This is a genomic window from Nocardia sp. NPDC052254 (assembly GCF_040679495.1).
In the GTDB taxonomy this organism is placed as follows: Bacteria; Actinomycetota; Actinomycetes; order Mycobacteriales; family Mycobacteriaceae; genus Nocardia.
Genome location: NZ_JBFAUW010000014.1, coordinates 1 through 57,671 on the forward strand (window position 1 = coordinate 1; position 57,671 = coordinate 57,671).

Below are 57,671 nucleotides of genomic sequence, written 5' to 3' on the forward strand. Positions count from 1 at the left end.
CCAGCACCGGTGCGCCGGGCGCAAGCCGGGGCAGAACTCGATCCCACAGTGCCCGGCGGTCTGCCGCGGCGATATGGCCGAGCACACCGAACAGGCGCGCTGTGGGCGAGGCCGTCCGAGGTTATTGCCCCGGAGCCGGCATGTGGACGGTCTTGGTCTCGAAGAACTCCTCGAGCCCCTCGACGCCGCCTTCGCGTCCCATACCGGACTGCTTGTAACCACCGAAGGGCAGTGTGAAGTCGATGACCGACCCGTTCACGCTCACCGTTCCGGTGCGAATCCGTTGTGCCAGTGCGTAACCACGGTCCAGATCCTCGGTGTAGACCGCACCCGAGAGGCCGTAGACCGAGTCGTTGGCGATCGCGACCGCATCGTCCTCGTCTTCGTAGGTGATCACCGAGATGACCGGGCCGAACACCTCTTCCTGGGCGATACGCATATCGTTGCGGACACCGTCGAGCAGTGTCGGCGCGACGAAGTATCCGCGCGTGAGGCCGTCGGGTGCGCCTCCCCCGGTCACGACCGAGGCGCCGTCGGCCACCGCTGACTCGATGTAGCCCTGCACTCGATCGCGGTGGCGCGCACCGGCGAGCGGGCCGAGGAAGTTCTGCGGCTCCCACGGATTTCCCATCGGCAGTGCCCCGTAGGCGGCCGCCAGTGCCCCGACCACCTCGTCGTGGCGCTGCCGGGAGACCAGCACCCGGGTCAGGGCGATACACGCCTGGCCCGACTGCATGCATCCGCCCATCGGCAACGATTGCAGGACGTGATTCAGATCCGCGTCGTCGAGCACGATCGCGGCGGACTTGCCGCCCAATTCCAGTGAGACACGCGCGATCCGGTCACCCGCCAGCGCGGCGATCCGGCGGCCGGCGGCCGTGGAGCCGGTGAAGGTGATGTGATCGACGCCGGGAGCGGTGACCAGTGTCTCCGACACCTCACGGTCGGCCACGAGCACGCTGACCACGCCGTCGGGCAGTCGGCCCTCGTCGACCAGTTCGGCGATCACGTCGGCGAAGACCGCAGGCGACAGGGGCGCGTCCGGGGCGGCCTTGAGGACCACCGAGCAGCCGGCGGCCAGGGCCGGGGCGACCTTGAAGGCGATGGTGCCGATCGGGCCGTTCCACGGAATGATCGCGGCGACCACACCGGTGGGCTCCCGCAGGATCCGGGAGACACCGCCGTCGGCGCGGGTGCGGTCCGCACGCTGTTCGAACCGGCGTGCCTCGGCGGCCACCGCGTGGAACAGTCCGGTGCTCATCTGCTGAGTCGGCCCGCTGACGCTGACCGGTACCCCGACCTCGAGCACGCCGATGGTGGTCAGCTCCTCGATCCGGCGCTCGAGGCGACTACCGATCTCGTCGATCACCTCGGCCCGCTCGGCCATGGTCTTCGCCGACCAGACGCCCGAATCGAAACTGCGCCTGGCGGTTTCGACCGCCCGGGCGACATCCTCGGCGGTGGCGCTGCGGATCCGGGCGGCGCGCTGCTCGCTCCACGGATCGATCAGATCGATCCATTCGTCACCGGTGGAGTCGACCCAGCGGCCCCCGATGAAGACCTGTTCCCGGTCGGCGACCGAGGGCACGGCGACGGCGGTGTCGGTGGTGGTCATCGACATTCCCTTTCTCAGCGGTTGTTGTAGCCGGCGTCGACGGGCAAGGTGACGCCGGTGATGTAGCGGGCCTCGTCGGAGGCGAGGAAGGCCAGGGCGTTGCTGACATCGATCGCCTCGATCAGCTCCACCGGCATCGGGTTCTTGTAGGCCTCGTCGTTCATGACCTCAGGGTGGGCATTGACGAAGGCGCCGTATTCGGCATTGGCCACCATCGGGGTGTTCACACCGGTGGGGTGGATCGTGTTCACCCGGATGGAGTGCTTTGCCAGCTGCTTGGAATACAGCCGCATGAGTCCGACGACACCGTGTTTGGCGGCCGAATATCCCGCCTGTCCGGGAAAGGTGTTGAGTCCCATACTGGTCAGCCCGGCCGCCGAACTGGTGATGATGATCGAGCCACCCGCGTCGCGCTCGACCATCGGCGGCACGGCCACCTCGAGGGTGTGCCACACGCCGGTGAGCATGGTGTCGACCGCGTCGTGCCACGCCTGCGGTTCACTGCCCTGGTCGATCACCGGCATGATGCCCGCGTTCGCGGCGACGATGTCGACGAATCCGAACTGCTCGACACCGGCATCGTAGGCACGCTGCACATCCGCGCGATCGCGGACGTCACCGATCGAGGTGACGATGCGGCCGCCGGCCTGTTTCACCAGGCGAGTGGTTTCGGCCAGGTCCTCCTCGGTGGCCATCGGATAGAACACCGAGGGGATCTGCGCGCAGATGTCCATGCCGACGATCGCGGCGCCCTCCTGCGCGAGCCGTACGGCGTGCGAGCGCCCCTGCCCGCGCGCCACACCGGTGATGAAAGCGACCTTGCCTTCGAGACGTGCCATGAATTTCCTTCTCTCACTGACTTTTCCGAACGCACTCCGGATTCGACACGGTGGCGCTCCCGGGCGCCGAGGTGACATCTCCCGCACCCATTCGCGGTACGGGAGGCCCTTCGAGCGAGTCGATCGGCTGTGAATGGCGTCACATCACGGTAGCGTCGAAACACTCGGCAGTCAACAACGGACGAATATTGTCATTCATATCGTCCGTCTTGCGAGCGTACTGCAAAAAACGCATTTAGCAGCGTAAATACACCGGCAAATCTACGATCTGCCGATGCATTCACACCCACTCCAGGCTTGAATAAATCTATATTCGGTAGGTTTTGTCAGGATCCCGCTGGCGCCGGTCGCCGCGCGCCGGCCGGCAGCTGCAGCACCTCGGCGCGGATCAGCTCGTCGATCTCGTCGGCGGGCATCGCCAGCAGCTGCGCGCAGATCTCGCGGGTGTGCTCGCCGGGCAGCGGCGCCGGCCGCATCGGCGGGTCCGCGATCTCGTCGAAGATCGCGACGCGGGCCGCCGCGGGCAGGCCCGCCGCCAGTAGATCGTGCTCGACGACCGCATACGTCTCGCGCGCCGACAACTGTGGATCGGTGAGCAGTTGCGGCAGTCGCAGCATCGGGCCCGCGGGCACCCCCGCCGCCTGCAGGATCGCCGCTGCCTGCTGGGGATCGCGCGCACTCAGCCAGCCGGCCAGCAGCGCATCGGCTCGGTCCCGGTGCCGAATCCGCTGTGCCGCGGTGGCGAACCGTTCGTCGTGCCGCAGATCTCCACGCCCGAGGACCACGCACAACGCCTGCCAGTCGGCATCGTCGCGCACGCTGACCACACACCACTCGTCATCTCCCGCGCAGGCGTAGACGCCACCGGGCGCGGCGTATGGATCCGAATTACCCGGCGCGGTGACCGATCCCGGGTCCAGGCCCTCGGCGACGAGCTGCGTGCCCAGCTGCATCAGGGCGGTATCCGCCTGCGCCACTTCGATATCGGTTCCGTGACCGGTACGGTCGCGGGCGATCAGCGCTGCCAGCACCGCACTCGCGGTGATGTGCGCGGCGATGTGGTCGGGGTAGACGGTCTGACCGTCACACAGCAGCTCCTCGTCACCGGGATACCGCCACAGCGCCGACACCCCGCACGAGGCGCGGACCAGCGGTCCGTAGCCCAGTCGCGTGCGCCACGGTCCGGTCGCGCCGAACGCGCTCGATTCCGACACCACGATGCCCGGGTTGATCTCGGCGAGACTCTCGTAGGACAGCCCCATGGCCGCGAGCGTGCCGGGTTTGAAGTTCGCCAGCACCACATCGGCATCGGCCACCAGGCGGCGGAAGAGTTCGGCGCCTTCCGGATTGCGCAGGTCCACGCCCAGGCTGCGCTTGTTGCGATGGCCCCACGCGACCGAGGCCGCCAGTGCCGCACCGCGTTTCGACTGGCGCAGGCCGTCCGGGAAGTTCGCGTTCTCGATTTTGATCACGTCGGCGCCGTAATCGGCGAACTGCCTGCTCAGTTCCGCGCCGAACACGATCACGCCCAGGTCGAGTACCCGCAGCCCCGCCAGCGGCGCGACCGATGGATCGCCGGCGCCCGCCGGCGCGACCCGCCCGCGCGGGCGCACGAGACCGTCGTGCTCACCGGGTTGCGGTGCGCGCGTGCGGATCCCGGCCCGGACACCACCGACGGTGACATACCCCGACGGCACCGTCGCTCGCGTCCCCGGCGCGATCTCCGCGTCCACGAGCGCGCCGGACGCGCGGAAGTGCGGGGTGTTCAACACCTCGGACAGGGTGTGCACCCCACCGACCGGAACGCCTCGCCGCGCGCCCTCGGCCACCAGCTCCGCCTGCGTGCAGCTGGCGAACAGGGCGCCGATCAGGGGGTGCAGCGCACCCGCGGCGGCGAATCGGGCCGGGATGGTGTCGTATTTCGGATCCGCGAATTCGGCGGGCTCGCCGAGCCATTCGAACATGGCTCGCCACTGCCGCTTGGCCAGCAGGCAGATCCGGACGTGACCGTCCTTGCAGGCGAAGACCGGATAGAAGTCGGCGGCGTTCGGCCGCCCGCGCGGGAAATCCTCCGAACGCCCGGCCGCCGCGGAACCCTGGGTGCCGAAGCCGGGATCGAAACCGTGCACCACGGCCTCGAACGCCGATACGTCCACCGTCTCGCCGCGCCCCGTCGTGAGCCGGCGCCGGTAGGCGAGCAGGGTCGCCCACACCGCGTGCGCACCGACCGTCTCCTCCACCAGGCCCGCGGGCGGCAACAGCGGCTCGGCGCCGGGGGCACCCGACCGCGACAGCACCCCGGACATCGCGTAGAGAACCTCCTCGGTGGCCGCCCAGTCCCGGTAGGGTCCGGTCCGCCCGAAGGGGCTGATCGATGTCCACACCAGACCTGGTGCGGCAGAGCGTATCTCGGCGGCCGACACGCCATGTTCGGCCAGCAGTCCCGGCGGCAGCGATTCGACGACGACATCGGCGTCGAGGGCCAGTTCCCGAAACCGCTCGGCGCCCGCACCGGTTGCGAGATCGACGCTCACACCGAGTTTGTTGGCATTGCGCAACGCGAACGCGATACTCGTCCCGGCGACCGTGGGAGCGGCCGAGCGCGAGCGCGATCCGCCCGGCAGTTCGACGCGCACCACTTCGGCACCCAGATCGGCGAGGTAACGACCGCAGGATTCGCCGAGACCGTCGGTCAGGTCCAGCACGCGGACTCCGTCCAGCGGAAGACTCATCGCCTGCTCCCTCCGGCCACGGGTGCGGCGGCAGCGGATGTGCCGAAATACACCGATTTGGTGCGCTGGTACGGCGCGAGTCCCTCCGGTCCCAGCTCCCGGCCCAGCCCCGAGGACTTGACGCCGCCGAACGGCGCGGCCAGGTCCAGCAGATAGTGGTTGACCCCGAAGGTCCCGCTCTCGATGCGATCGGCGATCGCCAGACCGCGCTGCTCGTCGGTGGTCCAGACCGTGCCGCCGAGGCCGTAGCGGGAGTCGTTGGCGAGGGCGATCGCCTCCTGCTCGGTATCGAACGGCGTGATGGTGAGGACCGGCCCGAAGATCTCCTCCCGGGCGATGCGCGCGCGGTTGTCGACTCCCTCGAACACCGTCGGCTGCACGTACCATCCCACGGGCTGATCGCCGGGAACGGCTCCGCCGGTGGTGATCCGGTAGCCGTCCGCGCGCCCGGACTCGACGTAACCGAGCACGCGCTCGCGCTGCGCGGCGCTGACCAGGGGCCCGATCTGGGTGGCCCGGTCCAGCGGATCGCCGATCCGCAGCGCGCGCACCGTTTCGGTGACCGCCTCGACCACCTCGGCGTACCGCGAACGCGGCGCCAGGATCCGGGTGCCGGCGTGACAGGTCTGGCCGTTGTTCACCAGCGAGACCTCGAGCAGCTTCGCCGCGAACAACTCCAGATCGGCGTCCTCGGTCACCATCGACACCGATTTGCCGCCGAGTTCGAGCGTGACCGGGCGCAACAGCCGCCCGCACACCTCGCCGATGGCCTGCCCGGCCGGGGTGGACCCGGTGAACGCCACCTTGTCCACACCCGGATGCTCGACGAGGTAGGCCCCCGCCTCCCGATCGGCGGGCACGATGTTCAGCACGCCCGGGGGCAGGCCCGCCTCCTGCGCCGCGTCGGCGAAAACGTAAGCGTCCAGCGCGGTTTCGGGCGCCGGCTTGAGTACGACCGTGCATCCCGCCGCCAGCGCGGGCGCCAGCTTCATCGCGGCCAGCGACTGCGGATAGTTCCACGGGGTGATCGCCGCGACCACTCCCACCGGCTCGCGCCGCACCACGGTCCGGCCACCGAACACGCTGGGCCGCACATCGTCTCGGTCCGCGTCCCGGATCAGCCGGGCGTAGTACTCGACCATCAACGCCGGGGCGTACCCGTTGACGTTGATCGAGGTCGAGAGGGGCATGCCGTTCTCACGACTGGCCAGGGCCGCGGTCTGTTTCGCCCGCGACTTCAGCGCGGCGGCGAAGCGATCGAGGTGATCGGCGCGATCGGCGGCGCTGCGGGCACCCCAGGACGTCAGGGCGCGCCGTGCCGCCGCCACGGCGGCATCGATATCGGCCGGCCCCGCCAGTGCGGCTGTCCCGAGCAGCTTCTCGGTGGCGGCCTCGATCACCTCGACCACGGAAATGGTGCTCGGTGATGTCGGTTCCCCGTCGATGAACAGGGCGGTCCGGTCATAGGTGGTGGTGTCCATACTCGGTCCTCGGGGGTCAGAGGGTGTCTTCGTGCCCGAACAGGGTCGAGCTGACCAGCGGCGCCATCGGCCCGCCGATGAACAGCGAAAGCCGCGCGTTCGCCACGGGATTGGTCGAGGTGCCGCGAATCTGGCGCACCGCCTCGACGGCCAGTCCCATACCGTTGACGAACGAGTCGGCGATATTGCCGCCACTGGTGTTGACGGGCAGCTTGCCGATTCCGGCCGTGAGATTGTCGACGGTGAGAATCTCCCCGGCCGCGGGGCCCGCGGGCGCGAAGCCGTGGTCGATCAACGCGGCGATGGCGGGGCCACTGAAGTTCTCGTACACCTGCACCACATCGACGTCGTCGGCGGTGACACCGGCGGCGGTCCACAGCCGGTCCGCGACGCCGGGACGGCCGGGGCGGCCCGCGAATCCGGCGCTGGTGTAGAGATCGTCGTTGTCGATGATCGCGGAGTATCCGCCCGGTGCGCCCTGGGCTCCGGCGAGCACATAGGCGGCGTCGGGGCGCAGGGCGCGGGCCCGTTCACCCGAGACGAGCACCAGCGCGACCGCACCGTCGCTCTCGCGCGAGCAGTCGAACAGGTGGAACGGCTCGGTGATCATCCGCGACGATTCGTAGGTCGCCTCGTCCAGCGGCTTGCCATACCCGGCGGCGGTCGGATTGTTCTGCGCGTGCCGGTAGGCGGCCAGCACCAGCGCCCGCATCGCCTCGCGGGGGACCCCGTCGTGTTCGAGCAGCCGCTGGGTGCGCAGTGCGCAGACCTGAGCGGGTGAGCCCACACCGTGGGCGAGGTAATGGGATCCGTAGAAGTACTTCGCGTAGCCGAGCCGGCCCGTGTCCTCCTGGGCCATCGATCGGAACACCACGACGGTGTCGGCCTGCCCGGTGGCGATGGCGACCGCGGCGTTGTTGATCGCCGCGGCGACGGTGCCGCCGCCACCGCCCCACATCATGTTCGACCATCGCACATCGCGCACACCGAGCGCTCCGCCGAGCACGGCCCCGTCGTGTCCGCCACCGGCGTAGGAGACGAACCCATCGATGTCATGGGGTGAGACTCCGGCGTCGGCGCAGGCCGCGACGATGGCCTCCAGCGTCATCCGGAATTCGCCGTGCGGCGCCTTCCCGCGTTTGTAGTGCAGCTCCGCCGCACCGATCACCGCGGCCGCGCCGCGCAGTGTCGTTCCACTCATGCCCGCACTCCTTGCGCATCGGCTCGACGCCACCGCAGCAGCGGCCACGTCGCTCCGGGATCGAGTTCGATCCGACCGGCCACCCGGTCGCCGATGCGCACCCGCTCCGGCGCGTCATCGACGAGAAGGCCCAGCACCCTTCGGTTTCCGGCGCCCGGCAGCTCCACCAGCACCGTCACGTACGGCACTCGATCGGCCAGTTCGGTGATGAAGGGATAGTGGCTGCGGGCCCAGCTGTACACGGTGCCCACCGGCTCCACCGATTCCCAGGCGGGGTCGAAGGTGTGGCAGGCGCCGCAGATCCACTGCGGGCCCCAGATCCATTCGCCGCAGCTGCCGCAGTGCTGCAGTCGCAGCTCACCGGCGAGCAGGCCCTCCCAGTAGGGCTGGTCCAGACCGTCTGGCGCCGGCCCCCACGGCAACTCCGGCGCGGGGGTCTCGGCCGGTGCTTGGATCTGCTCGCCGCGCTCGGTCATGCCGGCTCTCCGGGCACCGGGAAGTTCTCCAGCGCCGCGGCTTTCCAGGCACCGTCGCGCAGTTCCCAGATCGAGCGCAGGCCGATCACACCCTCCGGGGTGTCGTACACCGTCTCACCGATCTGCTTGCCGTCCTCGGCGCGCACGTCCTGGATCCGGAATCCGTTGACGACCCCGCGCGGGACGGTCACACCGTCGAACACCGCCGGGATGTTCTCCTGCACCATATCGGCCATGGCAGCCTTGAACTTGCCGTCGGCGACGGCGCCGACATGTCGCTCATACAGTTCGCGAAAATCTTGATCAGGCATTCGAGCTCTCCTCGCTCCCCTGGTGGCGCGGGCGCCACGATCATTTTTACCTTAAGGCTTTAGGTTTATACGGTCAATGCGCGACCGCTGGCCGCCAGTGCGTCGTGCTAGTCGGCGGCGAAGTGGAAATCGCCCCCGGCGCCGATCTCGACCGGCGCACCGGCCACTTCGGCATTCGCCAATCGCTGCAGGGCACCCGCGTCGCGAGTCGAGGCCAGCGTGCGTCCGCCGTCGGGGGTACGCGCGGCGAGAAAACCGCTCTCGGGTTTCCCCGACCGATCGTGGACGACCGTCCATGCCTCGGCCACGCCCCCGCCCGCATAGCCGGAATGCGCGCGAACGACCGGCTCCCGGTCCACCCGATCCTGAACGTCGACGCGCCGGAAGCCCTCACGCGGTGGCTCGGTCCGATACACCCCGAAGGCGTGTTTGGTCAGATAGCCGCCGTTGGCGGTGATGAGCCCGTAGCTGCCCGGCGACTCCCGCAGCCGGGTCGCCATCGTCGCGATCGCGTGCGTGCTGTAGTTGTTCCACGGCCCGCCCGCGAAGGTCAGGCCGCCGGTCACCGTCAATGGCCGGTCCGGATCGTCGGTCGCCAGCCCCAGTTCGCACGCCGCGACCTGTACCGCGGACGGAAAGCACGAGTACACGTCGATCTGGGCCAGGTCGTCGATGCCGATGCCGGCCAGCTCCAGTACCTGCGCGCCCGCATGCCGGATCGCGGGTGAGCGGTCGAGGGCACCACGCGCGGCGATGTCGTAGGTGTCGTGCGCCTCGGTACCGGCCTGCGGGAAGACCCAGTTCTCACGCGGAATCCCCAGTCTGCGCGCAACTTCCACCGAGCACAGCAGCAGTGCCGCGCCCTGCTCGACCATGTTGTTGGAATTCATCAGCTTCGTATAGGGCGAGGCGATCCACCGGTTGCCTTCGCTGGGTGTCACGATCTCCGCGGCCGTGTGAACACGTGGGGTCCAGGCGTGCGGATTGCCCGCGGCGACCTCACTGAAGCGGGACCACAGGGCGCCGATGGCATCGCGATGGTCATCCATCGAGCGCCCGGCCGACACCCGCAGCGCCTGTTCGAACAGCGGGTAGATGTAGGCCGGGCGATCGAGCCCGGCCCGCTTCTCGGTGTCCGAACGCATCGGAACCTCGGGCACCAGCATCGGCGCCGCGGCAACGGTGTCGTCCTGCACGGTCCAGTCCGGCCGAACACCCCGCGCGCGCAGCTTCGTTCGAGTGCGCCAGGATTCCGCGCCACCGACCAGGACCACATCGCAACGGCCGGCGGCGATGTCCTGCGCGGCCTGATTGACCAGTACCTGCGGCGTGCTACCACCGCTTCCGGTATAGCCGGTGTGGCGTGGCGTGGCACCGATACGCCGGCCGACCAAGGCGCCCGGATCGCGGTAGCGCCACGACAGCAGCCCGACGATCCGCACGGAATCGACCATTTCCAGCAGCCGCGCGGTACCCGCCTCGGTGGCGGCGCGCGAGGCCGCGTAGACGATCAGATCGACCGGCTCGCAACCACCCTCGCGTTCATTGATCTGGCCACCACCGACGAGGATCGGCGTACGCGGATCCACACTCATGACCGCGCCGCCTCGACAATCCGTTCCCGGGATCCGGGTTTCGGCCAGCCCCCGAGGATGAGCGTGGTCAAACAGGTCGGCTTCCAACGATTCACGATGTCCTCACAGATCTTGTCGACGGGACCGACGAGTGCCACGTCCTCCACCATCGCGGTCGGCACGGCCTGCGCGGCCAGATCGGCGCGGCCGTCGAGATACAACCGCTGGATCTCGGCGCATGCCTGGCCCCACCCCATCCGCACGAACACGTCGTTGTGGAAATTCGCCCCCTTGGCTCCCATCCCGCCCGCGTACAGGGCGACGACCGGCTTGAGCCGGGCGGCGGCGCGCTCCACATCGTCGTCCTCGGACAGCCAGCACACATTGGCGACCTCGAACTCGGCGGCAGTGCGGCGAGCGCCCTCGCGAGCGAATCCCTCGGCCAGCGCGGTCCGATAGAAGTCGTCGGTCTTCGGCGAGAACCACAGCGGCGTCCAGCCGTCCGCGATCTCGGCGGCCAGCGCGACATTCTTGGGCCCCTCGGCGCCCAGGTGGACCGGGATATCGCGGCGCAGGGGATGCACGATCGACTTCAGCGGCTTCCCCAGCCCGGTACCGCCCGGGTACGGCAACCGGTAATGCTTGCCCTGGAAGGTCACCGGTTCCTCGCGCGCCCACACCGCACGCATGATCGCGATGTACTCGCGGGTCCGTTCCAGCGGGCGCGGATAGGGCCGGCCGTACCAGCCCTCGACCACCTGCGGCCCGGAGGCGCCGATGCCGAGGATCAGCCGACCGCCGCTGAGATGGTCGACGGTCTGGGCGGCCATCGCCAGCGCGGTGGGTGTGCGGGCCGAGATCTGGCACACCGAGGTTCCCAGCGCGATCCGGCTGGTCTTGGCACCCCACCACGCCAAGGGGGTCAACGCGTCGGAGCCGTAGGATTCCGCGGTCCAGAAGCTGTCCACGCCCAGCGCTTCGGCCTCGGCGATGGTCTGCTCCATCCGCCGCGGCGGCCCCGCACCCCAGTACCCGGCCATCACGCCGACCTTCACCGTCGCCACCCGCCCTTCGTTGCTGTAGTCAAAGCTGTTGTCCTGTCAGTGATTCCGGTAAACCGGCGGGCGCTTCTCCAGGAACGAGTGCACCGCTTCGCGATGGTCACGAGTCAAGGCGCTCAGGATCTGGGTCCGGTTCTCCAGATCGATGGCAGCACGCAAACTGGGCGCCTCGAGGTTGGACCACATCACCTCCTTGGTCATCCACACCCCGAACGGGCTGTTGCGAGCGATGTCCCCGGCGGTGTCCAGCGCGGCGTCGAGCAGCCGGTCACCGGACTCGATCGAGGACACCAGGCCGATACGCTCGGCCTCGGCGGCCTCGACCGAGCGTCCGGTCAGCAGAATCTGTGCGGCCCTGGCGAATCCGATCATCCGGGGCAGCAACCAGCTGACGCCGATATCGCAGTTGGACAGGCCTCGATTGATGAACGAGGCGTGCAGCGCGGCGTCATCGGCGATGATCCGGATATCGGCCATCAGTGCCAGTGCCATGCCGCCACCGGCGGCCGCACCGTTGATCGCGGCGATCACCGGCGGGCGCGCACCCCGGAACGCCTCGACGAGCGCGGCGATGTGCTGCTGCACTCGAAGACCGGCCTGCGCTCGCCCCTCCCCCTCGGCCGCGCCGGGCGGGGTGCCGTAGCCGCGCAGGTCCAAACCGGCGCAGAAGGCTCTTCCGTTTCCGGTCAGCACGATCGCGCGGACCTCGGCATCGTGGCGTACATCGGCCAGCACCGCGTGCAGGCCCTCGATGAGTTCGGCGTTCATCGCATTGAGCGCGTCCGGTCGGTTCAGGCGGATCAGCAGGACACCGGGACGGGGACGCTCGGTCTGGATCAGGTCGGACATCTGTCGGACTTCCCTCGAATCGTCGGCGACGGTTGCCCGGGAGGCGGTACCGTCAATCATAAAGCTAATACCTTTAGGTTAATAACTCAAGGTCGGGGCACAATCGAAAGGCTGATAGAGATGATGGAACTGAACGGCAAGGTCGCCGTGGTCACCGGTGGGGCCAGCGGTATCGGGGCCGCGACCTGCGCGCTGCTGGCCCGCTGCGGCGCCCGGGTCGTGGTCACCGACGTCGACGATGCGCGTGGTGCGGCGGTGGCCGCGAACCTCGGCGAGCAAGGCATCTATCTGCACGCCGATGTGACTCGCGAACACGACATGGCCGCCGCGATCCGCACCGCGGCCGAGCGATTCGGGCGGCTCGACGCCATGGTCAACAACGCCGGTCGGGTCGGGACGTGGACCTACCTCGAGGACATCACGCTCGACGAGTGGGACGCCACCTTCGCGGTACTCGCGCGCAGCGCGTTCCTCGGCACGAAACACGCCGCACGCCTGATGCGCGAACAGGGGTCCGGCGCGATCGTGAACATCTCCTCGGTGGCGGCGTTGCGCACCGGATTCGGACCGCATCCCTACGGTGCGGCCAAGGCGGCGATTCTGGCGCTGACCCGCAGTGCCGCCAGGGAACTCGCGCAGTTCGGGGTCCGCGTCAATGCCGTGACGCCCGGTGGCGTCGCCACCCGGATCCAGGGCCACGGCGCCGGTCTGGAAGGCGAGGCACTCGACGCGAGTGTCGATGCCACCCGCCGCGGACTGCGTACCTTCCAGCCGATCGCGCGCGCGGGTGAGGGAGACGACATCGCCGGGGCCATCGGATATCTGGTGTCGGATGCCGCCTCCTTCGTCACCGGCCAGAACATCGTCGTCGACGGCGGGCTGACACTGGGCAAGGCCTGGCCGGGCAACTACCGCGCCGAAGCCGACGCCACCGCGGAGCGCGACCGCACCCGCTGACGCCGGGCGCCGGTGTGGTCCCGGCGAATCCCGGAGAGCACACCGGCGCCGAGGTTCACACGCCGACCGGCCCACCCAGCCACACGCCGACCTCTTCCCCGGACACATGCTGCCCCGCATCGCTCACCAGGAACGACACCGTCGACGCGATCGATTCGGCCGGTATCCGCGGCCAGTTCGCGGCAAGGGTTTCCACCGCGTTCGGCCCACCGGAGGCGATGATGTCGGTGTCGACGAATCCCGGCATCACCGCATTGACCGTGACTCCGCGACGCGCGACCTCGAGCGCCATGCTGCGCGTCATGCCGACCAATCCCGCCTTCGCCGCCGCATAGGCGCTCATCCCCGGCGAGGGCCGTCGGCCACCGGACGCGCTGGTGACGAAAATGATCCGGCCCCAATTGTTTTCGTACATTGCCGGGAGCGCGGCGTGGGTGCAGTAGAACGCCCCGCTGAGATTGACGCCGATCACCCGGTCCCAGTCGCGCGGCGACTGCTTGCGGGCCGCACCGGCGAGATTCATCCCGGCGTTGTTCACCAATACGCTCGGCGCACCGAGTTCGGCGGTCGTCGTCGCGATCAGCGCGGCGGCCTGGTCCGCGTCGGACACATCGGCGCCGATCGCGGTCGCGCGCCCGCCCTCGGCCACGATCTGCTCCGCGATCCGCTGCGCGTCCCGCGCGCTCGACGAATAGTTGACCGCCACCGCGAATCCGTCGGCGGCGAGGCGACGGGAGATCGCGGCCCCGATTCCCCGGCCCCCGCCGGTCACCACCGCGACGCGCTCACGATCTGTCGAATTCAGCACTGCCGCACCAGCTCCGGATTCGGCGATCCCGCATTGCCGGACGTCATGTCATGGACCTCATTCCTGTGGTTTCCCGATATCGCCGAGGCTCCGATGGACCTCGACGTTGATTCCGGTGAGCTGGGATTGGTTGCTGAGCACGTCGTAGCCGTTCCGGCCGGTCGGTGCGAGACTGTTCACGTTCACACCGCCGTGGCGGCTGGCGACGCCGAGTCCGCGCGCCGTGCGCTGCCCCCAGCCGTGCGTCATCGCGACGACACCGGGGCGCAGCGCGTCGTCGTAGCACAGCACCGCCTCGACCGAGCCGTGCCGATTGCCCACCGTGACCAGATCACCCTCGACCAGTTCCCGCCGCCGCGCGTCGTCCGGATGCATCCACAGCGGATTACTCTGGTGCACACCCTGTTTGAGCACCGCGAGGTTGTGCAGCCAGCTGTTGACCATGTAGTAGGTGCGGCGGGTGATCAGCTTGAGCTGATCGGGACTCTCCCCCGACAACTCCTCGAAGATGTCCTCGGCACTGCGATAGGCGCGCCGGAACAGGTCCGGGCAGCAGTCGATCAGACCGTCGTCGTGCTGCACCGCGATGCTGAACACCTGCGACGGGACCGCCTCCGGCAACACCACCGTCCCGCCCGGCGTCGCCGCCAGTTGCTCGATGCTCAGTCCGGCATCGCGCAAGGTGGCCTCGACGGCGGCGAACGGATCCGGGTCCGGATCGTCGAGCGCTGTGCGAACACCCAGTTCCTGCTGGATGCGCGACAGGATCCACCATTCGTCGCGGCGCTCGGCCGCGGGCGCCACCACCGCGGGCGTGTACTGCACATACGGTTCCAGCGCCACCCCCATGGTGTTCAAGAAGTTGACATCGGCCCGTTCCAGCCAATCCGTCGCGGGCAGCACATAATCCGCGATCTCGCCGGTGACCGTGCGATACAGGTCGACGGTGACGATCAGCTCCAGTTGCTCGAAGGCCCGGCGCAGCCGCTCCTCCCCGCCGACCGACAGCAACGGGTTGCCCGACACCACGATCAGGGCGCGGATCGGCTCGTCGGGATCGGTGATGAATTCCGGCAGCAGCGCGGCGGGCAGATCACCACCGACCGTGCGCAGCTCACCCACGGGGCTCTGGAAGAACGGATCCACCCGGCGGCGTTTCGAACTCTGCACCACATCGGCAACACCCCGCGAGTAGATGTTGCCGCCGCGACGGCCCAGGTTCCCGGAGAACAGGCTGACCATCGTGAGCATCCAGTAGGCCAGCGCGCCCTGCCTGCCCTGGTTCACTCCGGTAGCCATGTAGATCGCCGCACTGGGTGCCGCGCAGAAGTCGTCGGCCACCTGCCGGATCGCGGCGGGCTCGATGCCGGTGACGGCGGCGATCCGTTCGACCGGGTAGCGTGCCACGAAATCGAGCAGCTCATCGATATTGCGTGCGTGGCGGGCCACCGCGGCGCGGTCGTACCCGATCCGGAAGACGATCTCGTGCAGAATCCCGGCGAGGAAATAGAAATCGGTATCGGGCTTGATCAGCAGCACCTCGCCGGTATCGGGTGTCGAGGACTCGATCCGGCGCGGATTGACGAACAGCACGGTGCCACCGCGTGCGGCGACGGCGCGGATCTTGGCCATCGGATCCGAAATATGAATCAGGGTCATATGCGAGACCAGCGGATTGCTGCCCAGGCACAGGAAATAGTCGGTGTGCAGGAGATCGGGAATCGGGTGCGCCATCGAAGCGCCGTAGATCGCCTCGCTGGCAGCGTATTTGGCCGAGGTGTCCTGAGTGCCGGCGCTGAACCGCATCCGGGTGCCGAATCCACGGGACAAGGCGGCCGCATTGGAATAGTAGGCGCTGTTGAAGGCCGACGGATTGCCCTGATAGACGGCGAGGGCATTGCGTCCGTGCCGGGTGCGCACATCGTCGATGGCGGCCGCGATCTCACGAACCGCGCTGTCCCAGTCGATCGGTTCGAACACACCGCGTTGCTCGCTGCGGGGGTTCTTCCGCTTCAACGGGCGGTCGAGGCGGTCCGGATCGTCGTGCACCCGCAAGTAGTGCACGCCCTTGTGGCAGGCGAACCCTTTGTGCACCGGGTGGTTTCGGTCCGGCCGCAGGCCCAGCACGGCCCCGTCACGCACCTCGGCGAGCAGGCCGCAGCCGGGCTCGCAGATTCGGCAGAAGGTGGATATCCGCTGGGCCCCGGCGGAATTCACGGCGCCACCCGGCCGGAGTCGAGTGCCGACGCGGCGACCGCGGCCGCGGCCCGCACATCGACGATCTTGACGCGCGGCCGTCCCGACGCGCGACCGCGCTCGCGTTCGTATCGGTCGATCTCGCGCCAGTCGGCGCCGCTGAGCGCCTCGGGCCGGCGGGAACGCACCAGCGCGGTCAGCTCCGCCGCCGATCCGGGCGGATCGGCGAGCCGCCCGTTGCGATGGTCATCGAGCAATGCGGCGACGGTCTCCGCGGCGCAGTACCGGTTGGTCCCGATCACACCGGTGGCGCCGCGTTTGATCCAGCCCGCCACGTAGTGGCCCGCCAGCGGGCGCCCGGTGCCCGGATCGACGACGCGGCCCGCGGCATTGGCGACCGTACCGGCGGCCTCGTCGAACGGCAGACCCGCGATCGGCAGGCCCCGATATCCGACCGCGCGCAACACCAGACCACAGTCGATCCGATCCGCGCGACCGGTGACGGTGTCAGCGACATACAGCGCCTCGGTTCGCCCGCGGCCGTGTACGGCCTCGGGCGTCCATCCGAAGCGCAGCACGATGCGCCGATTTCCCGGCGTCGGCCGCCGGTGCGAGTATTCGGCCAGGATCCGCAGTGCGAGTGGTGCGTCCGGCCCGGCCGCCACGGTCGGCTGCACGTGGATGTCGACACCGGGCAGTGCGCCCAGGGCGAGAAGTTCGGGCGTGGTGCAGGCCGCGTGCTCCGGCCCGCGCCGACCGAGCACCACAACTTCCTCGATGTCGCTGTGCGCCAACGCGGTCAGAGCGTGGTCGGCGATATCGGTGCCCCGCAGGCCGTCCGCTCCCGCGACCAGGATCCGGGCGACGTCGAGTGCGACATTGCCGGTGCCGACCACCACGGCCCGCCGCGCGGTCAGGTCGAACACGCGATCGGCGTGTTCGGGGTGCCCGTTGTACCAGGCGACGAATTCGCGAGCGGAGTGGCTGCCCGGCAGATCTTCCCCGGCGATACCGAGCGCACGGTCTCCGGCCGCCCCCGACGCGTGGATCACCGCGTGGTGGTGGGCGAGCACCTCGGCTGGGGTGATGTCGGTGCCGATATCGACCCCCAGGTGGAAGTCGAATCCGTCCCGGCGCGCGGTGCGCCGGAATGTGCGGTCGATGGTTTTGGTGCGCGGATGATCGGGCGCGACACCGAAGCGCACCAGACCACCGGCCACCGGTAGTCGTTCGAACATGGTGACCTCGGCGGCGATATCGCGGCGGGCCAGCAGTTCCTCGGCGGCATAGAACCCGGACGGGCCGGATCCGATGATGGCCACCCGCAACGGCGGCGGTTCGGCGACGGTGGCCGTCGCGATCGAGGGCGGCAGCGGTTGCACGTGCGGAGCACTGGGCGCGATGGACCGATTGCGCTCGAAGTACTCGGCATTGACCTCGCGATAACGCTGCTCGTGCGGTCCGAGCGCATCGGCGGAGACGATCGCGTCCACCGGGCACACATCCGAACAGGCACCGCAATCGATGCAGGTGCCCGGATCGATGTGCAGCAGCTCGGCACGCGCGAATCCGCGTTCGGCGGGCGTGGGATGGATGCAGTCCACCGGGCACACCGCCACACATGTCGCGTCGTTACAGCAGTTCTGGGTGATCACGTAGGCCATCGGCGGCGCTCCTCGCTGGTGCGGGTGACGGTGATCGGCACACCGTTGAAGATCGGTGCTGCCGTGAGTGCCTCGAGTTCGGTGGTGTCGTCCACGAGCGCGTTGTAATTGGCGCCGGGTACCTGCCCGGAACGCGATGTCCGCAGCCCGGGCCCGTGATGTCCCCAGCCGTGCGGCATGCTCGCCACACCGGGCCGCAGGGTGTCGTCGATCATCAGTTCCGCGGTGACCGTGGCGATCTCCGAGCTCACCTCGACCCGATCACCGTCCATCAGCTGCCGTTCGGCGGCGTCGGCCGGGTTCATCAGCAACGCGCACTGCCGGCCGTCGGGCTGTGGCAGCGCGTTGTGCAACCACGAGTTCATCCCGCGACGCTGGCGGCGATTGATGAGCAGCAGCGGCACGGCCGGGCGGGCCATACTCGCACGCAGTCGCGGCAGGTCCGCGACGATCATCGGCGGCATCAACTCGATCCGGCCGTTCGGTGTGCGCAACACCTGCGGCAGGCGTGGCCGCAGCGGACCGTAGTCGATCCCGTCCGGATGTGCTTGCAGCCGTGCGAGATTCAGCCCGTCGGGGTCGGCCCCGAATCGGTCGCCGTAGGGGCCGCTGCGCAGCCGCAGATCCAGCAATCGCTGCGGGCCGCCGCGCCCGGCCGTCGCCGCCAGGGCCCGGCCCGGGTCGCAGCCGGCCAGCGTCGCGGCCCGCCGGGCCGCGACAGCGGCGATCTCGTCGTCGATCTCCTCGATCGGCCGCTGCGGCGTGCCCCGCGCGATCGCGGCCAGCCGCAACAGGATTCGCCATTCCGCGAGTTCACCGTCGGCGAGGGAGAGCAGCGGCGGCGTGTAGCGGGCGACGTTGCGGATCTGGAAATGCGACAGGGTCACATCGTGATGGCCTCGGGTGGTCACCGGGGGCGGTGGCAGGATCACATCGGCATGCCGGGTGGTCTCGTTGAGATAGCAGTCCACCGCGACGATGAAGTCCAGTGCCCGCAGAGCCTTTTCGACTGCCGCGCTGTTCGGCAGCGAGCGAGCGGGATTACCGGCCAGCAGGATCAGTGCCCGGGTGCGCCCGGGCCCCGGGGTGAGAATCTCCTCGGCGAGGCACACCGCCGGCAACTCGCCCATCATCTCCGGCAAGCCTCGCACCCGGGTACGCCAGCGGTCGTAGGTCAATCGCGCAGGTTTGGTCACCGGCCAGGTGTTCGGCCCACCGCACGGCGGCAGCGCGAACATCGCGCCCCCGGGCCGATCCAGATTTCCGGTGACGATACTCAGCACTTCGACCAGCCAGTTGGCGAGCGTGCCGAACTCCTGCATGCAGGTGCCGATACGCGAATGCGCCACCGCCGCAGGTGCGTTCGCGAATCCCCGTGCCACCGCGCGGATCAGCCGCGCATCGATGCCACAGACCGGAGCGACGGCCTCGGGAGAGAACTCGCGGGCCATGGCGAGCGCCGCGTCGACTCCGTCCACCGAGTCCGGTACCCGCCCGGGCCGCGCCATGTTCTCCGCCGCGATCACCGACAGCACTCCCAGCAGGAACAGCGCGTCGGTACCCGGACGCAGCGGCACATGCAGATCCGCGATCTCGGCGGTGGCGGTGCGCACCGGGTCGACCACGACGAGGGTGCCGCCGCGGGCACGCAATGCGCGCAGTCGGCGGTGCATTCCGGGCGCCATGACGGTGCTGCCGTTGGATACCACGGGATTGGAGCCCAGAATGAGCAGGTAATCGGTGCGGTCGATATCGGGCAGGGTCAACCCGAGCCCGGTGCCGTACAGCAGCATGTGCGCGAGATTCTTCGGCCAGGTGTCCACACTGGCCGGTGAGTAGACACTGCGCGTTCGCAGCGACCCGATCAACTCGCCGAGATAGAACGTGGAGTCGAGGTGGTGAGCGGCGGGATTGCCGTGATACACCGCGCAGCTGCCGGGATCGCCGGTGACGAATTCCGGAAGCCGCCTGTCGATTTCGCCGAATGCCTCGTCCCAGGTGGCCTCCCGGAATTCGCCGCCCGGGGTGCGTAGCAACGGGGTGCGGATCCGGTCGGGATCATTCTCGACGGCGCCGAGCCCGAGGCCCTTCGCACAGCTGTGCCCACCGCTCATCAGGTCGTGCGGATTCGGGGTGATGCGGGTGACCGAGCGCCCGTCCAGCTCGAAGATCAGGCCGCAGCCCGATTCGCAGAGTGGACAGATCCGGTGCCCGGTACGCGTGGCCGTCACCGCGCCGCCCGCTGCTCACCGGGCACCGGCTCGACCGCTACCGGGACCGCCGTCATCGTCGGCATCGCGTTGATCGCCTGCACCCCGGTGCCGGTTCCGATGAGCGCGTTGACATTCACGCCGAACTCCTCGCGCGGGTCGATGGATCCGAAGCAGTGCGTCATCGTCACGGTGCCGCGCGCCACCGTGGCGTCCGCGCGCACGATGGTGCGCACCTTCCCGGTCGCCGACCGCACGGTGACCGGCGCGCCGTCGGTGATGCCGAGTGCGGTCAGATCTTCGGGGTGCAGTGCGGCGGGATTGGTGCCGCCGGGAACCAGCCCCGGCACCCGGGTGCCGGTGGAGTTGACGGCCTCGCGGATCCGCCGGACCGTCAACCGCAGCGGGAAGCCGGCGATGACGATCGTCTCGGTCAGCGCGGCCCGCAACTCCGCGCGGACATCGTCGGGCATCAGTTCGAGCCGGTTGCCGGCGGCCGCCGGATCGGGCGGTCCGACCACCGATCCGCTGTGACCGGCCAGGTGACCGTGCGGTGCGGCCGCGAGGTCGGCGAACCGCAGCCGTCCGCGCTCGGTCATCATGGCCAGCAACTGTTCCGAGGTCGGCTCCGCCGCCGGGTCGAGCACCCGGCCCGCGAACTTGACCGGCTGACCCGATGCGGCCGACAGATCGAGGAAGAACCGCCAGTCGTCGACGACATCGGGCGGCGGCTCGAGCACCGCGGACGTGAACTGTGCGAACGGGTGCGGGAAGAAGGGTTCCATGATCGCGGTGTGGTCGGCGCGCTCGTACATCGTCGTCGGAGCGATCACGTAGTGCGCCAGCCGCGCGGTGTCCGAGAGCCGGGGATCGACGCAGACCAGCAGATCCAGCGATCGCAACGCGCGCAACGTCTTGCCCCGGTCGGGCAGCGCCGCAGCCGGATTGCCGCCGGAGACGATCAGGGCCCGAATCCGGTCCGGGCCCGGTTCGAGAATCTCGTCGGCGAGAATTCCCGACGGCAGTTCGCCCCGGATCGCCCGCACCCCGCCGATCCGGCTCCGGAACCCGCGCTCGTAGGCACGCGCGGGCGGGGACACCTCGGCGCGGGCAGGAATGTGCCGGGTCAGCACGGCCCGGTCGTCGGCGGGCTCCCCTTCGCGTAAATATCTGCCGCACACAACATTCAGAGCGGCCACGAGGTGTTCGGCCAGATTGGAGTGCGGGCCCATGCACAGTCCGGTTCCGGTGGTGGCCATTCCGCGCCCACCGTCGGCGAACAGGCGTGCCGCCCGGCGTACCCGATCGGCGTCGATTCCGCACATGTGCTGTACCACAGCGAGATTCACCTCCGCGACGGCGTCTGCGAGGGCGGGAAGATCCACGACGTGGCGGACGCAGAAGTCGGCGTCGTACCGGTGTTCGGTCAGGATCACGTGTAACAGGCCCGCGAACAGTACGGCATCGGTTCCCGGTCGCGGGGCCAGATGCAGATCGGCGAGGGCGGCGGTTTCGGTGCGGCGCGGATCGACCACGATCAGCCGCAGACCACGAGCCCGGGCGGCACGCAGGGTGACCGACGGATTGTGCACGACGGCGCCGTCGCCGTCGCCGCCGTTCCCCGAGACCATCGGATTGGTGCCCGCGAGCAGCCAGACACCGGCATCCTCGAATCGCTGCCGGCCGCCCAGATAGGTTCCCATCCGTTCGGCCACAACCCATTTCGCGGATTGATCGATGGTCATGGTGGAGAACAGCTTGTGCGATCCGGTGCCCCGGAACCAGGCGCGCGCCAGCATCGGGGTCAGCGCCGCGAAATTCTGCTGGGTGCCCATGAACAACGCGACCGCGTCCGGGCCGTGCTCCTCGACCGTGGCACGCAACCGCCGCGCGATATCGGCCACCGCCGCCGGGACGGTCACCGGCGTCGGTGCGCCGTCCTCGGCGCGCCGCACCGAGGTGGTCAGCCGATCCGCGCCATGCGTGAGCGCACCGGCGCGCCTGCCCTTGGCGCAGGTGTAGCCGCGCGAGATCGGATGCCGCGCGTCGCCGAGAACTCGCGTGATGCGGCCGTCCTCGACATCGAGCAGCACCCCGCACGACGACGCGCACAGACGGCAGTAGGAGATGTGCCGACGCGCGGGCGCACCCATCACCACACCGATCAGGCGGTGGCGGCGGTGCCCTGGACCGCGACCGCTTCGGCGGGCGCTTCCGGGAACCGCCGGCGCAGTGCCGGTTTGGCGAGTTTGCCGGAGAACGTCCGGGGCAGCGGCTCGCCGAAGGCGACCGCATGCTTGGGACGTTTGAACTTCGCGAGGTTCTCCCCGGCGAGCCGCGCGATATCGGCGACGACCTCCGCGGCGGGACGATCACTGTGGAAGATCACCATGGGTACTTCGCCCCACCGATCGTCCTTGACGCCGATCACCGCGAGGTCGGCGACTCCGTCGATGCAGTGCAGCACCTTCTCGATCTCGGCGGGATAGACGTTGAGCCCACCGGAGATGAGCATGTCCTTGCTGCGGTCGACGATCTTGAGGAAACCGCCCTCGTCCTGCAGACCCAGATCTCCGGTGCGCAGCCAGCCGTCGACCAGGGTCGCCGCGGTCGCATCGGGTTTGTTCCAGTATTCGCGCATCACATGCTCGCCGCGCACCAGGATCTCACCGACCTCACCGGCGGGGGTGTCCACACCCGGATCGCCGATCTTGACCTGGGTGCCGACCAGCGCCAATCCGGCGAAGCCGGGCCGCGACAACGCGTCCTCGTAGTTCAGCGTGGCCACCATGCCGGAGGCCTCGGTCAGACCGTAGGCCTGGGTGAGCGGAATGCCGTGGTCGCGGTAGAACTCCACCAGATCCAGTCCGACCGGCGCACCGCCGGTGCCGGCGTAGGTGAACGTCGCGAGCTTGCGAGCCCCGAAATCGGGCAGCGTCGTCATGCGTTCCCAGATCACCGGCACGGTGGTGGTCGCGGTGATCTGTTCGCGTTCGAGAGTGTCCAGTGCGATCTGCGGGTCGTACTCACGCAACAGCACCATCGTCGAGCCGGGCACCACCACCAGTTGCATGAAGATCGACAGCACCGAACCGGTATAGACCAGCGGTGCCGAGCACAGCACCCGGTCGCGGGCGGTGAAGCCGTGGCTGACGGTCTGCGAGATTCCGGGGGCCATCGCGCTGCGATGGGTCACCAGAGCCCCCTTCTGCACCCCGGTGGTTCCGGAGGTGTAGCAGATGAAGGCGCCGTCGTCACCGGCGATCTCGACCCGGGCCGCCGGGCCCGCGTCGATGAGACTGTCATAGGGCCGGTGGGCGCTGCCCCCGATGGCGTAGATCTCGAATTCGGTCTGCTCGGCGGCGACGTCGAGCAGTGGCGCGAAATCGTCCTCGACGATCACCAGCCGGGGGGTGGAGTCCACCACCATCGGCGCCAGCTCTCCGGCGGTGAGCCGGAAATTGAGCGGAACGCTGATGGCGCCGAGCTTGAGAGTTGCCAGGATGACATGGGCCAGCTCGGGCCGATTGAGCATCATCACCGCGACCCGGTCGCCCTTGCGGACCCCCCGGGCGGCCAGGCCGCGGGCGAGCGCGTCGGTGATCGCGTCGACCTGCGCCCACGTCTGCGCGCTGTCGCCGAATACGATCGCCTGCTGCTGCGGGCGAGTCTTGCCCCAGTAGCGAGTCAAGTCCGCAAGGTTCATCTGAGCTCCTCGTCCTCTCCCGGCTGCGCCGGCCGCAGGCATCGGCGGAGTGTGACCACCCTCACTGCAAGTGCCGTAAACCTAACACCCATAGATTGCTGACGCAATACCGGGCGCGATTCCGAATTTACCGACAGAAAGCACGAAAACGACACCCACACAACAACTTTCGTGTGGATGTCGTCATCGCCGAACAGTGGATCAGCCGGGCGGTCGTACCTCTTCCCGGGTGAGCTGTGGATCGGATGCCGCGGCGATGCGGGTGTCGTCGTAGCCGGCCACCTCCCGCAGGACCCGGACGGTGTCGGCGCCGGCCCGCGGTGGCAGGGCGGGTGCGAATTTCTCGCCGGCGACCCGGACCGGGCTGACCACGAACTCGAGCTCCCCGACACCGTCGTAATCGACGCGATAGGTGTTGTCCCGTGCGCGGAAATGCGGGTCGTCGAGCATATCGGCGGCGCTGTTGACCGGACCGCCCGCGATGCCGTGTTCGAGGAACAGGCGCACCCACTCGTCCCTGGTGCGCTGCGCGAAGATCTCCGTCAGCGCCCGCCACACCAGCTCCGCGCGTGCCGGAGCTCCCTCGTCGGCGGTCGCCAGGTCCACTCCGATCAGATCTTCCCGATCGACCGCGACCAGGAAATTGCGCCAGAACTTCTCCACATGGGACCCGAACAGGATGGCCTCGCCGTCCTTGGTCCGATACGCCTCGAGCCGGGGCCAGTCCGGTAGCCGCCCGTCGGCCAGCCAGGTGGGCCGCGGTATCGAACGCTCACGATTGAGCTCCGCGTCCACCAGATCCGGCATCCACGCGGTGGCGACATCGATACCGGACACCTCCACGCGGCATCCAGCACCGGTGTTCGCGGCCCGGTGCAGTGCCGCGAGCAATCCCATCGCCCCGTAGGCGCCCAGCGCGTACATCGCGATCGGCGGGCTGGTCGAGCCCGCGATTCCGTCGGTCGGCGGCCGATCCGGCGTATTCACCTCCCGCAACCCGGCGTAGGCGTCGAAAACCGGTCCGCCGGTGCCCAATCCGCGATACGGGCCGTCGGTACCCATTCCGGATACCGTGCAGAGCACGATCTTCGGATTCACCGCGCGCAGCCGGTCGAAGCCGATACCGAGCCAGTCCAGATATCCGCCACGCATACCCTCGATCACGGCGTCACAGGATCGGGCGAGGTCGAGAAATGCCTGCTTGCCCTGCTCGGTTCGCAGATCCAGAGCCACCGATTTCTTGCCGCGGTTCCACCGCAGGTGCATGAACGCCGGGCCGTCCGGATCCCCGATGGCACGGCTGCCGCCGACCCGGACCGGATCCCCGAGCGGACCGGACTCGACCTTGATCACCTCGGCACCGAGGTCGGCCAGATGTCCGCCCAGCGAGGACGGCGCGAGCTGTGCCACCTCGAGCACCCGGATCCCGTTCAGCAGGGAGAAGCCGCTCATCCGCCCACCTCTTTCAGTTCTCTCGAAATATCTTGTGTCTGTTCGGGTTTCAGCTCGATCCAGAGCCCTTCGGCTTCGGCGAGCAACAGATCGTGGTGATGCAGGGCGCCGTACAGGAATCGTTTCCGCCCCTGCTGCCGGACCAGGCGCGCGGTCACCGTCAGTTCGGTGTACAGCGGGGCGGGTGCGCGGAAGTCGACCGCAAGACGCGCGGTACGCGCCCACGGCCGGTCGTGGTTGGCCAGCCGGGCGAGGATCTCGTCGAAGATCAGCGGTGCGACACCGCCGTTCATGGCGTATCGGCCGGAATGGAAGCGGTTCACCGTCACCCTGCCCACCGCGGCGGTTTCGGTGATCTCGTCCAGGTGCACCGGCGGCGCGAGCGCCTGGCCGTGCCCGGGCAGATCCCAGCGCTTCCCCGCGATCTGCTCGTCCTCGCCGACTTCGAATTCCGCCATCGCGCTACCGATTTCACGCAGGACAGCGGCGGTGGCCGCCGCGGCCCGGGGCGTCGGCCGGCTGCGGGTCACCGCCTCCTGGACGGCACGCAGCGCCTCGATCAGCTCGGCGTATTCGTCGTCGGACTCGGCGGTCGGGCCGAACGGGTCGTCCCATCCGGGATTCCAGATATCGGAGTTCACCGGACCTCCTTCGCCGCCGGTGCCGGTGCGCCGGCGAAGAAGGTCGAGAACATATCGGTGATGGACCGGTGGCCCAGCGTCGATCCGACGATCGCGTTCTCCCGGTCGTATCGCGAGCGCAGGTTCCGGCCCGCTCCTTCGAGGAGCAGCGCCTTGATCTGCCGCAGTCCGTCCGGCGGTTGTGCCGCGACATGTTTCGCGATCTCCACGGCGGCCTCGGCCACCTGGGGCGCATAACGCGTGAGCAGGCCCATCTCATACGCCTCCGCGCCGGGGACGGCACGCGCGGTCATCAGCAGATCCCGGGTCCGCGCGCCGCCGATCAAGGTGTCGAGCAGCCAGGTCAGATTCACGCCGCCGTATTTCGCGGCACCGACCGTCATCGTGGTGTTCGGCCCGCCGACGCGCAGATCCGAGCAGGCGGCGTACATGGTCCCGGCCCCGTGGGCGGCGCCGTCGATCGCGGCGACGGTCGGTTTCGAACAGGTGAGGTAGCGCCACAGCAGCTCCTCACGCTCGGCCATCGACGCCGCGGCCTGTTGCGGCGTCATCGCCGCCAGCTCCTTCAGGTCGTACCCGGAGCAGAACGACTGCCCACCCGCACCGGTCAGGATCACCACGCGCACCGAATCGTCGGCTTCGGCCTCGGACAACGCGGTGCCCAGCCGGCGCTGCAGGGCGATCGGCATGGCATTGCGGGCCGCGGGACGATCGATGGTCAGCCGGAGCACTCCGTGCGCCGGACGGTCCCGGTGTAGTTCGTCGGCAAGGGGCACGGCGCTACCGCGCTCCCGCCGGCTGTGCCGCCCGCTGCCGGTCGAGCTCGGCGACATCGTCGGCGACCATGTTGTGAAATACCTGTCCCGGCAACTCGTTTCGCCCATAGATGAGCTCGTCGACCTGACCGTGCGCGGCGTTCGCGGTGATCGTCTTGGTGACGAACCAGTCCTCGGCGTGCAGCGTCTCCATCAGCAGTTCCCAGTTCTTCTCCAGGATCCGCTCCTCGCGCGGGGTCTCGGGTTTGCGCGGCGACAGCAACCGGATCGTGCAGTAGCTGACATTCGGATCGTCCTTGTCCGGCACGATCGTCCAGATCTCGAAGTGGTTCGGCTCGGTGACCAGCATGGTGCCCGGGTAGACCGTGTAGTTCGCCAGCGAGTAGTCGCGCACGTCGAAGGAGTCCGGATCGGCGTCGCGGACCTCGGTGATCGCCTTGCGCGCGACCACGAGCCGCCAGGAGCGCCCGACCGGATCGAAGGCGGTGATATTGCCTTCGAGGTAGTTGCAGACGGTCTTGGTGTGCAACTGACACAGATGGTAGGAATCCTGCACCCCGTCGACGGCGATCTTCCAATTCATGTCCAGCCGCCAGGTCTCCTTGCGCACCTGATACGACTCGGCCATCCCCGTGTCGGCGACTTCCGCGTCGTGTTTGGCACCCAGCACCGAGGCGATGTCGAGATCGGCGCCGGCGGTGGGCACCACCCAGACCAATCCGTGCCGGACCTCGCACGGAAATTCGACCAGGCCGTAGTCGGCACGCACCATGCCGTCGAAGCCCTCCGCATGCGGCATACCGCGCAGGGAACCGTCCTTGCCGTAGGACCAGTTGTGATACGGGCACGCGAAGACCCGCTTACATCCGGAGTCGGCGAATTCGACCCGGGATCCACGGTGGCGGCACACGTTGGCGAACGCCTTCACGCCGCCGTCGTTCTGCCGGACCACCAGCAGGGGTGTGCCGATCAGCTCGGTGGTCAGAAAGTCGCCGGCGGATTGCAACTCGTCGACATGCGCCACGATATGCGGAAATCGCCGCACCACATCGCGCTCCTTGGCCGCGAGATCGGGATCGTCGAAGACCGAAAAAGGCACGCGGAGAAGGTCGTCCGCATAGTCGGTGGTGTTGTTGTCCACGTGGGCGATGAGCCGCCGCGTGAGCCTGATCTTCTCGTCGCGCTCCATGTTCCGAGAGTGGCACACGAGACAATCATTGTCTAGTGTCTTATCTAAAGGTTTTCGATTCCTTGATAACTTGATACGGTGCTTTCCGTGACTGGAAGCGGCACGGACATCGAGCGCCCGGCCGACACCCGGTCGGCCATTCTCACCGCGGCAGAATCCTGTTTCGCCCGCCTCGGCATCGCGGGCACCACCATGGAGGACGTGGCCAGGGCCGCGTCGAGCTCCCGCGCGACGGTGTACCGCTATTTCGCCGATCGCGACGCCCTGGTCACCGAATCGGTGGTCCGCCGCGCCCACGCCAACATGGATTCCGCGCGTGAATTCATCGCGCGACGGCCGACCGTCGCCGAGCGCATCGTCGAGGGCATCTGCGAGGACGTGCGCCGCGGCCGCCGCGACCCGATGGTGCATCGACTGGTCTCCCCCGGCGAGATGGTGCTCGCGGCCCGGCTGCTCACCGAGTCCGGCCGGGCCGTCGAACTGACCTACGAGCTGTGGCAGCCGATCCTCGCCGACGCACAGGCCGCCGGCACGATCCGCGCCGATCTGGACATCCGGCTGCTGTGCGAATGGATATCGGAGCTGGAGATGCACTACATCGCCCGGGGCAGCACGGACGACGCCGAGGATCTCGACCACATCCGCGCCCAGCTGCGGACCTACCTGCTTCCGGCCCTGCTCCGCTGAGACGGGTTCGCCGTACCAGCGACGAAGCCCGGCTGCCGGCCGCGCCCAATGTCTCGAATGTTGTGATCCAGGACAGTTGCCCGCAGGACCAGGTGTTCCACGGCTCGGTGATATACGACGACATCACGCTGCGCCTGGTCCGCAACGCGCTGGCCCCGCACAGCGCTGCGCCACCGGCGTGCCATCCGGTCCTGCCCGTGATCAATTGAGTACATGCGACCGGGCCCGGTATCCGCGCTGTGCGGATACCGGGCCCGGATTCGGCGCTCACTTCGGCGGAGTGGCCCCGCCCAGTGCGGATCCGATCCCGCCGATGTCGGTGATCGTCCAGTTGCTGTGACTGTCCAGGGTCAGCGAATAGGTCGCCGTGGACTGGATACCTTCGGGCGCCTGACTGTTCTTGGTCAGCACGCTGACGAAGCAGTCCACGGTGTAGCTGCCGTTGTTGTTCGTATGCACCTTGGCCGCAACCGGTTTCGCGGTCGACACCCACTGCAGTGGGGTGATGATCTGCTCCATCGAGCCCGCCGCCTGGGTCAGCCGGTTCGACAGTTCCGGGCTGGTGCCCTTGGTCAGGCGGGCACGCCAGGAAGCGAGATCCTGAAAATTCATCTCCGCGGCCGCGGTGGCGTAATCGAGTGCCACCTGCTCGGCGTGGGCGGTCTCGGTCCGCTCCGCTCGCGCGGCATCGATTCGGTCGTTCTTGTCGTGCAGCTGCCAGCCGAGGACGGCGACCGCGACGGCCAGCAGGATCACGATCACCGCCACGGCGACGGTTTTCAGCTTGATCGACGATTCGCCGGTCCGCCTCCCCCGGTTCAGGGCCGCGGCCAGTGTGGATCGTTGTTCGGCAGCGGCGTCGTCGGACGTCGCGGTGTCGACGGATTCGGGGTCGGTGAGTACTGAGCCGGACTGAGTCATGGGACCTTCTTCGCGTGCGGGGTGGCGGTCACGGGGTTGGCTGGCGGCGCGGGTTCAGGGGCTACCTCCCCGGTGGTCGAATGTGCACGGTGACCGCGTCTCCCGAGGCGGTCGCGGTGAGCGCGTTGTCGAGGAATCGTCCGATGTCGACCGTCGACATGGCCGCGGCGCACGCTCGGACTCCGGGCAGCAGATCGACTCCGAGGGTCTGCAGATCGCCGGAACTCTTGTCCAGGAACTGCTGCAACTGGTCGATCAGCGGTGCGGCACCGTCCTCGATACTCGTCAGCGGGCCGAACGACGCGGCGAAGTGCACCCCGCCGAGCACATCGGTGAAGCCCGATCCGAATGCGGCCAGCCGCGGCGTCGCGCCCGCGAGATCACCGGGAACGGTGCCGCTGGCCTGCAACAGCGGTTGCAGCGCCGTCAGCAACTGGGTCAGATCGCCCGATCGTGCCGTCAGCGTGCGCGCGAGCAGCGCACCGGCGCGCGACAGGTCGTCGAGCACCCAGGGATCGTCGGGCAGGGCGACGTCGATCGTGCTGAAGATCTCGCGGATTCGATCGGGCTCGACCTGCTCGAGCATGCGGGTCAGCCGTGCCGACAACTCCTGGAACGTGGTCGGTACCACCACACGCGCGGCGGGAATCCGCGCCCGGTCGGTCAGATAGGGCCCCGTCGCCGTGGCGGGCAATACCGACAGATACGCCTCACCGAGGGCCGAGAGATTGTCGACGCGGAATCGGCTGTCGGCCGGAATCCGGTACCCCTGTTCGTAATTCCACGAGATGTCCGCGTGCCCCGCGGTCGCGGCGACACCGGTGACGTGTCCGATCGCCACGCCACGCAGCAATACCCGCGAGCCGACCACCAGTCCGTTGGTGTCGGGCACCGACATCGCCGCCGTGTGGACATGACGCAGGGCGCCGGTGTCCAGACCGATGTGGTTCAGGTAGGCGAACGACGATCCGGCGATCACGGCCATACCCGCGATCGATGCGACGACTTTGAGGTTCACTTCACCGCTCCCAGCATGCGCAGCAGATTCTCGACGTCGGCGACGAGGTGATCGCCTCCGGCGGTATCGATCGAGCGGATGTCGACCGACGGATTCCGGGCGAACGGAAGTAGCGTCGTGCGCAGGAAATCCGACAGTTTCGCCGTATCCGCGGGAGCGCGGTCCCAGATGTCGCGGGCGACGCCGCCGGTGTCGGCGAGCGAGTTCAGCATCGGCACCATCCACAGCCCGCCCTCGTACACGCTGCCGACCGACGGCAGGATCTGGCTGATGTAGGACACGATGCTGACCGCGGTACGGCGCCAATAGTGTTCGGTCCGCGGTGCGAACAGCGTCGCCAGGGTCTGGCCCTTCGCGTCGATCGCGGCGCCGGTATCGGAGAAGCCGGCCAGCATCCGATCGATCTCGCCGGTATCACCGGCCAGATCGCGCATGTCGCCGGCGACAACGCTCGCCAGCCGCTGCACATCCCGTGGTTGCGGCATGACGGCATTGATTCCGGTCATGGCGTCCTCGATCTTCTGGATGCTGCCGCCGTTGACGAAGTAGGCGAGCACCGCCATCGTGTCCTCGAGCTGCGGGGGCGAACTGGTGTGGTCGACCGACACCGTTCCGCCCGCCGGGAGGTACGGTCCCCGCACCACCGGTTCGTGATCGAGCGCGATATAGGTGTCGCCGAGCAGCGTGTTCTGGCGGATCACCGCGCGTACGCCGGCGGGGACCTCGGTCCCGTCCTTGATGTGCGCGTCCACCGAGACGAAACCTTCTGCCGCGGTGAGCTTTTGAACCTCGCCCACACGCAGGCCGTCCATCATCACATCGGCGCCGGTCGGCAGATTCATCGTGCTGGCGAACTGCAGTTCGAGCTGATAGCCCGCCCCCACGCCACCGCGGACGGAGGGCAGATCGTCGGGCCCCACCGAACAAGCGGTGGTGGCCAGCAGCCCGCATCCCAGCATCGTCGCCAGGGCGCCGTTCTTCCATCCTGTCGTCTTCATCGCCGGCCTTTCGCGAGCACCAGATCCAACAGGCCCGTCGCCGGAACCTCGAGGTGACCATCGGCTGTCGCGCAGCTCCCCGGCGCCGCCGCCCGGTTCACCGCGTCACAGAGTTCGGGCCCCGTGGGCGAGTCGATCCGCACGGTGGGCGGGCGGTAGTCGATGGACAATCCGCCGTCGTTCGCCGACTGCTGCCGCAGCATCGTCGCGACCGACGGGATCGATTCCAGCAGGTTCGCAATATCTTTGGAGCGACTCGCGGCCAGATGGATGGCATCGACGACCGGTCCCTGCAGCAGCGGCCAGATATCGCCGCCGTAGTTGGTCTGGATGTCGTGCAGCAGATTCACCAGCCAGCCGACGCCGACGCAGACATCGACGACACCGGGCCACAGATCGATCCCCGCATCGACCACCTCGGGCATTCGGTCCAGGATGGCCTGGATCGCGGGCCAGCGCTGCAGGGCCTCATCGGTCAGCGGGGCCATGTTCTCGATGATGGAACCGATGTCGGCGGTCAACCGGTCCGGACTCGCGGCGGCGGCGGACGCGTGCACCATCATCGACCGGGCGTTACCGCCCTGACCGCGCAGTGCCTGCTCGAATCCGTCGACCGCCTTCTCGAAACTGTCTCTGCTGTCGTCAGGGCTCAGCGCGTCGATGAAATCCGCCGCCGAGCCGGCGATCTCGGAGATGCTCTTCGGAGTGAAGCTGCGCTGCACCGGAATACACTGTCCCGCGGTCAGTTCCGGCCCCGAGTGATAATTGCCGACCAATTCCACACTGCGATCGGCGAGGATCGACTTCGAGCGGGTGACCGCGCGGACATCGGCCGGGAAGCGCCGGCCGCCGTCGAGCGCGAACGTCACTTCGACGTGATCGCCCCGGGGCTGGATTCGATCCACCCGGCCGACGGGTAATCCCATCTGCGTCACCGGATTTCCGGGGTACAGCCCGACCGCATCCGGCATCTGGGCACAGAATCCGGAATGCGACGGTGCGCCGTCCGGATCCACGACCGTGAAGCCCACGCCCGCGACCAGGGCCAGCGCGACGACCCCGCCCACGCCGATCAGATATCTCCTGTTCATCGTCATCTCAGCACGTCCGCCCGGGCAGAGGAACACAGACATTCGAGGCCAGCACCGTGCCGCCGGAGATCGTGGCCAGCCCCTGCGGGGACAGCCATGCCTCGAGCTGGGCCCGCAGCCCCTGCAACTTGTCGATCGCCGGGCCCATATTCGTGCCGAAACTCTCGATCGAGGACCGCACCTGGTCGATCGCGGCATGGACCTGATCCTTGTGATCGAGATAGAACTTCATCTCCGGCTGCACCCGCATCAGCACATCGCCGAGCAGACGGTAGGCCTCGTTGAAGCCGACGTGGGCGTTGTCGTAGGTGGCCACCACCAGATCGATCTGGCGAATCAGGTCGAAGACGAAATCCCGGCTGCCGTTGAACGACTTCAGATATTCCGACGCCAGCCCGGTGATCTGCTCGATCTGCTCGCGCTGGCGGTCCATGACCGTGGCGATACTGTTCATCCCGGAGATCACCGAGCCCACCGAGGTCGAATTGTGTTGCAGCGCCTGGGCCACCTGATCGATGTTCGCATCGACGGTGCCACCCTCGACCCGGTCGGTCACATGCGGTGCCGCCTGCAGTACATCGCCGATCGAATACGGGACGGTGACATGGTCGGCCGGGATCACGCGTGATCCCAGCGGCGTGGTGCCGAGCGGGACGACGGTGACCGCGTATCCGCCGACCGGGGTCAGCATCCGGACCTCGACGTGCGAGTCGTCGCCGATGAAGGTGTCCTGCGCGATCTGCGCCTCCACCCGTACCGTATCCGCCCGGAAGGACACCTCGGTGATCTTCCCGACGGTGATCCCGGCGACCCGGACCTCCTGCCCGGTCGACAGCGCCGAGGCATCGGTGGTCTCGAAGGCCACCGTGCGCCGGCCGACCGGATGGGTGTAGAACACCGTCGTCGCGCTCAGCGCCACGATCGCGGTTCCGACCACCAGCGTGCCCAGCAGGATCTCACTCGCCGCGATTCGTCGCAGCAGTGCACGCACCGCACCGCCGCGCGGTCGGTTCGTCACCGGCCCTTGCATACCACGACCTCACTCCCGTTCAGCAGAACCTCGACTTCGGTTGGCAATTCGGCGATTCCGTTCGTGCAGTTCATCGCTGCCGGCGCGGCCGTGGTCTGCGGCAGCTGCAGTCCGGCGAAGGCCACCGGCAGCAACCGCAGCGCGTCGGCGGCCTGGGGCAGTGACGCGAACGCCCGGGTCAGCAACTGGTCCACGTCCACATCGCGGGACAGTCCGAGTTCGGTGATCAGGCGATGCACCGGCGTGAGGAACTCCGGACCGAACTTCGCCGTCTTCGGGAATTCGCTCAGCACCGTCATCGCCTTGGCGATCGGGAAGCTCAGCGATTTCAGGAACTCCATGACCTGCGGCGATCTACCACCCATCGAATCGGAGATACGCGACAGGTTCGTGACCAGTGTCGAGATCACCTGTTCCCGGTCGTGTGCGAGATCGGTGAGTTTCTGGACGCTGTCGAGCATGGGCGCCAGACCCGATCCGTCACCCTGCAGCAAGGTGATGGCGTTCTGCATGAAGGCGTTGATCTCGTCGGTGCTCATCGTGTTCAGGACCGGCTGCAGACCGTTGAACAGACCGGTGATGTCGAACGACGGCTTGGTCCGGTCGGTGCCCAGCCGGTCGACCGGCCGGCCGGGTTGCGCGGGCGCCTGCAGATCGACGTACCGAATCCCGGTGAGATTCTGATATTTCACCGCCAGCACCGTGTTGTCGGTCAGGCGGTAGGGCCGTTCCAGTGAGAACCTCACCTCGGCGATGCTCGTGCCGTTGCGCCGGGTGAGCGTGATGTCCGAGATCTTGCCCACCCGAACACCTTTCGTCCGGATGTCGCCGTTCACGTGGAGACCGGAGACATCGGTGAACTCGGCGGCGAAGGTGCGGGTGTCACCGCGGACCGGATTCTTGATGGCGCTGAGGATGATCGAGAAGAGCACCACGGCCGCCACCGCGGCGACGCCGAGCTTTCCCAGGGTGACGAAGAGTTTCGCGCGTGGGCTCATCGGTGTTCCTCTCCGGCGGGCGCGGTCGCGATGCCGGTCAGCCCGAGCGGGGTCGCGAACATCGGCAGATCGTCGACGACGATTCGGAGGTTGAGCGTCTTGCGGCCTTCGCTCGTACCGAAAGCCGCGTCGTACCGGTCGATCAGTGTCATCACCTTGTCGGGGACGGCTCCACCGCCGAGGATGTGCGGCACGGTGTCGGTCAACGCCGCGACGAGCTGGGTGACCGGCGTCAACTCCTCGCCGTGGGAGGCCAGCAGCCGGCCGGCCTTGCCGAACAGACTGTTGGCGGCCAGGCCGAGACCCTTGTCGGTCTTGTCCATGAACGCGTCGTCCACCCCGATCGAGCCGTCGGGCCGTCGGTTGTATCCACTGTCGTAGACGTTGTAGAGGGCATCGACCGCCTGGGTGCTGAAAGCCGGTAGCACCGAGAGGATGTCGTCGGCGCGCCGCATCAATTCCGTCGGCATCGCCTGCTGGGTGGCCGCCACCCGGTCGGCGAAGACGATGCCGGACTGGATCAGCGGTGTGAGCCCGTCGGTGTAGCGCACGACCTTGTTCAGGGTGATCACCATGGATTGGGTCAGTGTTCCGTCGATGGCCAGCGAACCCTTTTCCAGCATCGTCGACATGGTGAAGTCGCCGGTGGGCATCTTGTTCAGCGTGCTGCCCGCCACCAGGCGATTGCCCCCGGAATGCGCCACGAGGTCCACCGCGGTGATTCCGAAATAGTTCTGCGGCCGGAAATCGAGGTCGAAGCCGTCGGTCAGCTGCGCCGAAACCTCCGAGCGCAGCAGCACACCCATCCGCACCGTATCCGGCTTCGTCTTCTCCAGCCGGGTGATCTCACCGATCTCCGCACCGTGCAGAATGATCTTCGTGCCGGTACCGACGCCCGGACCCACATAGGGCACTTCGATATTCAGCGCCAGGCCGGCCGGCTTGTGGTAGCGCGGGTAGATCCACAGCGCGACCACCAGCACGAGCGCGATCACCGCGGCGACCGCGACCGCCGCGATCTCCACGACGCGCTTCTGATGGCGGTCGGTACCGCGCAGAAAATCCTGATTACGTGTCTTGGCCATCACCCTATCCTTTGAACACGAGCAGCGGACTCAGGCCCCAGATCGCCACTGTCATAGCGAAATTCAGCACCACAATGGCGACGAGGCTGGCCCGGATCGCCCGCCCGGACGCGGCGCCCACGCCCGCGGGACCACCGGAGGCGAAATAGCCGTAGTAGCAATGGATCAACGTCACCACTCCGCAGAAGACCACGGCCTTGATCACCGATGCCGTCAGATCCGGCCAGCTCAGGAACTGGGCGAAATAGTGGTCGTAGGTGCCCGGTGGCTGATGATGGAAGACCTTCACGATGATCCCGCCGGTGAAGAACGCGATCACCAGCGCCATGAGATATCCGGGCAGAATCACCAGCATTCCGCCGACCAGCCTGGTTCCCACGACGAACGGAATCGCGCGCAGGCCCATGGCTTCGGTGGCGTCGATTTCCTCGGCGATGCGCATGGCGCCGATTTCGGCCGTCATACGGCAGCCGGCCTGGGCCGCGAAGCCGATACCGGTGATGATCGGGGCGATCACGCGAATATTGCCGAAGGAACCGATGATTCCGGTGAGAGCGCCGAAGCCCAGCAGGTTCAGCGCCATGAACGCCTCGATCGCCACCACGGCGCCGACCGCGACGCCGAGGAAGAACATCAGGCTGACCACGCCACCGTCGACGATCAGGGAACCGCTTCCCCAGGCCATGTTGTTCATCGTCTGCACCGTCTGTTTCCGGTAGTGGCGCACCGTGATCGGCAGCAGATACAGCGTCTTCGCGATGAATATGGCCACCTGGCCGAGCTCACCGGCGAAGTCACTCAGGCCCCGCCCGAGCGCGCGAACAGGACGTGCGGCGAATGCGGGGAGAAGATACGGAGATTGCGATGGACTACTCATTGTCACGCCAATCGATTCATGCCAGCCTGGCCGGGAAGAACATCATCTGCAATTGGCTGATCAGCAGGTTCGTCATGAATATGCAGAACACACTGAGCACCACCGAGGCATTGACGGCATTCGCCACCCCTTTCGGGCCACCTTTGGCCTCGAGACCGCGCAGGCTGGCGATCAGCACCACGATCGCGGCGAAGATCAGCGCCTTCAGCACCGAGAACGCCAGGTCGGTCGGAGTGGCGAAGGCGCCGAAGGACTGCCAGAAACTGCCCGGCACAACATGATTGACATTGGCCGAGATGATCAGGCCCGCGAACACTCCCGCGGCGACGATGATGATGCACAGCACCGGAGCGATCGCGATCATGGCCACGAACCTGGGCATCACCAGGCGCTCGACCGGATCCACCCCCATGACCCGCATGGCGTCGATCTCCTCCCGGATCGACCTGGCGCCGAGGTCGGAGGCGATCGCCGAGGCGGCCGCACCGCTCATCAGCAGGCCCGCCGCCATGGGCGCGCCCTGCCCGACCACACCCAGTCCGCTGGCCGCCCCCGCCAGCGAATTCGCACCGACCTGATTCATGATGCCGCCCACCTGAACCGATACCTCGGCGCCGATCGGAATCGCCATCAGCAAGGCCGGTAGCGCGGTCACCTTCAACAGCAGCCACATCTGTTCGACGAGCTCGTGTACCGGCATCCGCAGCCGCACGGTGTCCACGACCGAATACCGCACCACCGCGCCGGTCAGTCGGGCAGAGCGGCCGAGGGTCGCGAGGCTGTCGCGCGGCGCCCGGCGCAGATGCGCGAGAAGACGATGCCACCACGACGCTCGCGCGGCGGAGGGCGCGACCTCGGGGCGGGCCGGTGCCGGCCCGGCCGGGCCGGGTAGCGCGTGGGCGATCATCGGTGCCTGGGTAGTACTCATCGGTGGCACCTCCCTCCATGGGTATCCGACGCGTGCGACATCCGCGCCGGCGTAATCGTTTTCTGGTGAATGGTGTTCGGGAATCACCCGACCGCTTCCGCGGATGTCATCGGTGGTGAAATCCGTTGCCGCTCAACGCTCTGCGCAGGTTCGATCGGAAAGGAAAACCGAACGGGGCGGAAGCGAGAGGCGGTACGGCGGGAATCCGGGATACCGGACGCCGAGCCGCACGGCGATGGGAAATTGTGTGCGGTCACGTGTCGTGGCTCATAGAGAATTTACTTCGTTTTACGCGTTACGTCAATCGTATTTTGTAAAACAGCTCGGTTTACGATACGACCGGCAATGCGGGCTCGTCGGCGAAACTGGACTCGACCGCGGCGCGCGCCGCCGCGGGCAGGCTCGGCAGCAACGCGCGCACCCGTGCGCGGCGCCGGGCCACGGCACGACGCTCGGGCATCCCTGGCGTGGCCTGCATCTGGGGAACGATTCCCGCGATCTCCTCGACCCCGCCGGCGTGATGGCCCGCCGCCACCAGCGCCTGTTCGCGCACCCGCTGCGCCTCGTCCTTCTCCTCGGACATCCCGATGGGACCGACCATGCGGCCGTTGAGGAACTGCCGGACCACCGGCTCATCGGAAGTCAGCAGCACCTCGCGAGGACCGAACATGACCAGCTCGCGGCGAAAGAGCATGCCGATGTTGTCCGGCACCGTGCGGGCGAGATTGATGTTGTGCGTGACGATCAGGAACGTGGCGTCGATCTGGGCGTTGATATCGAGGAACAGCTGGCTGATATAGGTCGTGCGCACCGGATCCAATCCCGAATCGGGTTCGTCGACCAGAATCACCTCGGGGTCGAGGACCAGGGCCCGCGCCAGGCCGGCGCGTTTGCGCATGCCACCGGAGATCTCGCCCGGCAGTTTGCCTTCCGCGCCGACCAGACCGGTCAGCTCGAGTTTTTCCATCACGATCCGCCGGATCTCGGATTCGCCCTTACGGGTGTGCTCGCGCAATGGAAACGCGACATTGTCGAACAAATTCATCGAACCGAACAAGGCGCCGTCCTGGAACAGGACACCGAACAGCTTCCGGATCTCGTACAACTGCGAAGCGGAACAGACGGTGATGTCGGTGCCATCGACGAATATCGATCCGCGCTCGGGCCGCAGCAGGCCGATGAGCGCTTTCAGGAACACCGATTTCCCCGTACCCGAGGGGCCGAGCAGAACACTCACCTCACCGGCCGGGAGCGTCACGCTGACATCCCGCCAAATCGTCTGCGCACCAAAACTTTTGGTGATTCCGGTGGTACTCACTTCGACACCCATGGGCTCTCCTGGATCGAGATTCGGCGCATCGGCGACAGCGCCTGTGGACAGCCGCGAACCCGGCGCACGCCGTTCGCACGAACGGCCGGACGCGCAGCTGTGATACAAACAACGATAGACGTCCAACGTTAGACGGATCACAGAATTCGTGCAATGATAGCTTCGGCCTCCGATCGACGGTGGCCTTCGAACACACGGGGGGCCGCCACATTCGGGGAGGCCGCACCGGCCGGACACCCGAACAGCGTTGGCGCGCAGCGAATTCGCGAATCCAGGGAGCTGCCCGATGCGGTCACATCGTCGTGTCCATCCGACAACGGACAAGCAATCCACACCCGGCCGGACAGCGGCACTGGTGTCCGCCGTCGCGGTGACCGGACTCCTGGCGGCCGGCTCTTCCACGGCCGGCGGCCGGCCCGCACCACCCGCCGGACCGGTCCCCGCGGCGGCGGAATCGATTGCGGTACACCAACATGACGATCAGGACTCCGGTGGCCCGATGCCGGTGCCGGCGCGCGTCGTGGCCTATCGACCACACCCCGCACCGCCGCCACCGACCGCCGCGGCGACCCCACCCCCGCCGGATCCCGCCGCGAGCCCAGCTCCCCGCGGCGCCGGGTCCACGATCCCCGAGCAGGTGCTGGCCGCATACCGCAATGCCGAACTGACCCTGCGGACCTCTCACCCCGAGTGCGGCCTCACCTGGAACCTGCTGGCCGGGATCGGGCGAATCGAATCCGGTCACGCCCGCTCGGGCGATCTGGACGCCCGAGGGACGACGAACTCACCGATCCGGGGGCCCGCCCTGGACGGCACCTTGCCGGGGAACGAGATGATCCGCGCCGCAAGCGGTTATGTGCGCGCGGTCGGTCCGATGCAGTTCCTCCCGGACACCTGGCAACGCTGGGGCGCCGACGGCAACGGCGACGGAATCGCCGACCCCGACAACATCTACGACGCGGCTCTCGCGGCAGGCAGATATCTGTGCGCCGACGGCACCGATCTTCGCGATCCGGATCAGCGGCTGCGCGCGATCCTGCGCTACAACCATTCGGCGGCCTACGCGTCGACCGTGCTCACATGGTCTCGGATCTATGCCGGCGACGATGTCGATCCGGCCGATCTCACGCCCGTCCCACCTGATCTCGGGTCCGCGCCGGACGACGGCGACGAGCGTGCGCGCGGTGCCGAGACCCCCGTGTCCCCCGATGTCGATCCGGCGCCCGACACCCCCGCACCGGCACCGGCACCGGCACCGGCACCGATGATCCACATCCCGGGCCTGCCCCCGATCCCGTGCGGAATCCTCTGTCCCCCACCGGCGTGAAGGGCCCCGTCGCACTCATCGCGCCGGGAACGCGGGGACATCCTCCCAGTCACCGATCTGATAGCACGCGTGCGCATCCTCCTGCTCGAACGCGAGCAGGCGCGACAGCCGGACGGCGGCGGGATCGTCGGGATCGATGCGCATCAGCACCACCTGCGCCCCGGCATCGCGGAGTTCGTCGAGGGCGCGAGTCAGCAGCGCCGCACCGAGGCCGCCCCCGCGAATCTGCGGTACGACGATCAGCGCTCGTACCCAGGCACCGCGCAATTCCAGATGGCGGATCGGATTCGGATCGAACCAGACCATTCCCGCCGGACGCTCACAGCCGGCCGACGCCAGCACGATCCGCCCGCACCGTTCGCCGAATTCGGTGCGGAACTGGTCGAATCGAGCCTCGGTCAGCCCCTGCCGGGCCAGCATGTCGCCGGCTGTCGCGGCGACCGCGTCGTCGGCCAGGTCGACCGGCCCGCTCACCTCCACGCCGCCCGGGAACGCGGCCGGCGTCAACGGCATCGCGAACGGTCCGGCCAGATGCCGCACCATGGTCCACAGCCGGGCGGCCGCCGCGATGTCGAACCGGCGGGTCAGTCGTTCGGAGGCGGGATGGCTGCCGTAGGCCCAGCACCGCAGCGATGTCGCTCCCCGGCCACACCAGCCACCGGATGCGGATACATCGAGGCCCAGCTCCTCGACGAGCAGTGTCGTCACTCCGCGCGAGCGATAGTCGGGGTGGACGGTGTACCGGATCGTGCCCTGGCCTCGGCTGTCGATCGTCAGGTTCAGATAGGCCACCATCACCATGGGCACGTCCGGTCGCACACTCAGGCCGCGACGCGCCTTGATCGCCAGGTGCCACACCGATCGCCCGTCGCTCGAAACCGACTCCACCGCGTGGTCCCCCACGATCGAGAATCCGGCCTCGTCGTCGTAGGCCGCGGCCGCGCGGACCAGGGCCAGGACTTGCGCCCGGTCCTGTTCGCCGAGTTGCCGACACCAGGTGTAGTCGATCATCGTCCCGCCCTTCTCGCGCCGCGCCGGTTTACACATAAACCTACATGAGTTAGATTTAGGACACCATACCAACAGCTCAGGACGCTAACCCCAATGCCCGGAGCACATCCGGGCCAGGTTGCGAGACATTGGAGATACGCCATGACCGAGGTCGGCGCCCCGCGCGAGGAACGAATTCGTCGCGCTCTGACGCACCTGCGCAACGACACCACCGACGAGTTCGGCCACGTCACCTGGTTCGAGCCCACGGAGTTCACCGATCCCACCGTCGCCCAGCACGAACGCGATCTGATCTTCGGGCGGGTGCCGTCGATCGTCGCGCACGGATCCGAGATCCCGCGCGCCGGTGACTTCTTCACCCTCCAGATGCCGAGGAACAACATCATCGTGGTCCGCCAGCGCGACGGCGGGGTCAAGGCGCTGGTCAATCTGTGCCGCCATCGCGGCGCTCTGCTGGAGAAGGAGGACAAGGGCCGGTGCCGGCTGTTCTCCTGCCCCTATCACCGCTGGTCCTACGATATGGACGGCAGTCTGCGAACCATCACCCGCGACAACACGTTCGGCGAGGCCGAACGCGAGACGCTCGGACTGATCGAGCTGCCCACCCAAGAGCGGCACGGGTTCATCTGGGTCGTCGACGACGCCGGCGCGGATATCGACGTCGCGGCGTGGCTGGGGCCGGAGATGGACGCGATCCTGGCCACCTACGACCTGCAATCGAAGGTCTGCGTGCAGGCCGAGGGTTTCGACGAGCCGGTCAACTGGAAGATCATGCAGGACGCCTTCCTCGACGGCTATCACATCCAGTACGCGCACCCCAACACCGCGGCCAAACACATCCACACCAATGTGCTGGCCTTCGACGATTTCGGCCGGCACTGCCGGTTCATCGCGCCGCGCAAGTCGATCGATCGCTGGATCGAGGAGGATCCCGGTGACCGCAGCCTGGCCGGCGATGTCACCGAGACGCACTTCCTGCTGCCCAACAGCACACTGCTGCGCCAGCCCGATCATTTCCAGCTGCTGACCTTCCGCCCGCACCCGACCGAGCCACAACGCAGCCGGATGGAGATGCGCCTGATCGTCCCGCCGGTGGAACAGACCCGGATGACCGAGGAGAAGTGGACCCGGCTCTGGGACAAGAACTGGCAGATCCTGCTCGACGTCCTGCACGCCGAGGACTTCCCGCTGCTGCGCGACTCGCAGCGCGGCATGACCAGCGCGAGTGCGGGACGCATGGTGCTGGGGCAGAACGAAGTCGCCAATCAAGTCTTCCGTCGCGAGACACAGAAGCTGCTGACGCAGAAATGACCACGGCGCCGGGGCGCATTCGCCCCGGCACAGGAGGAACGCAGTGAGAACAGACCTTTTCGAGCCCGATCACGAGCTGTTCGGCCGGACCGTACGTGGCTTCGTCGAACGCCACGTCGTCCCCAAGATGGAGAAGTGGGACGCCGACCGGCTCATCGATCGCGACACGTGGCGCGCGGCCGGCCAGCAGGGCCTGCTCGGCCTGGCGGTCCCGGAGGAATTCGGTGGTGCGGGTGAGACCGACTATCGCTTCCGGGTGATGATCCAGTCCGAGATCGCCCGGGTGGGAGCCTCGGCATTACAGTCGGGCTTCTCCACCAACGACGACATCGTCCTGAATTATCTGCTGCGGCACGCCAATTCCGAGCAGCGTGGCCGCTGGTTGCCCGGGTTCGTCACCGGCGAGACCATCGGCGCCATCGCGATGACCGAGCCGGGTGCCGGCAGCGATCTGCGGGCGGCCCAGACCACCGCGGTCCGCGAGGGTGACCAGTGGGTGATCAACGGGTCGAAGACCTTCATCACCAGCGGTATGCTCGCCGATCTGGTGATCGTCTTCGCGGTCACCGATCGCGACGCCGGTTCGCGCGGTTTCAGCCTGTTCGTGGTCGAGGACGGCACCCCGGGGTTCACGCGTGGCCGAAAACTCGACAAGGTCGGCCTGCACGCCCAGGACACCGCGGAACTGTTCTTCGACAATGTCCGGGTGCCGGATGCGAATCGGCTCGGCGACCTCGGCGGCGGATTCGGGTACCTGATGCAGAGCCTGCCGCTGGAGCGGCTCGGAATCGGTATCGCCGCACAGGTTTCCGCGGAGGCCGTGCTCGGCTGGACGCTCGACTACATCAAGCAGCGCCGGGCCTTCGGTAAGCCGATCGGTGAATTCCAGGGTCTCGGATTCACCGTGGCCGAGTTGCAGACGGCCACCGAGGTCTCCCGCGCCTACATCGACCGGTGTGTTCGTGAGTACAACAACGGCACCCTGACCGCCGTCGACGCCGCGAAGGCCAAACTGTGGGCCACCGAGCTGCAGGGCAAGGTCATCGACGCCGGAGTGCAGCTGCACGGTGGATACGGATACATGATGGAATATCCGGTCGCCAAGGCCTTCATCGATGCCCGCATCCAGCGCATCTACGGCGGGACCAACGAGATCATGAAAGAGATCATCCATCGCGACCTCCTGCGTTCCTGACCCTCCGAGCCGGCGCGGGACGACCGCGCCGGCTCCGGAAGGTCCTGCGCCCCTGCCGCGGACGGCTCAGCGTGCACCGGAACCGCCCGCCGCCAGCAACTCCGCGATTCCCACGAATTTCACCCGGGGACGCCGCTCGGCCCGGCCCGCCCGGCGTTCGGCGGCGTCGATCGACTTCCAGCCGCGGGTATCGAGCCGGCTCGGCTGCCGACCGGCGAGCAACGTGTCCAGATCCGCGCGCGATCGGCGCGGTGCGGACAGTCGCCCGGCGGCGAAATCCTCCACCAGCGCGTACACGGTTTCCTGTGAGCAGTATCGGTTGGTGCCGATGACGCCCGACGGACCACGTTTGATCCAGCCGGCCACATAGGTGCCCGGCACCGGGGTGCCATCGAGTTCGGTGACCCGGCCGCCCCGGTGCGGGATGGTCCCCTCGGACTCCGAAAAGGGCACGCCGGGCACGGCGATCCCGCGATAGCCGACCGAGGTCAGCACGATCCCGCAGGAAACCGTTTCACGCATGACCGTCGCACGCAGCTGCCCCGCCGCGCTCCATTCGGTCCGCGTGAACTCGACCGCATCGACGGCCCCGGCGCCGCGAAAACCACTCGGAGACAGAAAGTATCGGAACACCATGCTGCGATTGCCCACACCGGCCGCGCGCTCGGACAGCTGTCGCGCCACCCTGGCCTTGAGCCCGGCCACCGGGTCGTCGCCGGGCGGCGTCCCCGGCGGACCGAGTTCGTCGCAGCGCACGTCCAGCCCGTCCACCGCGCCGAGCCCCAGCAGCTCCGGTGTGGTGAACGCCGCGTGCCCGGGCCCACGCCGGCCCACGACGACGACTTCACGAATCCGGCTCGCGGCCAATGCCTCCAGCGCGTGGCCGGCGATATCGGTGCGTGCCAGGGCGGCGACATCGGTGACCAGAATCCGGGCCACGTCCAGGGCGACATTGCCGTTCCCGATCACCACCGCACGCTCGCCCGACAGATCGAAGGCGCGGTGCGCATGATCGGGATGCCCGTTGTACCAGCCCACGAAATCGGTCGCCGAGTGCACACCGGCCAGATCCTCGCCCGGAATCGAGAGGGCACGGCCCTGCGACGCACCGGTCGCGTAGATCACGGCGTGGTGATGCTGCAGCAGTTCCGCGGCGCTGATGTGGGTTCCGACCTCCACGTTGAGCTCGAGCGCCAGGTTCGGCCGGCTCAGCGTCCGGCCGAACGCGTCGGCGACCTGTTTGGTGTGCTGATGGTCGGGCGCGACTCCGTAGCGAACCAGGCCGAGCGGCACCGGAAGTCTGTCGAACACGGTGATCTCGACATCGATCTCCCGGCGCGACAACAGATCCTCGGCCGCATAGCACGCCGACGGCCCCGAACCCACGATCGCGACCCGCAGCGGCCCACGCTCGGCCACCTCGACTGCGGGCCGCTCGGCCGGCGGCGGTGCCGGCACACCGACCGTGGCGAAGTACGCCGCGTTGACCTCACGGTAGGGCTCGGTGGCCGGGGTCAGATCTCCCTCGGAAACGATGGCGTCGACCGGACACTCGTCGATACAGGCACCGCAGTCGATGCAGGTCGCCGGGTCGATGTGCAACAGCTCCGCGCGACCGAAATCCGGTTCGCCGGGGCGCGGGCGAATGCAGTCCACGGGACAGACCGACACGCAACCGGCGTCGTTGCAGCAGGGCTGTGTGATGACGTGCGCCATCTCTCCTCCGGATCCACGGCTCTCGACCCGGATCCAACGGGGAGGACACCGTACAGCTGACGTTATTTGTATTTTGTTATACGCTGAGTGACCGGCGCCACGCAATAGCCCGGTGACAGCTCGGCGGCCCCGAAGAGAGGAAACACCTATGACAACCGCAGTGATCGTGGACGCGATCCGCACGCCGTCCGGCAAAGGCAAACCGGGCGGCCAACTGTCGAATCTGCACCCCACCGAACTGCTGTCGGCCGTGCTGCGCGGACTGATCCACCGCACCGAACTCGATCCCGCACTCGTCGACGACGTCATCGGCGGTTGTGTGGGACAAGCCGGCGAACAGGCACTCAACATCACTCGCAGCGCGGTATTGGGCGCCGGATTCCCGGAAGCGGTGCCCGCCACCACCATCGACCGCCAGTGTGGCTCCAGCCAGCAGGCGGCCCACTTCGCCGCACAGGGCGTGATCTCCGGCGCCTACGACATCGCCATCGCCTGTGGTGTCGAGTCGATGAGCCGGGTGCCGATGGGAACGGCGACGCTGGGCAAGAACGCCTTCGGCCCGGGTATTGCCGCCCGCTACCCCGAAGGGCTGGTGGGACAGGGGATTTCGGCCGAACTGATCGCCGCGCGCTGGAAGTTCGACCGGACCACCCTGGACGAGTTCTCCGCCCGCTCCCACGCGCGCGCGGCCGCCGCCGACTTCGCCTCCGAGATCCTGCCGATCACCGTCGGACCGGACACCCGGGCCGACATGGACGAGACCGTACGCCCCTCGACCGATGTGGGGGGACTGGCCGGGCTGAAACCGTCGTTCCGGGATGAGCGAATCGCCGAGCGATTCCCCGAGATCGACTGGCGCATCACGCCGGGCAACTCCTCCCCCTTGACCGACGGCGCGTCGGCCGTGCTGATCATGAGCGAGGAGAAGGCCACCGCCCTCGGCCTGCGGCCCCGCGCACGATTCCACAGCTTCGCCGTCACCGGCAGCGATCCGCTGCTCATGCTGACCGGGGTCGTCCCCGCCACCCGGAAGGTACTCGACAAGGCCGGTCTGACGATCGACGACATCGACACCTACGAGGTCAACGAGGCCTTCGCACCCGTTCCGCTGGTCTGGCAGCACGAGTTCGGCGCCGATCCGCAGCGGCTGAACCCGCGCGGCGGCGCGATCGCGCTGGGACATCCGCTGGGCGGTTCGGGCACCCGGTTGCTCACCACCATGCTGAATCACCTCGAACAGACCGGCGGGCGCTACGGCCTGCAGACCATGTGCGAGGGCGGCGGCATGGCCAACGCGACCATCATCGAACGACTGTAGTACCGCCCGGCGCAGAACACAGCGTGCGCCCGAACCGGCAAATCGGTTCGGGCGCACGCTGTTTCGCGCCCGTCGCCGCGGCGACGGCGCAGTGCGATCAGCGCGGGGACATCCGGATCGCGCCGTCGAGGCGGATGGTCTCGCCGTTGAGCATCGGGTTCTCCACGATGTGGCGGGCCAGCGCCGCGTATTCGGCCGGATCTCCGAGCCTCGAGGGGTGCGGCACCTGAGCACCCAGCGACGCGATCGCCTCCTCGGGCAGCGCCGCGAACAGTGGCGTGTGGAACAGGCCGGGGGCGATGGTCATCACGCGGATCTTCAGGCTCGCCAGATCCCGGGCGATGGGCAGGGTCATGCCCACGATGCCGCCCTTGGACGCCGAGTAGGCGGCCTGGCCGATCTGGCCGTCGAACGCGGCCACCGACGCCGTGTTGACGATGACACCACGTTCCGCACCGACCGGCTCGGCCGCCGCGATACGCTCGGCCCCCAACCGGATCACGTTGAACGTGCCGATCAGATTCACGTTGATCACCCTGCCGAAGTCGGCCAGCGGAAACGCGCCCTTCTTGCCCACCGTCTTGATCGCATTACCGATACCGGCGCAGTTCACCGCGATCCGCAGCGCGCCCAGCTCCTGAGCCGCGTCCAGCGCCGCCGAGACCTGGTCCTCATCGGTCACATCGGTCGCGGCGAACACCACGCCGTCGCCCAATTCCTCGGCGACCGCCGCGCCGTTGGACGACGGCAGATCGATGATCACCACCTTCGCGCCCCGGCCGTGCAGCTCGGTCACCGTCGCCAGGCCGAGACCCGACGCACCTCCGGTCACCACCGCGACCGCATTACCGATGTCCATATCGAGTTCCTTTCCGTCACCGCACCGCCCGACGGCCGTGAGGTGTTCGCCGACGAGTTCTCGCACACCGCCGGCGATGCGTTGGATGAATACGGCTCTCCAGCGGAACCACGCCCACGACGTGCTCCGAGGTCGATCCGACTCCCGCACTATACCTATAGCCATTAGGTTTAGGGTGTCGGGCCGGACCGATCGAAACCGGCAACAGCACCGAAGCTTTCCGGCAACGCGAACGAAGCGCGCACCCACAGCGGGTAACGCGCTACACAGGCACCGAATTCAGGTCAGGGCGACCACAGGCGGGCACACGGCAGCGGTGGCAGATCCGGGTGCACCCGATCGTCGATGACGACCATGGAATCGGGATGGGCCCGCATCCGCGCGGCGAACTCCTCGGCGATCTCACGGGTGCACTGATAGTCCACCGTGACACCCGCACCCGGGAACTGCACCCGCACCCGGCACCGGCGCGAATCGAGCACATACCGCCCCAGTGCCACCAGATGCTCGAGCGCCGCCGCGCGACGCCGGCACGATCCACCCGACCAGTGCGCGTGCTGCTGCATGATCCGATGCGCGATATCGACCGTCAGCCGGGCGGGCACCGTCGCGCAATCCGCCAGCGGGGCAGCGCGTTTCGGAAACCACGGCCAGCGCGGCACGGCCGGCGGCATCTCGGCGCGCACTGATCACCTCCATGGCACGGTCCACCGACTGCGGGCCAGCCGGTGGCGGGACAACATCACCGGGCATCGAATCCCGGCCGGAATGCAAACTACACCACTCGCGAGCTGTCGCCACGACCACGATACTGACAAATGACGATTGACGTCAGTCGTCTAATGACGTAGCTTCGAATGTGAGGCACAGCACTCCCACTCCTCATCGGACGGGCAGACCGCGTGGCGTTCCACGCGCCGGGTCAGCCGCGCCTCGGTCAGCACCGGCCCTCTTCCGCGCCGGCAGCATCCTTCTGGAAATCGGAGTCCACCATGAAGCTCGAAGGCAAAGTCGCCGTCATCACCGGAGCCGGCTCCGGCTTCGGCCGTCAGTGTTCCCAGTTGTTCGCATCCGAGGGCGCATCGATCGCCGTGGTCGACATCGACCCCGAACGCGCCGCGGGGACAGTGGAACTCGTCGAACAGCAAGGCGGTAAGGCCATCGCCGTCACCGCCGACGTGAGCGATGAGGCGCAGGTGACTTCCGCCGTGGCCGCGTCGGTCGAGCATTTCGGCAAGCTCGACATCATGTTCGCCAACGCGGGCGTCGTCTCGCGCGGCGGTGTGCCGTCGGTCGCGGGCGGCGAGGAGGTCGAATTCCAGGATCTGACCGTGGCCGACTGGCAGCATGTGCTCGGCGTCAATCTCAGCGGTGTCGTCTACTCCGCCAAGGCCGCCGTGCCGTATCTGCGCGACAACGGCGGCGGCACCATCCTGGCCACCTCCTCGGCGGCCTCGCTGGTCGCATACCACAACATCGCGATGTATTCGGCCACCAAGGCCGGCGTCAACGGCCTGGTCCGCGGGCTGAGCCTGGATCTCGGCAGGTACGGGATCCGGGTCAACGCCATCTGCCCCACCCACGGCATGTCGCCGAACTTCCTGATGCCGCCCGGCTCCCCCGTCGTCGGTCAGTCCTACGAACAGGTCGCCGGGCCCTGGGATCCGTCGATCTCGCCGATTCCGCTCAAGCTTCAGCGTCCCCCGTCACTGCTCGACAACGCGAAGGTCGCGCTGTTCCTGGCCTCCGACGATTCGCAGTACCTGTCCGGTCTCGTCCTGCCGTCCACCGACGGTGGCACGCTGGCCCGCGTCGGCATGTGGTTCGCCGAGGACAAGGGCTCCCCCGGAGATCTGTGACATGGCCGAGCCCCACCACCTGGCCGTCGATCGCACAGCCTGCGCCGGCCACGGGCTGTGCTATGCGACCGCACCGGACCTGCTCGAATCGGATGACGTCGGCAACCCCGTCGTCGTGAGCGATCCGATCCCCGACACACATCTCGATGCCGCACATCGGGCCGCCGCCGCGTGTCCCGAGCGTGCGCTGACGCTGACGAGCGCCCTTCCCCTATCCGAGGAATCATCATCATGACCACTACCACCGCAGAGGTCTCCAGCGAACTGGTCGTCGACTTCGACATCTACGACCAATCGCTGGCTTTTCCCGAAGACACCGTGCAGGAACGCGTCGCCGAACTCGCGCAGCGGGGCCCGGTCGTCTATTCCACCGCCCACGGCGGACACTGGATCGTAACCAGGTATCAGGAGATCCACGAGGTCCTGCGCGACCCCGAGACCTTTTCCAGTCACCCCAACAATCTGGTCACCACGACCGCGGGTTTCGGGAAATTCATCCCCTTGGAACTCGATCCGCCGGAGCACACCGGATATCGACTCGCGCTCCAGCCGTTGTTCAGCCCGAATCGAATGAAGGCACTCGAGGACGATATCCGGGCGGTGATCAACGACCTCATCGATCGATTCGCCGAGACCGGAACATCGGAATTCATAGCCGACTTCGCGCACGAATTGCCGACTCGGGTCTTCCTGGCCCTGATGGACTGGCCACTCGCGGACGCACCCAAGTTCACCCACGCCACCGACGTTCTCCTGACCGGAATTCCCGGCGCCACCGAGGAGGAATCCAATCAGGCACGCGGTGCGGCGGCTTTCGAGATGCTCGCCTATTTCCAGAATGTCATCGACGACCGCAGGGCGAATCCCGGTGACGACGTCACCTCGCAGATCATCCATACCGAGGTCGCACTCGAGGACGGCACCCGGCTGCTGACCGACGAAGAGCTCAACCGGATGCTGTTCCTGTTGCTGATCGCCGGCCTGCACACGGTCCAAGGTTCGCTGGCCTGGAGCATCATCCATCTGTCCCACAACAAGGAGCAGCGCGAGCAGCTCATCGCCGACGAAAGCCTGATTCCCTCGGCGGTGGAGGAGATCTTGCGCATCGAGGCCGCGGTGGTACCCGGGCGCCGGGCCACCCGGCCCACCGAACTGGGCGGCGTGCCGATCGCGGCGGGCGATCAGCTGATCCTGATGCTCTGCTCGGCGAACCGGGACTCCGGGGAATTCGACGCCCCCGAGCAGTTGCAGCTCGACCGCAGCCCCAATCGTCATCTGTCCTTCGGTGCCGGTGCGCACCGCTGCCTCGGCTCCCATCTGGCGCGGATCGAACTCCGGCTCGCTCTCGAGGAAATCCACCGCCGCATACCGGATTACGCTCTCGTGGAGGGTGATCCGCCGGTGATGCACGCCAGCCAGGTCCGTGGCTGCGCCCGGCTGCCGATCACGTTCACACCGAGCAGATGAACGCCGGTGAGGGCCGCAGACCGCGGCCCTCACCCGTCCCGGGGCGCGGCGACAACAGACAGATATCGGTATGTGAGAGTGCTCACCCGAGGGGCGGATCGACGCGCGGCGCCGCAGCACGATCAGCACTGGTCGCGACCGCTCCGGACCCGCTCGGCCACAACGGTTTTCGAGTTCCACCCCGGCGCAGGACGACACCGCGCATCCGGCGACGTCGAACGAACAACAAATTACGAGTATCGTCCATGGTGTCGCTGAGTCTGCAAACAATTGCAGAAAATCCGTGGAGGGCAGGATAAGAGAATGGCTCGACGTAACAGCAACGTCCTGAGCGGGGACGTCGAGGAAGCACGCGGGCAGATACTCGAAGCCGCTCAATCGACATTCCTGCATTTCGGCGTGAGTAAAACGACGATGGACGACATCGCGAAAGCCGCGGGCGTATCCCGGCCGACAATCTACCGATACTTCCGTGACCGGGACACCCTGGTTGCCGAATTGATCCGGCTGCGCGCCCGAAAACTCTTCATCACCGGCACCAAATATGTCCTGGAGCGCGAACATTTCCGCGACCAGATCGTCGACGGCCTGATATTCCTGGTCGATCGCGGCCGCAAGGATCCGCTCATCCGGTTGATCGTGAGTCCCGAACACATGGACCTCGCCGCCGCGGTCGTCGGCACCTCCAAGCTCGCCAGCAATCTGACACTGGAAATGTGGGGTCCCATCCTCGACCGCGCCCGCGAGCGCGGCGAATTGCGCGACGGCCTCAGCAACGAAGACGCCTGCGAATGGCTCGCTCTGGTCCAGCTGATCCTCGTCGGCCGGTTGGACTTCGAGGATCCGGACGACCCCTCCCATCGCCGACTGCTCGAGACCTTCATGTTGCCGGCATTCCTGCCGCCGGACGCGGCCTGAGCGGTGCGGGTGTGGCCCGTGTGGTGTGTGGCTAGGGCGAGCGTCGAACGATCATGACCGGGCAGTCCGCCGACTGCACCAGGGCAGCACCGGTCGAGCCCAGCAGCATCCCGGCGAATCCGCCACGGCCGTGGCTGCCCACCACCACGAGCTGCGCATTCTCCGCCTCGTCGAGCAACGAGCGAACCGGACGGTGGTACACCAGCACGCGCCGCACCTCCACATCCGGATAACGCTCGGCGAAACCTGCCAGATTCTCCGCCAGCAGGGCGTCCTCGGATTCACGAATCCGGACCCACCCCTCGACCGTGAGCTGCAACTCGCTGCTGATGTCGCTCCACGCGTGCAACGCGACCAAGCCCACCTTTCTCCGGGACGCCTCGTCGAACGCGGCCTCCAGGGCAGGGACGCTGTTCTCCGTGCCGTCGACGCCGACCAGGATCGGCAATGCCGCTGTCACGGCGTCGGTCGCCGAGACGTTGTGGACGACGGTCACCGCGCAGTGGGCATGCTGGGTCGCCGCCGCGGACACCGATCCCAGCAGGCCACGCCGGATCGCGCCGAGTCCCCGGCTCCCGACGACGAGCATCCACACATCACGAGATCGCTCGATGAGATGCTCGATGATCGGTTCGTCGGTCACCTCGGTGGTGATCTGCGGCGTCGGTTCCCCGGCGGCCACGCGCGCTACCCGGCTCGCCTCGCCGAGTATCCGTTCGCCGTCTCGATGCAGCAGGCCGATGGCGTCGCCGGTGATCGCCGGCTCCGGCCTGCCGGGGATCGCCGTCGAGGTGACAAGGTGCAACCGGCGTTCGTGTAACGCCGCCTCGGCCGCGGCCCACGCCGCGGCGCGATATCCGGTGGTCGAGCCGTCGACGGCGGCGAGCACCGCCCCCTCGCGGTGTCGGTCGGTCATGTCGACTCCTCGATGATTCGTGGCCGCCCATCCGATCGTTCCCGAGTCGACCGCACGCCGCATCCGGCGGGCGAGGCGTCGGGCCGATGCGGAAATCACCGAAGTCCCCAGGTGAGGACCTCGGCCACACCGTCGGTCACCACGGTATCCCCCATTCGGTGCCGTCCTGTGCAGTTCGGGACTTTCGACCCTGTGAGCAACGCGGATGCCGAGCGATAGTGGCGTGCAGAAAGTCGAACGCCGCACGAGGAGACGATTTGGCAGTCCATCCACTCGGGCCGAACCCGCTCGCCGACCACACACTCCCACCACCCGACCACGAATCGGCACCCACACAGCAGGCGCGTCGCCCCATGCCGCAACGGCATGCGCTCACGCCACCTGCCGGGAAGATCGCCGATATCGCGGACCTTCGAGCGCGGCAGCGCGGCCAAGTTGCCCGCCATCTGCGGCCGGCCACCGAGCAATCGGTGGTCGATCACGTCGTCGATCGGCTGGACGAGGAATTCCGGCACCACGTCCGTCGCGGTGCGATCGACGCCGTTGTCCGGCGCTGCATCGACGATCTGGCCGGAACGCCCCGCGGAGCACTTCCGGAATTGGGCGAGCGCCTGGCGAGGCAACGCCTGCTCGATGCCGGCCTGCTCCGCACTCCTCGGGATGCCGATGGCGTGTAATCAACTCGAATCCCCCGCCACGACAATGCCCGCCGTCGACATCCGGCTCGGCGACGACGTCCCGAGCATGTTCGGGGAATACGCACGCCGGCGAATCCGGCGCGTGGTCGAAGACGCACAGCTTCCGGTCTCGTCGATACTGGTTCGACTGGCTTCGCATCATGATTCCGCGGTCGCCAATCCCTTTGTCGCCCAAGCGAATATCGCAACGGAGAGGGCTATTCGGGTACAGGCCGCCGGGGCGACGGCACGCGAGGCTGTCGACATGTTGCAGTCGCGCACCCGGGTCCGCCTCCGGGCGCTGTACGGACGACGGGTGCCTTTCGGCGCATCCTGCCGTCCGGCGGACACGCTCCTGTACCTGCGCCCGACGCGACAGCGAACAATAGTGCGCACCAAGTCATTTCATCTCGATCACGACACCTGCGACATGGCCGCGCACGAAATGACCATGATGGACTATTCGTTCCGGTTGTTCGTCGAATCGGGCACGGGCGCGGAAAGTCTCCTGCATCGCACCGCGCACGGCGACTACCGGCTTCTGCAGATCGCTTCGCGACCACAGGCTGTCGCGCCCAGCTGCCTGCCGCTGGTGACACCCGGGAAACCGGTTCCGGAACTCGGCCGGGAAGAGGCACTGGCCGAACTGGCCCTGAGCGGATCACCGTTTCTGTTCTATCGCGACCCGGCCCTCGATCGCGGCTGCGTTCTGTATCACCGTTACGACGGGCACTACGCATTCATGACCTCGCGACAATAGTCCGACACATCGACCGGTCCCGACGTCCGGGTGGTCACCGATGCCGCGCACCGTCCCCGCTGTCGGGGTGCAGGTCGAAGATCGATGTGCGTATCTCCTCGATCACCTGCTGCAGACCCTCGACCAGGCCGGCCAGTCGATTCCGGACGTCGGGATTTCGGGATCGGGCCAGAGTGCCCTGCGCGTTCAGACCGAGCTCGAACAGTCGCTGGATCACGTGGTCGTGCAGATCACGAGCGATGCGATCGCGATCGGACAGTACGTCGAGCTCGCGCACATGCTGCTGAGCAGAGGCCATCTGCATCGCGAACGCCGCCTGGTCGCCGAAGGCCCCCGCCAGCTCGACGGTCTCGGCCGAATACGTCTTGCCGTCGCGGCCACGCGCCGCGACGAGCACTCCGAGGATCGCCTCACCGGCATTCAAGGGCAGGAACAGCATCGGACCCGGCTCGGTGAAGAGGGGGGCGGCGAAGCGGTGGTCGACTCGATCGCGCGGAATCGGCACGGGCCGTCGTTCCAGAATTGCCGCCCCGATCGGTGTGCCACTCAGCGGCAACGACGTCCCCCGGCTGTCCGGGCCCGCTCCCGCGCAGTGGCTCACCGTCAGGTCCGCCACCTCCTCCGGCACGGCTTCGGGGTCCCCGGGCACCGCCAGCAGGGCGTGTTGGGAGCCGGTGAGCCGGCACGCGTTGTCGACAACATCCTGAAGTACGTGCTCGGCGTCCGTTCCGGCGAGGAAATCCGTGGCCACATCCCTCGTCGCCGCGATCCACTCCTGCCGGGCGTGCGATTGCGCGTAGAGGTGAGCGTTGTCGATCGCGATTCCCGCGGCGGCGGCCAGCGCCTGCACGATCACCTCGTCATCCGCGGTGAACGGTTGCCCTCCGGCTTTTTCGGTCAGGTACAGGTCGCCGAAAACCTCGTCCCGGATCCGGACCGGTACGCCGAGAAAGGTCCGCATCGGCGGATGATGCGGCGGGAATCCGACCGACGACGGGTGTTGCGCCAAATCGTCCAGACGCAGGGGTTTCGGCTGACTGATGAGCAGTCCCAGAACTCCGCGCCCTTGCGGCAGGTCACCGATGCGGGCGCGCTCGGCGTCGCCGATGCCCTCGTAGATGAACTGGTCGAGCTGACCGTCGGGCCCACGGACCCCGAGTGCGCCATAGCGGGCGTCGACGAGTTCGATCGCGGTGTGCACGATGGCACGCAGCGTCCGGTCCAGATCGAGGCCGGCACTGACCGACAGCATCGCCTCGACCAGCCCGTCCATCCGGTCCCGGGTATCGATCAACTGGTTGATCCGATCCCGCACCTCGGACAGCAGTTCCCGCAGCCGCAACCGCCCCAGTGTGTCCCGCACCGAGTCGGGTGACCCGATCGCCTGCCACGGCGTCACACCGGAGCCGGCATCATGTTCTGGCGATCCTCCGACCTGCACAATATCGTCCCCCTAGCCGAACGAGCCGTCCGAAATGGATCGGCCCAAGCTTTTGAAGGATGAGGTTTAGCATAGTCGAATTTCGGGTAATGGCGTCCGTTGAATTCCGCATCCGGCACCGGCACCGACGGGCAGCGCCACGCATCGGCCACCCGTCCCCCTCGCGATCACTCGGCGCGATCCGGCCGAATCGACCTCACAACTTGTAGCCGATGGCGCGCAGCAGGCGTTTGCGATCGAGTTGATCTTCGGCGCTTTCCACCCCGAGCGGCGCCGGCCCGTCCACGACGCCGACGATTCCCCGCCCGAGCTCGGTCCCGGCGATGAGCACTTCCACCGGATTGGCTGTCGCACAGAAGATTCCGCACACCTCCGGTACTCGGCGGATGGCGTTGAGAACGTTCACCGGATACCCCTCGCGCAGAAACACGATGAACGAGTGCCCCGCTCCGATCGACTGCGCGTTCTCGGTGGCCAGCGCCACGAGTTCATCGTCATTGCCCGAGTGGCGCACCAGCCGGGGACCGGAGGCTTCACAGAAGGCCAGGCCGAACTTCAGATGGGGACCGGTGCCGACGAGGGCTTCGTGGAGATCCTCCACGGTCTTGATGAAATGAGACTGGCCGATGATGACATCGAGCTCATCGGGTTTGTCGATGCGCACCGCAGTCAGTTCCATCGCCCCATCGTCCGCCCGAGCGGTGCGGCACGGGCAGAGCCATTGGTCCCCACATCCGGCACCTCCGGGTTCCGGCCCGCCTCGGGCACCCATCACCGACCGGGAATCGTTCCATTTCAGCGGCGTGAACGCTGCATTTGCGAATGTTTGCCCAGCTGTAGCCATGACCTCTCCGGTATGCAAGAATTGCTTCCGCTTCACCGTTTGCTCCATTCACTCGAGTTCCATTCACACCACTGAAAGGAAGCTCAGATGGCGCAAGACAGCACTGCTACGGCAACCCGGAACGGCGTGCGGGACCCCCAGAGCATGGACGGCCTGCGGTCGGGTCTGGATGCCATGCGGTCGGGTCTGGACGAATTGCGGCAGGAAGCGCAGGGCGCTCGCCAGTATGCCCAGCAGGCACAGAACCTCGCTCGGCAAGCGCAGCAGCAATCGCGGCAGGTGGCCCATCAGGCCCAGTCCGCGCAGAACGAGGCCAACCAGGCCAACCAGCAGGCCCAGCAGGCTCGCCAGCAGGCGATGCAGGCCCAGAACCAGGCACAACAGGCGCAAAGCGAGGCAGACCGGGCACAGAACCAGGCGCAGCAGGCGCAGGGCGAGTGCAACCAGGCCAACCAGCGTTCGCAGGCGGCCCAGGATCAGGCCGAGCAGGCGGCCCAGCTGGCGCAGCAAGCCGACGATCAGGCCACCCGGGCGCAGGATCGCGCCATGCAGTGGGAGCTGCAGATGCACCAGATGCGGCAGCAGGTCCGTCAGATGCAGCCGAACTGAACGGTGCCGCGGTGACACCCCGGCACCGGGGACACCGCACGGTCACCCGGGAGCCCGGAGTTCACCGACTCCGGGCTCCCGCCCATCCGCCCGCACCACCCGAATTGATTTGCCAATAGTTTGCTGTTCGAAGAATCTTGCCGATTCGGCCACCGGACGGGTGCGCCGAGTCTCCGCCGGTGACTGTCACGGCAGGGCGATGACGGCAAGCAGCACGATCAACAGCGAGACGGCGACGGTGATGTGGCTGCGGCGGTAGTGCGTCGCCAGCACGGCGACGAACTCCCGGAGAAAAGCGGCGGGCAGGAAATAGGCGGCGGTGCGAGCTCCCAGGACCTGGGCATCGATATCGAGGCGCCGAGTCAGCGCGGCCGTGCGCAGGACGTGAAAGTTACTGGTCACCACAGTGATTCGCAGATCTTCGGGAGCAATTCCGCGCCGGTTCAGTTCCTCCAGGCAATTACGCAGGTTCTCGGCGGTGTTGCGCGAGTGCCGTTCTCGGACGATGGCGTGTCCGGCCACGCCGCGGCCGATCAGATAGCGAGCCATGGCATCGGCTTCGGTCGTCGCCTCGTCGGGCCCCTGCCCGCCGCAGGTGACCAGGACAGGATGGCGCCCGGACCGCACCGCCGTGCGGTAGGCGTCGACGCCGCGGTCGAGCCGTGCGGCCAGCAACGGGGTGACCGACCGGCGGTTCAGGCCGCATCCCAGGATCACGACGGCATCGGCTTCGGGGCGCGCC

The 57,671-nt window shown here is 67.6% G+C and carries 52 protein-coding genes (1 of these 52 running past the window's edge); 14 read left to right on the forward strand and 38 right to left on the reverse strand.

Going from position 1 to position 57,671, the window contains the following annotated elements; translation table 11 throughout:
* Positions 1–121: 121 nt before the first annotated feature.
* From AB0L57_RS27030 to AB0L57_RS27075, 10 genes are all read right to left on the reverse strand, one after another.
* Positions 122–1,615 carry an aldehyde dehydrogenase gene (locus tag AB0L57_RS27030; protein WP_364967726.1) on the reverse strand — a complete coding sequence of 498 codons (1,494 nt, stop codon included), beginning with the start codon at positions 1,613–1,615 and terminating at the stop codon, positions 122–124.
* 14 nt (positions 1,616–1,629) lie between these two features.
* Entirely contained in the window at positions 1,630–2,454 is an 825-nt protein-coding gene (locus tag AB0L57_RS27035) for a mycofactocin-coupled SDR family oxidoreductase (RefSeq protein ID WP_364967728.1), read from the reverse strand.
* Positions 2,455–2,780: 326 nt separating this feature from the next.
* A complete protein-coding gene (locus tag AB0L57_RS27040) occupies positions 2,781–5,186 on the reverse strand; it encodes a CoA transferase (RefSeq protein WP_364967731.1) in 2,406 nt (801 codons plus the stop codon).
* Entirely contained in the window at positions 5,183–6,667 is a 1,485-nt protein-coding gene (locus tag AB0L57_RS27045; protein ID WP_364967733.1) for an aldehyde dehydrogenase, read from the reverse strand. Before AB0L57_RS27045 ends, AB0L57_RS27040 begins: the two co-directional genes overlap by 4 nt.
* 16 nt (positions 6,668–6,683) lie before the next feature.
* Positions 6,684–7,868, reverse strand: coding sequence for a transporter (locus tag AB0L57_RS27050; protein ID WP_364967736.1), 1,185 nt, complete (start codon positions 7,866–7,868; stop codon positions 6,684–6,686).
* Positions 7,865–8,344 (reverse strand): OB-fold domain-containing protein, encoded by a 480-nt coding sequence (locus tag AB0L57_RS27055; protein ID WP_364967739.1) that lies wholly within the window; start codon positions 8,342–8,344, stop codon positions 7,865–7,867. Before AB0L57_RS27055 ends, AB0L57_RS27050 begins: the two co-directional genes overlap by 4 nt.
* Positions 8,341–8,655 (reverse strand): hypothetical protein, encoded by a 315-nt coding sequence (locus tag AB0L57_RS27060; RefSeq protein WP_364967741.1) that lies wholly within the window; start codon positions 8,653–8,655, stop codon positions 8,341–8,343. The genes AB0L57_RS27055 and AB0L57_RS27060 overlap by 4 nt, the downstream gene beginning before the upstream one ends.
* 107 nt (positions 8,656–8,762) lie before the next feature.
* Complete coding sequence (locus AB0L57_RS27065) at positions 8,763–10,250, reverse strand: acetyl-CoA acetyltransferase (protein ID WP_364967744.1); 1,488 nt, start codon at positions 10,248–10,250, stop codon at positions 8,763–8,765.
* On the reverse strand, positions 10,247–11,284 hold the full coding sequence (locus AB0L57_RS27070) for an LLM class F420-dependent oxidoreductase (protein WP_364968047.1): 1,038 nt from the start codon (positions 11,282–11,284) through the stop codon (positions 10,247–10,249). The genes AB0L57_RS27065 and AB0L57_RS27070 overlap by 4 nt, the downstream gene beginning before the upstream one ends.
* A 45-nt stretch (positions 11,285–11,329) precedes the next feature.
* A complete protein-coding gene (locus AB0L57_RS27075) occupies positions 11,330–12,139 on the reverse strand; it encodes an enoyl-CoA hydratase-related protein (protein WP_364967747.1) in 810 nt (269 codons plus the stop codon).
* A gap of 120 nt (positions 12,140–12,259) precedes the next feature.
* On the opposite strand from AB0L57_RS27075, the gene AB0L57_RS27080 reads away from it, so the two are divergent.
* Positions 12,260–13,096 carry a glucose 1-dehydrogenase gene (locus tag AB0L57_RS27080; RefSeq protein ID WP_364967749.1) on the forward strand — a complete coding sequence of 279 codons (837 nt, stop codon included), beginning with the start codon at positions 12,260–12,262 and terminating at the stop codon, positions 13,094–13,096.
* 55 nt (positions 13,097–13,151) lie between these two features.
* Here the strand turns inward: AB0L57_RS27080 and AB0L57_RS27085 are convergent, their stop codons facing one another.
* From AB0L57_RS27085 to AB0L57_RS27130, 10 genes are all read right to left on the reverse strand, one after another.
* Positions 13,152–13,904 carry an SDR family NAD(P)-dependent oxidoreductase gene (locus AB0L57_RS27085; protein ID WP_364967752.1) on the reverse strand — a complete coding sequence of 251 codons (753 nt, stop codon included), beginning with the start codon at positions 13,902–13,904 and terminating at the stop codon, positions 13,152–13,154.
* A gap of 57 nt (positions 13,905–13,961) precedes the next feature.
* Complete coding sequence (locus AB0L57_RS27090; protein WP_364967754.1) at positions 13,962–16,121, reverse strand: molybdopterin-dependent oxidoreductase; 2,160 nt, start codon at positions 16,119–16,121, stop codon at positions 13,962–13,964.
* Positions 16,118–17,764: an FAD-dependent oxidoreductase gene (locus AB0L57_RS27095; protein WP_364967756.1), complete on the reverse strand. Its 1,647-nt coding sequence runs from the start codon at positions 17,762–17,764 to the stop codon at positions 16,118–16,120. The genes AB0L57_RS27090 and AB0L57_RS27095 overlap by 4 nt, the downstream gene beginning before the upstream one ends.
* On the reverse strand, positions 17,752–19,995 hold the full coding sequence (locus AB0L57_RS27100) for a molybdopterin-dependent oxidoreductase (protein WP_364967758.1): 2,244 nt from the start codon (positions 19,993–19,995) through the stop codon (positions 17,752–17,754). The genes AB0L57_RS27095 and AB0L57_RS27100 overlap by 13 nt, the downstream gene beginning before the upstream one ends.
* Positions 19,992–22,127: a molybdopterin-dependent oxidoreductase gene (locus AB0L57_RS27105; protein ID WP_364967760.1), complete on the reverse strand. Its 2,136-nt coding sequence runs from the start codon at positions 22,125–22,127 to the stop codon at positions 19,992–19,994. The genes AB0L57_RS27100 and AB0L57_RS27105 overlap by 4 nt, the downstream gene beginning before the upstream one ends.
* A gap of 11 nt (positions 22,128–22,138) precedes the next feature.
* Complete coding sequence (locus tag AB0L57_RS27110; RefSeq protein WP_364967762.1) at positions 22,139–23,680, reverse strand: AMP-binding protein; 1,542 nt, start codon at positions 23,678–23,680, stop codon at positions 22,139–22,141.
* A 201-nt stretch (positions 23,681–23,881) separates the two neighbouring features.
* Positions 23,882–25,132: a CoA transferase gene (locus tag AB0L57_RS27115; protein ID WP_364967765.1), complete on the reverse strand. Its 1,251-nt coding sequence runs from the start codon at positions 25,130–25,132 to the stop codon at positions 23,882–23,884.
* Complete coding sequence (locus AB0L57_RS27120) at positions 25,129–25,773, reverse strand: PaaI family thioesterase (protein WP_364967768.1); 645 nt, start codon at positions 25,771–25,773, stop codon at positions 25,129–25,131. The genes AB0L57_RS27115 and AB0L57_RS27120 overlap by 4 nt, the downstream gene beginning before the upstream one ends.
* Positions 25,770–26,606 (reverse strand): enoyl-CoA hydratase/isomerase family protein, encoded by an 837-nt coding sequence (locus tag AB0L57_RS27125; RefSeq protein WP_364967770.1) that lies wholly within the window; start codon positions 26,604–26,606, stop codon positions 25,770–25,772. The genes AB0L57_RS27120 and AB0L57_RS27125 overlap by 4 nt, the downstream gene beginning before the upstream one ends.
* On the reverse strand, positions 26,554–27,738 hold the full coding sequence (locus AB0L57_RS27130) for a Rieske 2Fe-2S domain-containing protein (protein ID WP_364967773.1): 1,185 nt from the start codon (positions 27,736–27,738) through the stop codon (positions 26,554–26,556). Before AB0L57_RS27130 ends, AB0L57_RS27125 begins: the two co-directional genes overlap by 53 nt.
* 87 nt (positions 27,739–27,825) lie before the next feature.
* Here AB0L57_RS27130 and AB0L57_RS27135 point away from each other — a divergent pair, with 87 nt between their 5' ends.
* Positions 27,826–28,425, forward strand: coding sequence for a helix-turn-helix domain-containing protein (locus AB0L57_RS27135; RefSeq protein WP_364967774.1), 600 nt, complete (start codon positions 27,826–27,828; stop codon positions 28,423–28,425).
* Between the two features lie 62 nt (positions 28,426–28,487).
* On the forward strand, positions 28,488–28,634 hold the full coding sequence (locus AB0L57_RS27140; protein WP_364967777.1) for a hypothetical protein: 147 nt from the start codon (positions 28,488–28,490) through the stop codon (positions 28,632–28,634).
* 58 nt (positions 28,635–28,692) lie between these two features.
* On the opposite strand, the gene AB0L57_RS27145 is transcribed toward AB0L57_RS27140, so the two are convergent.
* The 10 genes from AB0L57_RS27145 to AB0L57_RS27190 form a co-directional block, all read right to left on the reverse strand.
* Complete coding sequence (locus AB0L57_RS27145) at positions 28,693–29,346, reverse strand: hypothetical protein (RefSeq protein ID WP_364967780.1); 654 nt, start codon at positions 29,344–29,346, stop codon at positions 28,693–28,695.
* A gap of 61 nt (positions 29,347–29,407) precedes the next feature.
* Positions 29,408–30,364: an MlaD family protein gene (locus AB0L57_RS27150; RefSeq protein WP_364967782.1), complete on the reverse strand. Its 957-nt coding sequence runs from the start codon at positions 30,362–30,364 to the stop codon at positions 29,408–29,410.
* Positions 30,361–31,362: an MlaD family protein gene (locus AB0L57_RS27155; protein WP_364967784.1), complete on the reverse strand. Its 1,002-nt coding sequence runs from the start codon at positions 31,360–31,362 to the stop codon at positions 30,361–30,363. Before AB0L57_RS27155 ends, AB0L57_RS27150 begins: the two co-directional genes overlap by 4 nt.
* Entirely contained in the window at positions 31,359–32,459 is a 1,101-nt protein-coding gene (locus AB0L57_RS27160; RefSeq protein ID WP_364967787.1) for an MlaD family protein, read from the reverse strand. Before AB0L57_RS27160 ends, AB0L57_RS27155 begins: the two co-directional genes overlap by 4 nt.
* Position 32,460: 1 nt before the next feature.
* Positions 32,461–33,471, reverse strand: a complete 1,011-nt coding sequence (locus tag AB0L57_RS27165; protein ID WP_364967790.1) for an MlaD family protein — start codon at positions 33,469–33,471, stop codon at positions 32,461–32,463.
* On the reverse strand, positions 33,468–34,481 hold the full coding sequence (locus tag AB0L57_RS27170) for an MlaD family protein (RefSeq protein ID WP_364967793.1): 1,014 nt from the start codon (positions 34,479–34,481) through the stop codon (positions 33,468–33,470). The genes AB0L57_RS27165 and AB0L57_RS27170 overlap by 4 nt, the downstream gene beginning before the upstream one ends.
* A complete protein-coding gene (locus tag AB0L57_RS27175) occupies positions 34,478–35,566 on the reverse strand; it encodes an Mce family protein (protein WP_364967796.1) in 1,089 nt (362 codons plus the stop codon). The genes AB0L57_RS27170 and AB0L57_RS27175 overlap by 4 nt, the downstream gene beginning before the upstream one ends.
* Before the next feature lie 4 nt (positions 35,567–35,570).
* Positions 35,571–36,443, reverse strand: coding sequence for an ABC transporter permease (locus tag AB0L57_RS27180; protein ID WP_364967799.1), 873 nt, complete (start codon positions 36,441–36,443; stop codon positions 35,571–35,573).
* Positions 36,444–36,459: 16 nt separating this feature from the next.
* The gene (locus AB0L57_RS27185) at positions 36,460–37,371 is read right to left on the reverse strand and encodes an ABC transporter permease (protein ID WP_364967801.1); all 912 of its coding nucleotides are present in this window, start codon (positions 37,369–37,371) and stop codon (positions 36,460–36,462) included.
* A 328-nt stretch (positions 37,372–37,699) separates the two neighbouring features.
* The gene (locus tag AB0L57_RS27190; RefSeq protein WP_364967804.1) at positions 37,700–38,701 is read right to left on the reverse strand and encodes an ABC transporter ATP-binding protein; all 1,002 of its coding nucleotides are present in this window, start codon (positions 38,699–38,701) and stop codon (positions 37,700–37,702) included.
* A 286-nt stretch (positions 38,702–38,987) separates the two neighbouring features.
* On the opposite strand from AB0L57_RS27190, the gene AB0L57_RS27195 reads away from it, so the two are divergent.
* Positions 38,988–40,028 (forward strand): lytic transglycosylase domain-containing protein, encoded by a 1,041-nt coding sequence (locus AB0L57_RS27195; protein ID WP_364967808.1) that lies wholly within the window; start codon positions 38,988–38,990, stop codon positions 40,026–40,028.
* A 15-nt stretch (positions 40,029–40,043) separates the two neighbouring features.
* Here the strand turns inward: AB0L57_RS27195 and AB0L57_RS27200 are convergent, their stop codons facing one another.
* Complete coding sequence (locus AB0L57_RS27200) at positions 40,044–41,039, reverse strand: GNAT family N-acetyltransferase (protein ID WP_364967811.1); 996 nt, start codon at positions 41,037–41,039, stop codon at positions 40,044–40,046.
* A 141-nt stretch (positions 41,040–41,180) separates the two neighbouring features.
* Here AB0L57_RS27200 and AB0L57_RS27205 point away from each other — a divergent pair, with 141 nt between their 5' ends.
* Both AB0L57_RS27205 and AB0L57_RS27210 read left to right on the forward strand, forming a co-directional pair.
* The gene (locus tag AB0L57_RS27205) at positions 41,181–42,350 is read left to right on the forward strand and encodes an SRPBCC family protein (RefSeq protein WP_364967815.1); all 1,170 of its coding nucleotides are present in this window, start codon (positions 41,181–41,183) and stop codon (positions 42,348–42,350) included.
* Between the two features lie 43 nt (positions 42,351–42,393).
* Complete coding sequence (locus AB0L57_RS27210; protein ID WP_364967818.1) at positions 42,394–43,545, forward strand: acyl-CoA dehydrogenase family protein; 1,152 nt, start codon at positions 42,394–42,396, stop codon at positions 43,543–43,545.
* A gap of 66 nt (positions 43,546–43,611) precedes the next feature.
* Here the strand turns inward: AB0L57_RS27210 and AB0L57_RS27215 are convergent, their stop codons facing one another.
* Positions 43,612–45,261 (reverse strand): FAD-dependent oxidoreductase, encoded by a 1,650-nt coding sequence (locus AB0L57_RS27215; protein ID WP_364967821.1) that lies wholly within the window; start codon positions 45,259–45,261, stop codon positions 43,612–43,614.
* 148 nt (positions 45,262–45,409) lie between these two features.
* Here AB0L57_RS27215 and AB0L57_RS27220 point away from each other — a divergent pair, with 148 nt between their 5' ends.
* Positions 45,410–46,579, forward strand: a complete 1,170-nt coding sequence (locus AB0L57_RS27220) for a thiolase family protein (RefSeq protein ID WP_364967824.1) — start codon at positions 45,410–45,412, stop codon at positions 46,577–46,579.
* A 97-nt stretch (positions 46,580–46,676) separates the two neighbouring features.
* On the opposite strand, the gene AB0L57_RS27225 is transcribed toward AB0L57_RS27220, so the two are convergent.
* Positions 46,677–47,438 (reverse strand): 3-hydroxyacyl-CoA dehydrogenase, encoded by a 762-nt coding sequence (locus tag AB0L57_RS27225; RefSeq protein ID WP_364967827.1) that lies wholly within the window; start codon positions 47,436–47,438, stop codon positions 46,677–46,679.
* Positions 47,439–47,722: 284 nt separating this feature from the next.
* A complete protein-coding gene (locus tag AB0L57_RS27230; protein WP_364967830.1) occupies positions 47,723–48,124 on the reverse strand; it encodes a hypothetical protein in 402 nt (133 codons plus the stop codon).
* A gap of 306 nt (positions 48,125–48,430) precedes the next feature.
* Here AB0L57_RS27230 and AB0L57_RS27235 point away from each other — a divergent pair, with 306 nt between their 5' ends.
* The 4 genes from AB0L57_RS27235 (at position 48,431) to AB0L57_RS27250 (ending at position 51,682) form a co-directional block, all read left to right on the forward strand.
* A complete protein-coding gene (locus tag AB0L57_RS27235) occupies positions 48,431–49,297 on the forward strand; it encodes an SDR family oxidoreductase (protein WP_364967833.1) in 867 nt (288 codons plus the stop codon).
* A gap of 1 nt (position 49,298) precedes the next feature.
* Complete coding sequence (locus AB0L57_RS27240; RefSeq protein ID WP_364967835.1) at positions 49,299–49,532, forward strand: ferredoxin; 234 nt, start codon at positions 49,299–49,301, stop codon at positions 49,530–49,532.
* Positions 49,529–50,764 carry a cytochrome P450 gene (locus AB0L57_RS27245; protein ID WP_364967838.1) on the forward strand — a complete coding sequence of 412 codons (1,236 nt, stop codon included), beginning with the start codon at positions 49,529–49,531 and terminating at the stop codon, positions 50,762–50,764. The genes AB0L57_RS27240 and AB0L57_RS27245 overlap by 4 nt, the downstream gene beginning before the upstream one ends.
* A gap of 303 nt (positions 50,765–51,067) precedes the next feature.
* The gene (locus AB0L57_RS27250) at positions 51,068–51,682 is read left to right on the forward strand and encodes a helix-turn-helix domain-containing protein (protein WP_364967841.1); all 615 of its coding nucleotides are present in this window, start codon (positions 51,068–51,070) and stop codon (positions 51,680–51,682) included.
* Positions 51,683–51,713: 31 nt separating this feature from the next.
* Here the strand turns inward: AB0L57_RS27250 and AB0L57_RS27255 are convergent, their stop codons facing one another.
* Positions 51,714–52,598 carry a universal stress protein gene (locus AB0L57_RS27255; protein ID WP_364967845.1) on the reverse strand — a complete coding sequence of 295 codons (885 nt, stop codon included), beginning with the start codon at positions 52,596–52,598 and terminating at the stop codon, positions 51,714–51,716.
* Between the two features lie 257 nt (positions 52,599–52,855).
* On the opposite strand from AB0L57_RS27255, the gene AB0L57_RS27260 reads away from it, so the two are divergent.
* Both AB0L57_RS27260 and AB0L57_RS27265 read left to right on the forward strand, forming a co-directional pair.
* Positions 52,856–53,275 carry a hypothetical protein gene (locus tag AB0L57_RS27260; RefSeq protein ID WP_364967848.1) on the forward strand — a complete coding sequence of 140 codons (420 nt, stop codon included), beginning with the start codon at positions 52,856–52,858 and terminating at the stop codon, positions 53,273–53,275.
* A gap of 265 nt (positions 53,276–53,540) precedes the next feature.
* Entirely contained in the window at positions 53,541–54,035 is a 495-nt protein-coding gene (locus tag AB0L57_RS27265; protein WP_364967851.1) for a sigma 54 modulation/S30EA ribosomal C-terminal domain-containing protein, read from the forward strand.
* Positions 54,036–54,069: 34 nt separating this feature from the next.
* On the opposite strand, the gene AB0L57_RS27270 is transcribed toward AB0L57_RS27265, so the two are convergent.
* Positions 54,070–55,434 carry a GAF domain-containing protein gene (locus AB0L57_RS27270; protein WP_364967854.1) on the reverse strand — a complete coding sequence of 455 codons (1,365 nt, stop codon included), beginning with the start codon at positions 55,432–55,434 and terminating at the stop codon, positions 54,070–54,072.
* Between the two features lie 238 nt (positions 55,435–55,672).
* Positions 55,673–56,155: an adenosine-specific kinase gene (locus AB0L57_RS27275; RefSeq protein ID WP_364968049.1), complete on the reverse strand. Its 483-nt coding sequence runs from the start codon at positions 56,153–56,155 to the stop codon at positions 55,673–55,675.
* Positions 56,156–56,407: 252 nt separating this feature from the next.
* On the opposite strand from AB0L57_RS27275, the gene AB0L57_RS27280 reads away from it, so the two are divergent.
* Positions 56,408–56,929 (forward strand): hypothetical protein, encoded by a 522-nt coding sequence (locus AB0L57_RS27280; RefSeq protein WP_364967857.1) that lies wholly within the window; start codon positions 56,408–56,410, stop codon positions 56,927–56,929.
* A gap of 186 nt (positions 56,930–57,115) precedes the next feature.
* Here the strand turns inward: AB0L57_RS27280 and AB0L57_RS27285 are convergent, their stop codons facing one another.
* Positions 57,116–57,671: the 3' portion of a YdcF family protein gene (locus AB0L57_RS27285; RefSeq protein WP_364967860.1), read on the reverse strand. The gene runs 488 nt beyond the window's last position; 556 of the gene's 1,044 nt are visible here — the last part of the coding sequence; its start codon lies beyond the right edge, outside the window — the gene reads right to left on this strand; the stop codon is at positions 57,116–57,118.

What these genes read in the sequence shown, in the direction of transcription:
- AB0L57_RS27030 (WP_364967726.1), bottom strand. Translation starts at nt 1,615, where the DNA reads ATGACCACCACCGACACCGCCGTCGCCGTGCCCTCGGTCGCCGACCGG.
- AB0L57_RS27035 (WP_364967728.1), bottom strand. Translation starts at nt 2,454, where the DNA reads ATGGCACGTCTCGAAGGCAAGGTCGCTTTCATCACCGGTGTGGCGCGC.
- AB0L57_RS27040 (WP_364967731.1), bottom strand. Translation starts at nt 5,186, where the DNA reads ATGAGTCTTCCGCTGGACGGAGTCCGCGTGCTGGACCTGACCGACGGT.
- AB0L57_RS27045 (WP_364967733.1), bottom strand. Translation starts at nt 6,667, where the DNA reads ATGGACACCACCACCTATGACCGGACCGCCCTGTTCATCGACGGGGAA.
- AB0L57_RS27050 (WP_364967736.1), bottom strand. Translation starts at nt 7,868, where the DNA reads ATGAGTGGAACGACACTGCGCGGCGCGGCCGCGGTGATCGGTGCGGCG.
- AB0L57_RS27055 (WP_364967739.1), bottom strand. Translation starts at nt 8,344, where the DNA reads ATGACCGAGCGCGGCGAGCAGATCCAAGCACCGGCCGAGACCCCCGCG.
- AB0L57_RS27060 (WP_364967741.1), bottom strand. Translation starts at nt 8,655, where the DNA reads ATGCCTGATCAAGATTTTCGCGAACTGTATGAGCGACATGTCGGCGCC.
- AB0L57_RS27065 (WP_364967744.1), bottom strand. Translation starts at nt 10,250, where the DNA reads ATGAGTGTGGATCCGCGTACGCCGATCCTCGTCGGTGGTGGCCAGATC.
- AB0L57_RS27075 (WP_364967747.1), bottom strand. Translation starts at nt 12,139, where the DNA reads ATGTCCGACCTGATCCAGACCGAGCGTCCCCGTCCCGGTGTCCTGCTG.
- AB0L57_RS27080 (WP_364967749.1), top strand. Translation starts at nt 12,260, where the DNA reads ATGATGGAACTGAACGGCAAGGTCGCCGTGGTCACCGGTGGGGCCAGC.
- AB0L57_RS27095 (WP_364967756.1), bottom strand. Translation starts at nt 17,764, where the DNA reads ATGGCCTACGTGATCACCCAGAACTGCTGTAACGACGCGACATGTGTG.
- AB0L57_RS27105 (WP_364967760.1), bottom strand. Translation starts at nt 22,127, where the DNA reads ATGGGTGCGCCCGCGCGTCGGCACATCTCCTACTGCCGTCTGTGCGCG.
- AB0L57_RS27110 (WP_364967762.1), bottom strand. Translation starts at nt 23,680, where the DNA reads ATGAACCTTGCGGACTTGACTCGCTACTGGGGCAAGACTCGCCCGCAG.
- AB0L57_RS27115 (WP_364967765.1), bottom strand. Translation starts at nt 25,132, where the DNA reads ATGAGCGGCTTCTCCCTGCTGAACGGGATCCGGGTGCTCGAGGTGGCA.
- AB0L57_RS27125 (WP_364967770.1), bottom strand. Translation starts at nt 26,606, where the DNA reads ATGTCGCCGAGCTCGACCGGCAGCGGGCGGCACAGCCGGCGGGAGCGC.
- AB0L57_RS27130 (WP_364967773.1), bottom strand. Translation starts at nt 27,738, where the DNA reads ATGGAGCGCGACGAGAAGATCAGGCTCACGCGGCGGCTCATCGCCCAC.
- AB0L57_RS27145 (WP_364967780.1), bottom strand. Translation starts at nt 29,346, where the DNA reads ATGACTCAGTCCGGCTCAGTACTCACCGACCCCGAATCCGTCGACACC.
- AB0L57_RS27155 (WP_364967784.1), bottom strand. Translation starts at nt 31,362, where the DNA reads ATGAAGACGACAGGATGGAAGAACGGCGCCCTGGCGACGATGCTGGGA.
- AB0L57_RS27160 (WP_364967787.1), bottom strand. Translation starts at nt 32,459, where the DNA reads ATGACGATGAACAGGAGATATCTGATCGGCGTGGGCGGGGTCGTCGCG.
- AB0L57_RS27170 (WP_364967793.1), bottom strand. Translation starts at nt 34,481, where the DNA reads ATGAGCCCACGCGCGAAACTCTTCGTCACCCTGGGAAAGCTCGGCGTC.
- AB0L57_RS27175 (WP_364967796.1), bottom strand. Translation starts at nt 35,566, where the DNA reads ATGGCCAAGACACGTAATCAGGATTTTCTGCGCGGTACCGACCGCCAT.
- AB0L57_RS27180 (WP_364967799.1), bottom strand. Translation starts at nt 36,443, where the DNA reads ATGAGTAGTCCATCGCAATCTCCGTATCTTCTCCCCGCATTCGCCGCA.
- AB0L57_RS27185 (WP_364967801.1), bottom strand. Translation starts at nt 37,371, where the DNA reads ATGAGTACTACCCAGGCACCGATGATCGCCCACGCGCTACCCGGCCCG.
- AB0L57_RS27190 (WP_364967804.1), bottom strand. Translation starts at nt 38,701, where the DNA reads ATGGGTGTCGAAGTGAGTACCACCGGAATCACCAAAAGTTTTGGTGCG.
- AB0L57_RS27195 (WP_364967808.1), top strand. Translation starts at nt 38,988, where the DNA reads ATGCGGTCACATCGTCGTGTCCATCCGACAACGGACAAGCAATCCACA.
- AB0L57_RS27200 (WP_364967811.1), bottom strand. Translation starts at nt 41,039, where the DNA reads ATGATCGACTACACCTGGTGTCGGCAACTCGGCGAACAGGACCGGGCG.
- AB0L57_RS27205 (WP_364967815.1), top strand. Translation starts at nt 41,181, where the DNA reads ATGACCGAGGTCGGCGCCCCGCGCGAGGAACGAATTCGTCGCGCTCTG.
- AB0L57_RS27215 (WP_364967821.1), bottom strand. Translation starts at nt 45,261, where the DNA reads ATGGCGCACGTCATCACACAGCCCTGCTGCAACGACGCCGGTTGCGTG.
- AB0L57_RS27220 (WP_364967824.1), top strand. Translation starts at nt 45,410, where the DNA reads ATGACAACCGCAGTGATCGTGGACGCGATCCGCACGCCGTCCGGCAAA.
- AB0L57_RS27225 (WP_364967827.1), bottom strand. Translation starts at nt 47,438, where the DNA reads ATGGACATCGGTAATGCGGTCGCGGTGGTGACCGGAGGTGCGTCGGGT.
- AB0L57_RS27235 (WP_364967833.1), top strand. Translation starts at nt 48,431, where the DNA reads ATGAAGCTCGAAGGCAAAGTCGCCGTCATCACCGGAGCCGGCTCCGGC.
- AB0L57_RS27240 (WP_364967835.1), top strand. Translation starts at nt 49,299, where the DNA reads ATGGCCGAGCCCCACCACCTGGCCGTCGATCGCACAGCCTGCGCCGGC.
- AB0L57_RS27245 (WP_364967838.1), top strand. Translation starts at nt 49,529, where the DNA reads ATGACCACTACCACCGCAGAGGTCTCCAGCGAACTGGTCGTCGACTTC.
- AB0L57_RS27250 (WP_364967841.1), top strand. Translation starts at nt 51,068, where the DNA reads ATGGCTCGACGTAACAGCAACGTCCTGAGCGGGGACGTCGAGGAAGCA.
- AB0L57_RS27255 (WP_364967845.1), bottom strand. Translation starts at nt 52,598, where the DNA reads ATGACCGACCGACACCGCGAGGGGGCGGTGCTCGCCGCCGTCGACGGC.
- AB0L57_RS27265 (WP_364967851.1), top strand. Translation starts at nt 53,541, where the DNA reads ATGTTGCAGTCGCGCACCCGGGTCCGCCTCCGGGCGCTGTACGGACGA.
- AB0L57_RS27275 (WP_364968049.1), bottom strand. Translation starts at nt 56,155, where the DNA reads ATGGAACTGACTGCGGTGCGCATCGACAAACCCGATGAGCTCGATGTC.
- AB0L57_RS27280 (WP_364967857.1), top strand. Translation starts at nt 56,408, where the DNA reads ATGGCGCAAGACAGCACTGCTACGGCAACCCGGAACGGCGTGCGGGAC.